This window comes from Aminobacter sp. BE322 (assembly GCF_050433525.1).
Classification (GTDB): domain Bacteria; phylum Pseudomonadota; class Alphaproteobacteria; order Rhizobiales; family Rhizobiaceae; genus Aminobacter.
The window spans coordinates 1-57,520 of sequence record NZ_JBNPXB010000010.1; the positions used below are offsets into that span (position 1 = coordinate 1).

Genomic DNA, 57,520 nt, shown 5'->3' on the forward strand with positions numbered 1-57,520 from the left:
GAGCCCATGGAATATGTCCGTATCTGCGACGTCTACGGCGCCGGCTTCTACTACATCCCGGGCACCGAGACCTGCCTCAAGATCGGCGGCCTCGTCCGTTACCAGATCGACTGGGCCGACAACGATGACGGCTGGCGCAAGACTGCCCTCGCCCGCCTGAAGTTCGATGCCCGTTCGGAAACCGAATACGGCACCTTCAAGCGCTACATCGAAGTCGAGTTCAAGAACGGCGGCGGCTCGGACACCTTCGTCGACGACGACGGCGTTCTGATCTATGACGGCTACAGCAACTCGTCGACGGCGACGAAGCTGCGCTACGCCTACTTCGAACTCGGCGGCCTGATGGTCGGCCGCAACGACACCCTGTTCGACGGCGACCTGTCGGGCGAGTTCGACCTCGGCGGCGGCGACTTCGTCAACCAGATCCGCTACACCTTCGACGCCGGCAACGGCATCGCTGTGTCGGTCGGCCTGGAAGAAGAGCGCAACAACTACGACTACGTCCCGCTCGTCACCGGCAAGGTGTCGATCGCTCAGGGCTGGGGTTCGGTCGACCTGTTCGCCGGCTATGACGACTTCTACAGCGAGTTCGCTCTGAAGGGCATCGCCAAGATCAAGGCCACGGACGCCCTGACCGCCGAGCTGATCGCGACCTACGAGTCGGGCCCGACCTTCTGGAGCCTTGCCGACTTCTACGACGGCTACGAGTGGTCGGCCGGCGGCTACCTGAAGTACCAGGTCAACGAGAAGCTGGCGATCGGCGCCGGCGGCCAGTACTTCGCTGACCGTCACACCTGGGTCGACGCAACCTCCTACGCCGAGACCGACGCCGACGATTGGGCGATCGGCGCGGTTGTCGACTACACGATCGTCGAGAACCTGAACGCCAAGCTGGCTGTCAACTACAACGACGGCGACAGCTACGCCGACGGCGCGTTCAGCGGCTTCCTCCGCCTCGACGCCTCGTTCTAATCGACTGACGTCGTAAGCTATCGGCAGCCCGGGTTTCTCGCGAGACCCGGGCTGTCTTTATTCTACCGGCGGGATGCGCCGGGAACCTAACCGAAGGAAGGAGCAGCAGGACGCTGTAAGGCACGGATCGCGACAAGGGGAATATATTCGTGATGTTCCCGCAGGTTTGTCGTCGTCCACCGTCATCTTGTAGGCCGCCACCCGCTGGAGTACCAATTCCCTCCAGCGACAGGATGGCTGCCGACACTCATATGAAGAAGTCAACTTCACGGATCGATATTATGAGCGGCCACCATTCAGCCGCCCTGATGACCAATTGCAAAGTTACTTATGATTTCGGCACTATCAAAGAAGTAAAGTCATTCAGGGTTTTAGAACTTTTTTCTCAGTATAAAGACATTTTATGGGATGACGGAAAGCACAAATACAACGTCAGCTCCTTCATCGGCGAGATCGATGAAATTCTTCTTGGCGAACGCTTCAGCGCGTTTTCCCAGGAGACGCTCGATAGCCTGATAGGTTCCCTGCGCCAACGCGGTAACAGCAACGCGACCATCAACCGGAAGATGGCCGCTTTGAGCAAACTGCTGCGCAAGGCCTACAAGATGGGTGACATCCACAGCCTGCCGGAGTTCCGCCGCCAGAAGGAACGGGCAGGACGAATCCGCTTTCTCGAGATAGAGGAAGAGGATCGGCTCTTCGCCGCCATCAAGGCCAGGAGCGAGGACTGCCACCGGCTTGCGGTGTTCCTCGTCGATACCGGATGCCGCCTCGGCGAGGCGATCGGATTGATCTGGAACGACATCCAGGACACGCGCGTCAGCTTCTGGATCACCAAGTCGGGCCGCAGCCGCACGATTCCGCTGACAGTACGGGCGAAGGAAGCCGCCAGATGGCCGGCCGAGCGCGGTCCGCGCCCCAAGGGGCCGTTCGCGATGCTGACCCAGCCGCAGTTCCGTGCCGTCTGGAACGAGGCCAAGGACGAGGTCGGCCTCGGCAGCGATGCCCAGGTGGTGCCGCATATCCTGCGCCACACCTGCGCCTCGCGGCTGGTGCAGGGCGGCATCGACATCCGCCGCGTGCAGATGTGGCTCGGCCACCAGACGCTGCAGATGACGATGCGCTATGCCCACCTCGCCACCAACGACCTCGACCGCTGCGTCGTGGTGCTGGAGCGCCACTGAGACTGGCGCTGGCCACGGGGCCAACCGCCGACGGATGGGTGCAACGAGGGCGGCAGCGCAACAAAGCGCTGCACGCAGGGCATTTGTATCGTATAGGCAGGTGAATTCATTCGCCGCCCGCGCGGCCTTCGACAGACCACGAGTTGCCCCATGTCCATGCGCCCGCCGCTCACGCCCGTCATCCAGGCACTGCCCGTCACCGTTCCGTTCGTCGGGCCGGAAGCGCAGGAACGCGAGCGCGGCAAAGCTTTCCGGGCGCGCATGGGCGCCAACGAAAGCAGCTTCGGCCCCTCCCCCCGCGTCGTCGCGCGCATGGCAGAGGCGGCGGCCGAGATGTGGAAATACTGCGACCCGGACAATCATGAGCTCAAGGTGGCGCTGGCGCGGCATGTGGGCGTCGACGTTTCGAACGTCGTCGTCGGCGAAGGCATAGATGGGCTGCTGAACCTCGTCGTGCGCATGTATGCCAGGGAGGGGACGCCGGTCGTCACCTCGCTCGGGGCCTATCCGACCTTCAATTTCCACGTCGCCAGTGTCGGCGCGCGGCTGGTGCCGGTGCCGTTCCGCGACGACAAGGAAGACCTGGAAGGCCTGATCGCCGCGGTGAAGCGCGAGAATGCGCCGATCGTCTACCTGTCCAATCCCGACAATCCGATGGGCAGCTGGTGGGAGACGCCGGACCTTCTCCGCTTCATGGACGCCTTGCCCGAGACGACGATGCTCGTCCTCGACGAGGCCTATGGCGAGACGGCGCCGGCCACGGCGCTGCCGCCGGTCGACGTGTCGCGGCCGAACCTGGTGCGGATGCGGACCTTCTCCAAGGCCTATGGCCTCGCCGGCATACGCTGCGGCTATGCCTTTGGCGACGCCGAGGTGATCGCGAATTTCGAAAAGGTCCGCAATCACTACGGCGTCAGCCGGATGGCCCAGATCGCCGGCGCCGAGGCGCTGGCCGACCAGGCCTATCTGGCCGAAGTGGTGGCCAAGGTCGCCGCCGGGCGCGACCGTATCGCGGGGATCGCGCGCGACAATGGCCTCATGCCCCTGCCGTCTGCGACCAACTTCGTCACCGTCGACTGCGGCGGCGATGCGACGTTCGCGCTTGCGGTGATGCGCGGACTGCTTGCCCGCGACGTGTTCATCCGCAAGCCGATGGCGCCGGTGCTCGACCGCTGCATCCGCGTCAGCGTGGGCCTGGACCACGAGATCGACATCTTCGCCGAAGAGCTGCCGAAGGCGCTCGCGGCTGCCCGCGACGGCTGACCGGCCGCAATCCCGCAACCTCGAATGGCAGGCCCGGGTGCGCCAAGATATATGCGCATATCCTAATTTATACAACGCGGCGCCGCGGCGAGCGGATCGCCCAGTACCGACCAGGCGAGCCGCGCCTTCAGGGGTGACTGATCGGGGTCAAGCTCGTCCACAGCCCGCGAAGACTCGCGCTTGAATTAATTGAACGTTTGTTTTATTAATTGCGGCCATTCTGGAGGAATGGCTGGTGGCACGCACTGCGGGATCCGACGGCGAAAGAACGGAAGCGGCGATCCGCGAGGCGGCGGTCGAGCTCATCGCCCGCCATGGCTTCGAGGCCGTGACGATGCGCCAGCTGGCGGCCGAGGTGGGCGTGCAGGCGGCCGCGCTTTACCGCTATTTCCCGACCAAGGAAGACCTGCTCCGCACGCTGATGCGGGAGCACATGGAGGGGCTGCTCGCGGCCTGGGAAGCGGCGCGCCCCGCCAATGACGACCCGGTCGCCCGGCTGACCGCCTATGTCGCCAACCACATCCGGTTCCATGTCGAGCGGCGCCACGCGACGCATGTTTCCAACATGGAGCTGCGCAGCCTTTCGCGCGATAATCTGACCGCGATCCTGAAGCTGCGCACGGCCTATGAGAAGGAACTGAGGTCCATCCTGCGCGACGGGGCGGAGGCCGGCGTGCTCGAGGTCGACGACACCGGGCTGACGGCGATGGCGATCATCCAGATGATTACCGGCGTGATCGTGTGGTTCCGCCCCGACGAACGCCTGTCGGTCAATGAGGTGACCGCGACCTATCTGGCAATGACGATGCGCCTCACCGGCGCCAAGTCCAAGACGGAGGAAACGCATGTACGACAGGACGCTGAACTTCGGGCTCGGTGAGGACGTCGACAGCCTGCGCGAGATGGTCAGGCGCTTCGCCCAGGAGCGCATCGCACCGCTGGCCGCCGAGATCGACCGCTCGAACGAATTCCCCGCCGAACTCTGGCAGGAACTGGGCGCGCTCGGCCTGCTCGGCATGACGGCCGACCCCGAATATGGCGGCTCGGGCCTGGGCTATGTCGCCCATGTGGTGGCGATGGAGGAAATCTCGCGCGCCTCGGCGTCGGTCGGGCTGTCCTACGGCGCGCATTCGAACCTCTGCGTCAACCAGATCAAGCGCTGGGGCACGCCGGAGCAGAAGGCGAAATACCTGCCCAAGCTGTGCAGCGGCGAGCATGTCGGCGCGCTCGCCATGTCGGAGAGCGGGTCTGGGTCGGACGTCGTGTCGCTGCGGCTCAAGGCCGAAAAGCGCAACGACGCCTATGTGCTCAACGGCTCGAAGATGTGGATCACCAACGGGCCGGACGCCGACACGCTGGTGGTCTATGCCAAGACCGATCCGGAGCGGAAGTCGCGCGGCATCACCGCGATGATCGTCGAGAAAACCATGAAAGGCTTCTCGGTCGCCCAGAAGCTCGACAAGCTCGGCATGCGCGGCTCGAACACGGGCGAGCTGGTGTTCGACAATGTCGAAGTGCCGTTCGAGAACGTGCTGCACGAGGAAGGCCGCGGCGTCGAAGTCTTGATGTCGGGCCTCGACTATGAGCGCGTGGTGCTGGCCGGCGGGCCGCTCGGCATCATGGCCGCCTGCATGGACGTCACCGTTCCCTACGTGCACGACCGCAAGCAGTTCGGCCAGCCGATCGGCGAGTTCCAGCTGGTGCAGGGCAAGCTCGCCGACATGTACACGACGATGAACGCCTGCCGCGCCTACGTCTATGCGGTGGCTGCCGCCTGCGACCGGGGCGAGACGACGCGCAAGGACGCCGCCGGCTGCATCCTCTACGCCGCCGAGAAGGCGACGCAGACCGCGCTCGACGCCATCCAGCTGCTCGGCGGCAACGGCTACATCAACGACTATCCCACCGGCCGGCTGCTGCGCGACGCCAAGCTCTACGAAATCGGCGCCGGCACGAGCGAGATCCGCCGCTGGCTGATCGGAAGAGAGATAATGGGGGAATAGCCCTGCGCGACAACGCCGCGCAGGGCAACTTTTCAATGCTCAACCAGGCTCACACCCCTCGCCTTCGCCCAGCGACCAAGAACCTGCAGCTCGTCCTGCCTGGCCGTCCGGTTGCCGAAGCCGCGCACCTGAACCGCACGGTTGCGCGGGTCGAGTTCGATCGTCAGCATGCGATCGGCCCTGCCGCCACCCGTCCGCCGCAGCGACCAGATGGAGGCCTGGCCTGCGATGCATTTTTCGGCGTAGGTCCAGACGCAATGGTGCATGGCCCGGCTTTCCGCAACGAGGTCGTCCGCCTTGGTGATCTGTACCACCGCGAACTCCTCGCCTCGGGCGCTGGCCTTTCTGTCGCTCGGACGCCACGACCAGTTGGCCAGCGGCGAGCCGGCCCAGCCGCCCTCGTCTTTCGACTGCCTGGCACCCGCCTCCCCGGCTCGACGGATCGCGGCATGCCGCTGGGCAGCCTGGATGCGCGCCACCATCGCGATGTCGCGATGCCAATCCTGCATCTGCCGCTGCAGCGACGTCAGCGTGCGCCCGCGCAGGCTGTATTGCGGGTCGCGCTCGAGACGCGCTGCGAGGTAGTCGCAGAGGTCGTCGATCTCCTCGATGGGAAGCGGGTTGGCTGCAAAGAAGCGCGCCACCTCCCGCCAGAAGGCAAGCTCGCATCTCAGCGTGCGCGAGATCTTGGAGCGGGCGATACGCTGGGCGACCGCCAGGTCGTTGGCGTAGGTGCGCACGATCGCCAGCCAGAAGGTCTCGCAGAAGTCAAGAACGGCCGGCGGATTGAGGAAGCAATGAACCTCCTTTCGCGTCAGCCATTCGGCAGCACCGGCCTTGTACAGCGACTGCCCGCCGGCCGCGGCGACATACCAGCGCTTGCGCAGCCTGATCTCGTCGCCGTCGAGCCCGCTGGAGTCGAGCCAGATATGCTCAAGATGCGCCGCCACAGGGTAGATCGCGAAGAGATATCGCGCGGCAGCCAGCCTCAGCCTTCCGGCGTCACGCGTCTTGAGTTTGGGGTGCCAGGCGTCGCGGTGTCGGATGGCGTTGCCAAAGCCGTCAAATGCCTCGTCCAGCGCCCGCTTGAAATCTGGCGGCTGGCGAACCGGACGGACAACCTGCCTCAGCGTCGCTTCATATGCCGCAATTCTCTCGCGCTCGGCCTCGTGCCGGCGCTTTATTCTGGAACGAGCCATAGCCGTTCAACCTCATCGAGAACCTGTCAGCCGGGCGCAAAGCGACAACCGGCACGGAATGTGTCGATTTCGATCGCGCAGACATGACGGACCTCCTTGGGTTGAACGGGCCGGCTACATAGTCGCAGGAATTGCAGGATGCAAGCTCAGTTAACGCTTGGGAATGTTAGGGGCGGTCCGGCGTGGCAAGACTGCATCAGGGCGTTGCCTGCCATCCGGTTTGCCGCAAAACGGCCGGCATGGCATAATCTTATTTTCTGCCACAGATCGAGGTTCATGCCATGACTGCGCCAGAGACGCCCGAGGGTTTCGCCGAGGAACCGCAGAAGCCGTACCGCTCCAGGATCCGGGAAGAACTGCTGCGCAAGCCGCCACGCTTCGAGCGCCTGCGCGTCGGCGACGGCGGACGCGTGGTGATCCCGGCTGCCATGCGGGAGGAGATGGGCATCAAGCCGGGCGACGATCTCGTGGCGCATGTCGAGAACGGAGAGCTGAGGCTGATCTCGCACCAGATGGCCCTCACCCGGGTCCAGGAAGAGATGGCAAAGTACAAGAAGCCGGGTGAGAGCGTTGTCGACGAGTTCCTGGCCGAGCGCCGCGCGATGTGGGGTGAAGAGTGATCGTGCTCGACGCCTCTGCCGTGCTGGCCGCCATGCTGCAGGAGCCTGGAGCCGACAAGGTGCATGCCGTCGTCCACAAGAGCGTGATCTGCGCGGTCAACGTCACGGAGGTCATCTCGAAGCTGATCGACAAGGGCTACGACGAAATCGCCGTGCGTGAGCAATACGAGTATTTGCGTCTCGACGTGGTACCGTTCGACCATCACCTGGCGCTGGTCGCCGGCCACCTTCGCGCATCGACACGCCACAAGGGCCTGTCGCTGGGCGATCGCGCTTGCCTGGCGCTGGCGATACTGACGGAGCGCACGGCCGTCACGGCCGACCGGAAATGGGCCGACCTCGATGTCGGCTGCAGAATCGAAATCATCCGCTGAGGACACATGGCGACCCTTCAATCCCAGCTCTCCCCCTCCTCCGAAGCCTTCAAGACCAATGCGGCGCGGCTGCGCGGGCTGGTGGCCGACATCAGGGAGAAGGCCCAGCATGTCGAGCGCGGCGGCTCGGAGGATGCGCGCAAGCGGCATACGTCGCGCGGCAAGCTTTTGCCGCGTGAGAGGCTGGCGCAGCTGCTCGATGCCGGCTCGCCCTTCCTCGAGGTCGGCCAGTTCGCCGCCTTCGGGCTCTATGGCGGCGACATCGCCTCGGCGGGCGTGATCGCCGGCATCGGCCGGGTCGAGGACACCGAGGTGATGATCGTGGTCAACGACGCCACCGTCAAAGGCGGCACCTATTATCCGATGACGGTGAAGAAGCATCTCAGGGCGCAGGAGATCGCGCTGCAGAACAACCTGCCCTGCATCTACCTGGTTGATTCCGGCGGCGCCAACCTGCCCAACCAGGACGAGGTCTTTCCCGACCGCGACCATTTCGGCCGCATCTTCTTCAACCAGGCCAACATGTCGGCGGCGGGCATTCCGCAGATCGCCTGCGTCATGGGCTCGTGCACGGCGGGCGGCGCCTATGTGCCGGCGATGTCGGACGAGACGGTGATGGTGCGCAACCAGGCGACCATCTTCCTCGCCGGCCCGCCGCTGGTGAAGGCAGCGACGGGCGAGGACGTGAGCGCCGAGGAGCTGGGCGGCGCGGACCTGCACACGCGCGTCTCGGGCGTGGCCGACCACTATGCGGTGGACGACGAGCACGCACTGGCGATCGTCAGGCGCATCGTCAAGAACCTCAATCGCAAGAAGGACATCGGGCTCGTCCTGAAGAATTCGATTCCGCCGCTTCATGCGCCGGAAGAGGTTTATGGCGTCATCCCGGCCGACATCCGCCAGCCCTATGACGTGCGCGAGGTGATCGCCCGCACGGTCGACGGCTCCGAGTTCGACGAGTTCAAGCAGAACTACGGCACGACGCTGGTGACGGGCTTCGCCCATATCCACGGCATGCCTGTGGGCATCATCGCCAACAACGGCGTGCTGTTTTCCGAGAGCGCGCTGAAGGGCGCGCATTTCATCGAGCTGTGCTGCCAGAGGAAGATCCCGCTGGTGTTCCTGCAGAACATCACCGGCTTCATGGTGGGCGCCAAATACGAGGCCGGCGGCATCGCCAAGGACGGCGCCAAGCTGGTGACGGCGGTGGCCACCGCCCAGGTGCCGAAGGTGACGATCATCATCGGCGGCTCGTTCGGCGCCGGCAACTACGGCATGTGCGGGCGCGCCTATTCGCCCCGCTTCCTGTGGATGTGGCCGAACGCCCGCATCTCGGTGATGGGCGGCGAGCAGGCGGCAACGGTGCTTGCCATGGTCAAGCGCGAGGGCATCGAGCGCAAGGGCGGCACGTGGTCGAAGGAGGAGGAGGCCGAGTTCCGCGCGCCGATCCTCGAAAAATACGAGCGCGAGGGACACCCGCTCTATTCGTCGGCCAGGCTGTGGGACGACGGCATCATCGACCCGGCGAAGACGCGCGAGGTGCTGGCGCTGAGCCTTTCGGCAGCGCTCAACGCGCCCGTCGGCGACACCAAGTTCGGCGTGTTCAGGATGTGACGGCGCCCGATGCAGGGTTCGCACATGGGTGGGTTGACGAGAGTGGCGGGGGCCGTACCCCCACCCCAAACCCCTCCCCACAAGGGGGAGGGGGACGACCTGGCCGCCGCTGCGACCAAAGCGGCCGAAGATTGGAGCTGGGCCGTAGTGGAACAAGATTCCCCTCCCCCTTGTGGGGCGGAGTCAGGGGTGGGGGTGATTTCAGATGCCTTGGCCCGCGCACGCGATCGGGCGTGGCACCGATTGGCGAAGGATGCAGGAGCCTTGAGCGAGAGCCCGCAACACCAGTCCGGTTCAGCCGGCCTGCGGCTGGTAGCGCAGGATGACGCCGCCGGTCTTGAGCGGCGTGGTCTGCGTGAGCTTCATCGCGAGTTCCCGGCCGGGCTTGAACAGCGGGTTGCCGGCGCCGAGCACGACGGGGGCGAGGCAAAGGCGGTATTCGTCGACGAGCCCGTGGGCGAGCAAGGTGTCGAGCAGGTCGGCGCTGCCGAAGACGTAGATGTCCTTGCCGGGCTCGCGCTTGAGCCGCTCGACCGCCTCGGGCAACTCACCTTGGAGCAGGCGGCTGTTGTTCCAGCTCGCCTGCTTCAGCGTGCGGGAGGCGACGGCCTTTTCGAGGCCGTTCATCATGTCGGCGATCGCGCCGGTCTCCTTGGACCAGTAGGCGGCCATGCCCTCGTAGGTCTTGCGGCCGAACAGCAGCGTGCCGATCTCGGCGCCCTGCTCGAGCGAGAAGGCCTCGAGCTCCTCGCCCCAGACGCTGGTGTGGAATGCGAGGTCCCAGGGGGTCGGGCCCTCGAAACAGCCGTCGAGGGTCATCAGGTTCCAGGCGACGATCTTGCGCATTTCCGCTCCTCCAATGTGATTGCATTATGCAACTGGTTTTCAGATTACACGACTGATCCGGTTTTGCAACCAGTTTTGAATTACGTGGCTGTCGAGCGTGGCGATACCCCCACCCCTAGCCCCTCCCCACAAGGGGGAGGGGGACCACGTCGGCACTCTTGCCACCCGGTTCGTCGACGGTCGGCGCCGGAAGGTCGTGCAACAACGCCCCCCTCCCCCTTGTGGGGAGGGGTTGGGGGTGGGGGTACAGGCCGGGCCGTTGAAGCAAGCAGACGCCACTGCGGTGCCCGGCAAAAGGAGGCCGCATGACACAGCGCATCTCCGTCATCGTCGCCGACATCACCACGCTCGACGTAGACGCCATCGTCAACGCAGCCAACCGCTCGCTGCTGGGCGGCGGCGGGGTGGATGGCGCGATCCATCGGGCCGCCGGGCCGGACTTGCTGGCCGAGTGCCGGCTGCTGGGCGGCTGCGAGACCGGCGACGCCAAGATCACCGGCGGATACCGGCTCAAGGCGCGGCATGTGATCCATGCCGTCGGCCCGATCTGGCACGGCGGCGGCGCGGGAGAAGCCGCACTGCTCGCCTCCTGCTACACCCGCTCGCTCGCCCTTGCCGCCGAACGCGGCCTTGCGAGCATCGCCTTCCCGTCGATTTCGACCGGCGTCTACGGCTATCCGAAGGACGAGGCGGCGAATGTCGCGGTGGCCGCCGTCGCCAGTCATATGCAGGACACAGCCATGCCGGGCAGCGTGATCTTCTGCTGCTTCGACGACGCTGCAGCCGATTTCCATCGCGCGGCACTCGCTGCACTCGGGAGCGACCATGGCTAGCGCGCTCCTTCCAATTCTTCACTTCGTTTCGGGGGAATGATGTTCTCGAAAATCCTCATCGCCAACCGCGGCGAGATCGCCTGCCGCGTCATCCGCACCGCCCGCAAGCTGGGCGTGAAGACGGTAGCGGTCTATTCCGACGCCGATGCGCGGTCGCTGCATGTCGCCATGGCCGACGAGGCGATGCATATCGGCCCCTCGCCCGTGGCGGAGAGCTACCTGCGCGGCGACGCCATCATCGCCGCGGCCAAGGCGACGGGCGCCGAGGCGATCCACCCCGGCTACGGGTTCCTCTCCGAAAACCCCGATTTCGTCGACCAGGTGACGGCGGCGGGGCTGGTGTTCATCGGACCGTCGGCGGCCTCGATCCGCGCCATGGGGCTGAAGGACGCGGCCAAGCGATTGATGGAGAAGGCCGGCGTACCGGTCGTGCCCGGCTATCACGGCGAGGCGCAGGAGATCGTCATCCTCGCCAGCAAGGCGCGCGAGATCGGCTATCCGGTGCTGATCAAGGCGCGGGCCGGCGGCGGCGGCAAGGGCATGCGCAGGGTCGACCACCCGGACGACTTCGCCGATGCGCTTTCCGGCGCGCGACGCGAAGCCAAGGCCGCCTTCGGCGACGACCGGGTGCTGGTGGAGAAATACGTCGACAAGCCGCGCCACATCGAGGTGCAGGTGTTCGGCGACAACCATGGCAACGCGGTGCATCTCTTCGAGCGCGACTGCTCGGCGCAGCGGCGCCACCAGAAGGTGATCGAGGAAGCCCCTGCCCCCGGCATGACGGCGGAACTGCGCACGGCGATGACCGACGCGGCGGTCAAGGCCGCCAAGGCGATCCAGTATTCGGGCGCGGGCACGATCGAGTTCATCGTCGACGCGTCCGAAGGGCTCAAGCCCGACCGGTTCTGGTTCATGGAGATGAACACGCGCCTGCAGGTCGAGCATCCGGTGACCGAGATGGTGACCGGGGTCGATCTGGTCGAATGGCAGCTCAGGGTCGCTTCGGGCGAGGCCCTGCCGGCGGCACAGAAGGAAATCCGCCTCGCGGGCCACGCCTTCGAGGCACGGCTCTACGCTGAGGATCCGGCCAAGGGCTTCCTGCCGGCGATCGGCACGTTGCACCACCTGCGCTTTCCAGCCGAGACGGCGCCGGGAACCGCGCTGCGGGTCGAGACCGGCGTGCGCGAAGGCGATGCAATCTCGCCCTATTACGATCCGATGATCGCCAAGATCGTGGCGCACGGGCCGGACCGCGCAACGGCACTGGCCGCCCTCGCCGATGCGGTCACCCGCACCGAGGTGGCGGGATCGATCACCAATGCAGCCTTCCTGGCCGCGCTGGCGCGCGACCCGGACTTCGCAGACGGCGACGTCGACACCGGTCTCATCGGGCGCAAGCAGGAGGCGCTGACCGTCACCACGGCGGCACCGAGCGGCCGAGCGGTGGCGCTTGCAGCGCTGGCGGCGACGGGTGCAAACGGACCCGACGGCTCCAACGATCCCTGGTCGAACCTCGCGGGTTATGCGCATTTCAACCCGACAGTGCGGCGCGTCGCCCTCGCCTACGGGGGAACGACAATCGCCGCGCATGTGACGGCGCGGACCGACGGGCGCTTCGAAGTGCGGCCGGACGGCGCCGACGCCTTCGTACTGTCGCCGCAAACCGCCGCCGATGGCGGTTCGACCGTGGCGCTGTGGCCCGGCCATGCCACGGTGTTCGAGAACGGCCAATCCTTCGACTTCGCGCTCAGCGACCCGTTTGCGCGGGCGGCCGAGATCGGCGAGAGCGGCTCGAGCATGCGCGCGCCGATGCCGGGGCTGGTCAAGCTGGTGCGGGCGGGCAAGGGCGACGCCGTGACCAAGGGCCAGCCGCTGCTGGTGCTGGAAGCAATGAAGATGGAGCACACCATCACGGCCACGCATGACGGGGTGATCCACGAGATCGCAGCGGAAGGCTCCCAGGTGACGGACGGAACCGTGCTGGTGCGGTTCGAGGAGTGACAGGTTAAGGCAGTAGGGCAGTAGGGCAGTAGGGGAGTAGGGAAACCGAAACTTGAGCCCTACTGCCTTGTTCCCTACTGCCCTACTGCCCTACTGCCCTACTGCCCTACTGCCCTACTGCCCTATTCCCTTATTCCCTTATTCCCCTACTCCCCTACTCCCCTACCCCGGATATCTCCATGGACACAAACAACGAGGCCGTGCCGCACAGGCAGTACGAAGACGTTCTCGCGCTTCTCACCGGCACGATGCTGGTGGCGCTGGGGCTGGTGCTCTACACCCATGCGGGACTGATCACCGGCAGTTCGGCGGGGCTGGCGCTGCTGATCCAATATGTGACCGGCTACGGCTTCGGCACCGTGTTCTTCGTCATCAACCTGCCCTTCTACTATCTAGCGGTGAAGCGGATGGGCTGGCCGTTCACATTGCGCACCTTCGCCGCCGTGGCGCTGATCTCGGTGCTGTCGCGGCTGACGCCGCAGTGGATCGGCATCGAAAGCCTCGACCCGCTCTATGCGGCGGTCGCCGGCGGCGGGCTGATGGGCATGGGGCTTTTGGTGCTGTTCCGGCACCGCGCCGGCCTCGGCGGCTTCAACATCCTGGCGCTCTACCTGCAGGACAATCACGGCATTCGCGCCGGCTATTTCCAGCTCGCGGTCGACCTCTCGATCCTCGTCGTGTCGCTGTTCTATCTCGACCTCGACAAGGTGGCGCTTTCGGTTGCCGGCGCCGCGGTGCTCAACCTGATCATCGCCATCAACCATCGCCCCGGCCGCTATGTCGGCATGAGCTGAGCCTCAAACGAAAGAGCCGCGCTCGATGGCGCGGCTCTTGCCGAAGCGGCCCGGGACGGCGTCAGTTCAGGGTCGGCTGCTTGGTCTTGCGCAGATAGGGCAGCACGCGCTCGAACTCGCCGAAGCGCTTGATGGCGTCCTCGTCCGACACCGCGGCCATGACGATGACGTCCTCGCCCTGCTTCCACTGCACCGGCGTCGCGACCTGGTGCTTGGCGGTCAGCTGGATCGAATCGAGCGCCCGCAGGATCTCGTCGAAGTTGCGGCCGGTCGACATCGGATAGGTCAGCATAAGCTTGATCTTCTTGTCGGGGCCGATGATGAAGACCGAGCGCACGGTGGCGTTGTCGGCCGGCGTCCTGCCTTCGGACGTCTCGCCGGCACCGGCCGGCAGCATGTCGAAGAGCTTGGCGACGGCAAGCGTCGGGTCGCCGATCATCGGATAGTCGACCTTGTTGCCCGACAGCTTCTCGATGTCGGCCTTCCACTTGTGGTGGCTCTCGACCGGGTCGACGGAGATGCCGATCATCTTGGCGTTGCGCTTGGCGAAATCGGCCTTGAGCCCGGCCATGTAGCCGAGTTCGGTGGTGCAGACCGGCGTGAAATCCTTGGGGTGAGAGAAGAGGATCGCATAGCCGTCGCCGATCCAGTCGTGGAAAGCGATCGGGCCTTCCGTCGTGTCGGCTCTAAAATCCGGAGCGGAATCATTGATACGAAGACTCATTGTCGGTTTCCTCCCAATCCAAACTCGACGCTTCGAACAGACCACGCCTGTGCCCTCGCTGAAACGGGGCGGCAGGTCGTGAATGGCGGCATTGTGCGCCAACGCCATTCAAAAGAAAACAGCGCGGCCACCCCTCGACCCAGCGACAAAATGACAATGGCCGGGACGGTGCCCGGCCATCGATCGATGCCGCGCGGCCCGGCTTATTGCGGGATCGGCGCGTACTTGCCGTTGCTCCACTGGTTGATGTCGTAGCTGGCGTTCTTGAGATCGCCCTTCTCGTCGAAGGTGACCTTGCCGACGACAGTGTCGATCGGCTCGCCGTTCTTGAGGGCCGCTGCGACCTTGGCAGGATCGTCGGAGCCGGCACGCTCGATGCCCTGGGCGAAGGCCTGGATGACGGCGTAGGAGAACAGTGTGAAGCCTTCCGGCACGAAGCCGCCCGCCTTGATCTTCTCGACCGCTTCCTTGGCCTCGGGCTTGGACTGCGGATCGGACGGGAAGACGAACATCGTGCCCTCGCCGGCGGGACCGGCGATCTGCCAGAACTCGGGCGAGGCGATCGAGTCGGGCATGATCAGCTGGAACTTGAAGTTCTGCTCGGCCGACTGGCGCAGGATGAGGCCGGCCTCGGGGTGATAGCCGCCGAAATAGACGACGTCGGCCTTGAGTTCCTTGAGCTTGGTGACCAGCGCCGAATAGTCCTTCTCGCCGGCATTGATGCCTTCGTAGAGGATTTCCTTGAGGCCTGCGGCGCCCATGGTCGACCGCACCGCATCGGCCACGCCCTGGCCATAGGCGCTCTTGTCGTGCAGGACGACGACGTTCTTGCCGGCATATTTCTTGGCGATCCACGGACCGATGAAGGCGCCCTGGGCGTCGTCGCGGGTGTAGAGCCGCATGATGGTAGGCCAGCCCTTGGCGGCTGCATCGTCGGTCAGCACCGGGTTGGACGAGGCCGGCGACATCATCAGCGCGCCGCTTTCGGCATAGACGGCGGAGGCCGGGATGCTCGAGCCCGAGCAGGCGTGGCCATCGATGAAGTTGATGCCGTTGGCGACGATGCGGTTGGCGACCGAGACCGCCTGCTTGGGATCGCAGACGTCGTCCTCGACGGAAAGCTTGACCTGGCGGCCCATGACGCCGCCCTTCTCGTTGATGGCCTTGACCGCCGCCTCGGCGCCCTTGCGGAACTGGTCGCCGATGTTGGCGAGCTGGCCGGTCATCGGCCCGACCACCGCAAAGGTGATCTCCTGCGCGAACACCGCGCCGGCGCTGAGCGACAGGCCGACGAGGGCCGCCCCGATGGTACGTTTCAGATGCATCTTGTCTCCTCCCTTGTGCCTGCAGGAGATGCCATTTCGCGTCTCGCTTGCAATTGCCGCATGCTTTTCACCCGCGCCCGACATTGTCTTGGCGCATGGGCGGGGAGCCATTGTGCCTGTGCGGCCTTCGCCTAGCAATCCGGGCGTGTGCCGGGCCCCACAAGCGAGAAAGCCGCGCCGGCCTTGTTTCGGCCGGTCGCGGCTTTGTCACGGAACGCTTCGCGGGGCATCTTCGTCCCCGTCGCAGCCTTGCCTGCCCTGTCAGTCCGGCGCGCCTCGCCCGTCCTTCAAGCCGTCGCGCTCTCGTTGTTGGGGACCGCCGCCCGCGGCAGCCCCGGCCTTCCCCCGAAGTTCTTTCTCAGTGCGCCGTCATCCATTCGCGCGCTTCGCGCAGGGCCCGTGCGATGTCGGTCTTGGACATCGTCATCGACAGTTCCGAGCGAAGCTCGGCGGCGTGGGCCGATCCCTTGATCGCTGCGATGTTGAACCACTTGTGGGCGGCGACGACGTCGACGTCGCAGTCCCGGCCGGTCGAATACATCATGCCCAATTCCACAAGGATGTCGGCCTGAGCGGTGCTGCCCATCGCACCGAAGCCGGCTTCAAAGATCTCGAAACGTGCCATTTTCTTGTCCCCTGTCCGTCTCCCGGAGCGGGCCAACCGGTGTCTTCCGGAGCCGCTCTCTCGATGCTTCCGAGGATGCCGGCGAACCTTGAATCCGCCGTAAAATGGCTTGCTTAACCCGAGGAAAACAAACCTCAAACAAAGGGTAAACCTCGGAATTCATTAAGGATGGGAAGCCTTGCGGCGTCTGGGATTTGAGAAAAATGCGCTGAAAATGCATGCGTCGCGGCGAAAGCCTTTGATAACCACGCCTGAGCTTTGCGCTGGCCGCGGGCGCGCTGCCGGAGACGAAATATCCCGATGGAAGTGCCAAAAAATGCTGCGGTCTTACCCAGCGGCACCGCTTCCGTTTTCGGCACGGCTGATTTACGCTTACGTTTGCGTAAACGTCAGGCGGGGGAGATGCCTGCGAGCAAGACACCAACCGGGAGGATTTCAATGTTTGGCAAGATGAGCCTGGCCGTCGCGGCCACCATGATGCTGGCGGGTGCGGCTATGGCCGATCCGATCGAAGGCAACTGGAAGACCGAAGCCGGCTCGACCGCGGCGATCGAGACCTGCGGCGGCAGCTTCTGCATCACGCTCAAGGACGGCAAGCATGCCGGCAAGAAGATCGGCACGTTCAAGGCCGACGGCGACAACGCCTATTCGGGCAAGATCACCGATCCGGCCAACGACAAGACCTACACCGGCAAGGCCACGCTCGCCGGCTCGAACCTCAAGATGAGCGGCTGCGTGTTCGGCGGGCTGATCTGCAAGAGCCAGAACTGGAAGAAGCTGTAAGAGAGCGAGGAGGGAATAGCGAGTAGGGAAATAGTGAGTAGCGGAGGGATCGCCGGCCGGAGCCGACAAGCCCCCCCCACTACTCACTACTCGCTATTCCCTATTCGCTTCCGTCACGCCCTGGCCCGCTGGCCGAACAGGATCTTCTGCGCGTCCTTGTCGTCGGCGACGTTGCGGCGGCGTTCTTCGCCGACGGCCAGCCCGCGGATGACCGCCGGGCGGGCGAGCAGGGTTTCGAACCAGCGCTTGAGGCGGGGGAACTCCTCGAGGTCCTGGCCCTGGTTCCTGTAGGGCTTGACCCAGCCGAGCGAGGCGATGTCGGCGATGGAGTAGTCGCCGGCGAGGAAATCGCGGTCGGCCAGGCGCTTGTCCATCACGCCGTAGAGGCGATTGACCTCGTTGGTGTAGCGGTCGATGCCGTAGGCGATCTTCTCCGGCGCATACTGGCGGAAGTGATGGGCCTGGCCGGCCATCGGGCCGAGGCCGCCGACCTGCCAGAACAGCCACTGGTCGACTTCGGCGCGGCCGCGCTCGTCGGCCGGATAGAACCTGCCGAACTTGCGCCCGAGATATTGCAGGATGGCGCCGGACTCGAAGATCGAGATCGGCTCGCGGCCCCACTTGCCGTCGGCGGTCGGGCCTTCCGGGTCGACGATGGCCGGCATGCGGTTGTTGGGCGCGATCTGCAGGAAAGACGGCTCGAACTGTTCGCCCTTGCCGATGTTGACGTATTTGACCGTGTAGGGGACGCCGAGTTCCTCGAGCATGATGGAAATCTTCCAGCCGTTGGGCGTCGGCCAGTAATACAGCTCGATCGGCGATGTCTGAGTGGTCATTCCACGGTCTCCGTTGGTGAGCGATGAGCTGGAGATATGCGTGGGAAGCGCAAACACAACCCCGCCAGCCCGCCGCCAGCCGTCAATAAATTTGAACCGAAGATGAACGGAGGTCTCAGAGCCCGTTCAGCCGCCGCGCCGCATATTGCCCGTCATCCAAGGGGGATACGCCAAATGCTCGCTCGCCGGTTCACCATAGTCTGCCTGCTCTCGGCACTGTTCGGCATCCTGTTTGCCATGCTGGTCGCCGAGACCAGCCGCCCGGCTCGGTCGTGGGGCATTGGCCAGGTGGTGCCCTGCGTTTTCGAGGAAGGCATGAACTGCAAGCCGCCCTTGCGACACTAACAAACGAAGAGATCAACCAGTTCCAGCCGAAAAGAACACGAAGATGACCCGCACCGCCCTCCAGATCGCGAAGTTCGCCCGGCTCCTGCCGCGTGCCGTGCTGATCCTGCTGGTGCTCGCCGCCCCGGTCCTGGCCGTGCCGCAGCTGCGCGCCGACAACGGCTCGACGATCGAGGCGCCTGCGGCGCGCAAGGGCGGCGTGGGTTTCGTGCTGCTGGTCAGCCTGCAGCGCGGCTGACGTTGGGAGACGGCGCGGCAGCCCCCTCCCAACAGTCACAATTGATCTCTATAATGGGTCATGGAAAAGCGAATCTATCCCGAACCCATCGAATCCATCCTGACGCCGGAGCCGTTTCCCCGGCAGAGCTTCACCGATGCCGCCAAAGCGGTGGAGGCGCTGAAGCGGCTCTATGACCGCAACACCGCGTTTTTGCGCGAAGCCTTCGCCTCGCTCGCGCACGGCACGCCGGCAAGGCGCTTCCGCGCCTGCTACCCGGAAGTCGGCGTCATCACCTCGTCCTACTCCCAGGTCGATTCCCGCCAGGCCTACGGACACATGCCGACGCCCGGCAACTTCACCACGACGATCACCCGGCCCGACCTGTTCGAGAGCTACCTGACCGAGCAGCTGAAGCTGATCATGCGCAACCACGGCGTACCGGTCACGGTGTCGGAATCGTCGACGCCGATCCCGCTGCACTTCGCCTTCATCGAGGGCACCCATGTCGACGGCGCGGCGGCCGACCGCATCCAGCGGCCGATCCGCGACCTGTTCGACGTGCCGGACCTCGACGGCACCGACGACCACATCGCCAACGGCACCTTCGAGATCATGCCCGGCGAGGCACGGCCGCTGGCGCCGTTCACCGCCCAGCGCATCGACTATTCGCTGCACCGGCTGGCGCACTACACGGCGACCACGCCGAACCACTTCCAGAACTTCGTGCTGTTCACCAACTACCAGTTCTACATCGACGAATTCGTGGTCCTCGCCCGCAGCCTGATGGCCAAGGGCGGCGGCGGCTATTCCGAATTCGTCGAGCCGGGCGGCGTGGTGACCAGGGCCGGCGCCACCGAACCCTCCGAGGGCACGCCGCCGGCGCGCCTGCCGCAGATGCCGGCCTACCATCTCAAGAAGCCCGGCCATGGCGGCATCACCATGGTCAATATCGGCGTCGGCCCGTCCAACGCCAAGACGATCACCGACCACATCGCGGTGCTGAGGCCGCATGCCTGGCTGATGCTCGGCCACTGCGCCGGCCTGCGCAACACCCAGGCGCTGGGCGACTACGTGCTGGCGCACGCCTATGTGCGCGAGGACCACGTGCTCGACGACGACCTGCCGGTGTGGGTGCCGATCCCGCCGCTGGCCGAGGTGCAGGTGGCGCTGCAGGAGGCGGTGGCCGAGGTGACCGGGCTCACCGGCTACGACCTCAAGCGCATCATGCGCACCGGAACCGTTGCGACCATCGACAACCGCAACTGGGAACTGCGCGACCAGCGCGGCCCGGTGCAGCGGCTGTCGCAGTCGCGGGCGATCGCGCTCGACATGGAATCGGCCACCATCGCCGCCAACGGCTTCCGCTTCCGCGTGCCCTACGGCACGCTGCTGTGCGTCTCGGACAAGCCGCTGCACGGCGAACTGAAGCTGCCGGGCATGGCGACCGAATTCTACAAGCGCCAGGTCGCCCAGCACCTGACGATCGGCATCCGCGCCATGGAAAAGCTCGCAGAGATGCCGATCGAGCGGCTGCACTCGCGCAAGCTGCGCAGTTTCTCGGAGACGGCGTTCCAGTAGGGCGCCGCACCGACCATCAATGGGCCGCAATTCCGGCGACATGAAGCTGGCATGACGACAATGGCCTTTCGCAAGCTCGGCAAGACCGCCTGTTTCGCGGCGATGATGCTGCTTTCGCTGCCGCTGGTCGCCGGGTTCTTCGGCGCCTGGCATCCGGCGCTCGATTCCTTCGCGCATTTCCGCGCCCATCTCGCGGTGCTGATGATGCTCGCCGCGCTGCCGCTGGTGCTGACGTCGTTCCGCTGGCCGGCCGCGGCGGCCCTCGCCTTCGGCGCGGCGTCGCTCGCCTCCACGTCGTCGACGCTGACCTTGCCCATCGTCGGTCCGGTGCAGGCCTCGTTCGAGCCGCGGGCGGAGGGCCGGCCGGTGTATCGCATGATGCAGATGAACCTGCGTTTCGACAACGCCACGCCCGAGCGCGTGCTGTCGCTGGTCGGCCGCATGCAGCCCGACATCGTCACGCTGGAGGAGGTGTCGGACATGTGGGAGGCGAAGCTCCGGCCGCTTTCCGCCCGCTACCCGTACAGCAAGTTCTGCAGCCATCCGAACGGCGTGTTCGGCGTGGCGATCCTGTCGCGCCGGCCCTTCGCGGAAGGGTCCGAGCCGCAATGCTTCGACGGCGGGGCGCTGGCCGTCGCCAAGATCGACTTCGGCGGACGCACGGCGGACGTGGCGGCACTGCACCTCGGCTGGCCCTGGCCGTTCGAACAGTCCCAGCAGATCGACGACCTGCAGGGCCCGCTCGCCGCGCTCGACCAGAACGCGGTGCTCGGCGGCGACTTCAACGCCACGCCCTGGAGTGCGGCGGTGGCGCGCGTCGCCAAGGCAGGCGACCTGACCCGGATGCCGGCCGCCGGCCGCACCTGGCTGGAACTGGCGCTGCCCGAATTCCTGCGCTTCGCCGGCCTCACCATCGACCACGTGATGGCCAAGGGCGACGTGATGGTGCATTCCGTCACGATGGGCGACTATGCCGGCTCGGACCACCGCCCGCTGCTGGTGGAGTTTTCCTTCCGCGATACAGCGACCCAGCCCGAGGACGAGAGCACGACCGTGTCGGCGGAAGCTGTCTCGACGCCGAGAAGCTAGAGCGTTTCCGCTTTTCTTCGAATCGCGGAACCGCTCTATCTCTTTGTTTTGACGCAATTCCGGACGGAAAACCGCTGCGCACTTTTCCTGGAATGGCTCTAGCGTCCGTCTTCGCGCGCGAGCGCCTCGATCAGGCGGTCGACCCGGCCGCCCTCGGCATGCTCCCGCGCATCGAATGCGAGCTGGCGCGCCTCGTAGCCGGCAATGACCCGGTCGACACGGGCCTTGACCTCGCGCCGCGCGCCGATGCAGCCCCGGTCCACCGGCAGCGACAGGCCGCGCACCGCGCGCTCGGCCGCGTCCACCATCTCGCGGGCGAGCCGGGCATGGGTCTCCTCATGCCGGCGGGCACCGGCGAGGAACGTGCGCCAGCGGCTTTCGACAGCCGGCGGCAGCGGGTCGGACGCCTCGGGATAGATGAAGGTGATCGACAGCCTGGCGTCGGCACGGCGCAGGCGGCACATGCCGCCGCGCTCGCCGACGTCGAACGACCAGGTGACGGTGTATTTGGTCTGCGCGATGGCACGCGTCAAAAAACCGTGGCGCGGACCGTTGCGGTCCATCGACCGCAGCAGCTCGGTTCCGGTCGTGCCGGAAACGGCATAGCCGCGCGTCATGGTGGTCTGTTTGACGCCTGCATCCGCCGGCCCCAAGGCGGTCACGGCCCCGGCCAGGACTACGATCAAGGCACATGCGATGCGGGACACGCCGAACTCCGCTGCTCGCGCAAGCTCAGCATATCCCGCCGCTTCGTTCAACGCGGCCGGCCGGCCGCGTCGCCGGATCACATGTTGGGGTAGACCGGCCCCTCGCCGCCCTGCGGCGGCACCCAGTTGATGTTCTGGTTGGGATCCTTGATGTCGCAGGTCTTGCAGTGCACGCAGTTCTGCGCGTTGATGACGAACTTCGCATCGGCATGGCCGGGCTCGCCGGCAATCGCGTTGCCGTCGGCATCGACCCATTCGTAGACGCCGGCCGGGCAGTAGCGCGTCGAGGGGCCGGCGAAGACACCGTATTCCGACGTCTTCTGCAGGCTAGCGTCCTTGACCTGGAGGTGAACCGGCTGGTTCTCCTCGTGGTTGGTGTTGGACAGGAACACCGACGACAGGCGGTCGAAGGTGAGCACGCCGTCGGGCTTGGGGTAGTCGATCTTCTTGTGCTTCGAGGCCGGTTCGAGCGACTGGGCGTCGGTCTTGCCGTGCTTGAGCGTGCCGAAGGGCGAGACGCCGAACAGCGTGTTGAGCCACATGTCGAGGCCGCCGAGGCCGACGCCGAGGATGGTGCCGAAGCGCGACCACAGCGGCTTGACGTTGCGGACCTTCTTCAGGTCCTTGCCGATGTCGGTGGCGCGCCAGGCGGCCTCGTAGGAAGCGAGTTCATCATTGGCGCGGCCGGCGGCAATGGCTTCCGCGACGTGCTCGGCGGCGAGCATGCCCGACAGCACGGCGTTGTGCGAACCCTTGATGCGCGGGACGTTGACCAGGCCGGCCGAGCAGCCCATCAGCACGCCACCGGGGAACGACAGCTTCGGCACCGACTGGTAGCCGCCCTCGGTGATGGCGCGGGCGCCGTAGGACAGGCGCTTGCCGCCCTCGAAGGTGCCGCGGATCGCCGGATGCGTCTTGAAGCGCTGGAATTCCTCGAACGGCGCGAGATAGGGGTTCTTGTAGTTGAGGTGGACGACGAAGCCGACGGCCACCATGTTGTCTTCGAGGTGGTAGAGGAACGAGCCGCCGCCGGTCTTGAAGTCGAGCGGCCAGCCGAACGAGTGCTGGACGAGGCCCGGCTTGTGCTTCTCGGGCGCGACCTGCCACAGTTCCTTGAGGCCGATGCCGAACTTCTGCGGCTCCTTGCCGGAACCGAGATCGTACCTGGCGATCAGCTGCTTGGCGAGCGAGCCGCGCGCGCCCTCGCCGATCAGCACGTACTTGCCCATCAGCGCCATGCCGGGGGCGAAGCCGGGGCCGTGGCTGCCGTCGCGCTCGACGCCCATGTCGCCGGTGTAGACGCCGGTGACGGCACCCTCGTCATTGTAGATGAGGCCGGCGGCAGCGAAGCCCGGATAGATCTCGACGCCGAGCGCCTCGGCCTTGGTGGCCAGCCAGCGGCAGACATTGCCGAGCGAGACGATGTAGTTGCCGTGATTGTTCATCAGCGGCGGCATCAGCAGGTTGGGCAGGCGGAACGAGCCGGCCGGCCCCAGGACGAGGAAATGATCGTCGGTGACGGGGGTCTTGAACGGATGGTCGGGATCCTGGCGCCAGTCGGGCAGCAGGCGGTTGATGCCGATCGGGTCGACCACGGCGCCGGAGAGGATGTGCGCGCCCACCTCGCCGCCCTTTTCGAGCACGACGACGGAGAGATCGGGGTTGACCTGCTTGAGCCGGATCGCCGCTGCCAGGCCCGCCGGCCCAGCGCCGACGATGACAACATCGAATTCCATGCTCTCGCGTTCGACTTCGCTCATCTATCCCTCCGCTTTGGCTCGCCCTGTCCCAAGGGCAGAATTGGCTAAGCGCTGCATAGCGCATCGTTTGGAAACGTCAAACCGGACCATTCAGCACATCGGCCATTCGGACGGGTGAAGCCTTCCAAACACAGCGATTTATATTACGTTAACGTAAAGGTCAAAATATTTAACCTTCCGGCGGTGGGCACAGCCCCTTAGTGTCGATGCGCAGGTGACAGTCATCAGCCAGCCGTCCGTCTCTTTCATGCGCCCCAACGTGCCCAGCAGGACAGGACCGAAGCGCCTCCTCTCCAGACGCCACATCCTGGCCGGGGCTGCCCTCCTTGTTGCGACATGGCTGCACGGCGAAAGTCGCGCTCAGGAGAGCGAGGGCGATCAGAAGGTCTGGAATGCCGGCGCTTACTCGTTCTCCGACGAACTCGGCGGCTTCCGCATCACCTCCGTGTCTGGCACCGGAACTCGGGAGGACCCGATCGTCATCCAGGAAGAGCTCGAATCCTCGTCACCGGTGACGCTGACGATCCGCACGATCAGGCCGATCAGGCCCTTCGACAGTTCCGGCTTCTACGCCAACGGCATCCTGTTCATGCGCATCGAGGCCCTCAACAACAGCGGCCAGGCCTGGGTCGAGTTCGAGTTCGAATTGCAGGAGATCGAGGGCAAGGCGAGCGTCTTCGGCGACGGGCTGTCCTTCGACCAGCGGCGCACCGACAACGTCAACATCTCCTCCGACAACTTCGCCGAATACAGCCGCGACTTCGAACCCTACGACCGGCTGCGCTATACCGACGGCAAGGTGGACCCCCGCGAGGTCGCCGGCTTCAGCTTCCTGGTGACCGACTATACGCCGCGCTGGCGCTTTTATCTGGTGCAGGACCCGCGCATCCCCTCCTCGTGAACTTGCAAATCGGCGCCGCAGCGTCGAAAGTGGGACATGGCCTCCATTTCGGGAAATGTACGTCCGGATCTGCGCGATCTGCTCGCCTTCTATGCGGCGGCGGGCGTGGACGACGCGCTTGCCGATGAGCCGATCGACAGGTTCGCCGAGAGCGCGCAGCGCCAGGCTGTCCCGGAAGCCGCAAGACCGATGCAGGCCGAACCCGGCCGGCCGGACCGGAACATGCCCGAGCGGGCTGCACCGCCGCCACGCCCCGCGGCCGCGGCAGCCGTGCCGGACGAGGCACAGGCCGCTGCCGCGCGCGAACTGGCCGGCAAGGCGGCGACGCTCGACGAGTTGCGGCAGATCATGGAGAGTTTCGAAGGCTGCAACCTCAAGGCCACGGCGAAGAGCATGGTGTTTGCCGACGGCAACCCGGCGGCCAACCTGATGCTGGTGGGCGAGGCCCCGGGCCGCGACGAGGACCTGGAAGGCCTGCCCTTCGTCGGGCGCTCGGGCCAGTTGCTCGACCGCATCCTCGCGGCGATCGGCCTCGACCGGAAGTCGGCCTACATCGCCAACGTCATTCCGTGGCGGCCGCCGGGCAACCGCACGCCGACGCCGCACGAAACCGAGATCTGCCGCCCCTTCATCGAGCGGCAGATCGCGCTGGCCAACCCCAAGGTGCTGGTGACGCTCGGCGGACCGTCGGCAAAGCTGCTCGTCGGGTCGCCCGACGGCATCCTCAGGCTGCGCGGCAACTGGAAGACCCACACGACCGCCCAGGGCACGGTCATTCCGGTGATGCCGACGCTGCATCCCGCCTATCTGCTCAGAAATCCCGCCCACAAGAAGCTTGCGTGGCGGGACTTCCTGGAGGTCAAGGCGAAGCTGCGCGAACTCGGCAGCCTGTAGATCAGGCCACCGCCGCGGCCCCGGCGCGGCGGATCCCGCTAAACTGCAGCCCTGTGAAAACCGCCACGACGAGCGCCTGACCCGCCACGAAGGCAATGCCGAGCGCGTTGGGCGACACCGCGCCGGAAACGAGCAGGGCGAAGCTGCCGATCACCCAGAGCGCGTTGAGGACGACGATGCAGGAGAGGACCTGCTTCGACACCGCGGCGCGGCGCGCCACCACCACCAGCATGGCGACGAAGGGGACCAGCGCCAGACCGGCCCACAGCAGCAACGTTTCCGGCAAGTCGAGCAAGGACGCAAGCAACGGCGCCCCAACGATCGCAAGCAAGCCCGTTGCGCCTGTTGCGAGCGCGTCGACATAAAGGGCGTTGCGGAGGAAGGGCGTGACGGCGACGGACATGAGATGCTCCTGAGGTTCGGTTTCGAGGAGGCTTCGCAACAGCTGCGACTGCCTTCCTGTCACCAACCATCCCACCGCCATTGCGGCATTGCGATTACGTCCGAGGTAATGGAAACGAGAAAACCCTCGCGCTAGGTTGCCGCCATGGACACGAACCCGAACCCCGTAGGCAACCTCATCCGCGAATGGCGCATCAGGCGGCGCATGAGCCAGCTCGACCTCGCGATGGAGGCCGAGATCTCGCAGAGGCACCTGAGCTTCATGGAGAGCGGGCGCTCGCTGCCCTCGCGCGAGATGGTGCTGCGTCTCGCCGAGCGGCTTTCCGTGCCGCTGCGCCAGCGCAACCGGATGCTGCTTGCGGCGGGATATGCGCCGAGCTTCGGCGAACGGCCGCTGGATCACCCCTCGCTGGCGCCGGCGATGGATGCGGTGCGCATGGTGCTCAAGGGGCACGAACCCTATCCGGCGCTCGCCGTCGACCGCCACTGGAACCTGATCGAAGGCAATGCCGCGCTCGCCCTCCTGCTCGCCGGCGTCAAGGACGCCGCGCTGCTGGAGCCGCCAGTGAACGTGCTGAGGCTCAGCCTGCATCCCGGGGGCGTCGCGCCGCGCATCGTCAACCTGCACGAATGGCGGGCGCATCTGATCGAACGCCTGAAGCACCAGAACGACACGGCCGGCGACCCGGTGCTCGCGGCGCTGGAGAAGGAATTGCTCGGCTATCCGGACGGACCGCGGCCGGGACGGCCGGTGCAGGGCGACGCCAACATCATCGCCCATCCGCTCAGGCTGCGCGTCGGCGACGCGGTGCTGTCGTTCATCAGCACCACCACCGTGTTCGGCACGCCGCTGGACGTCACGCTCTCCGAACTCGCCATCGAATCCTTCTTCCCCGCCGACGAGGAGACGGCGGCGCGCCTGAGGGCCCTTGCGGCGGAATAGCTATTGCGGCGGCGCCGCCTTCTTGGCTGCCTTGCGCTCGATGCCGAGGCGCCGCTCGCGCAGGATGATGAAGATGCCGGCGCCGATGACTATGGCGCCACCGACCAGCGTGTGGATGGTCGGCAGGTCGCCGAAGACAATGTAGCCGACGACGATGCCGAGGATCAGCGAGGTGTATTCGAAGGGTGCCACCGTCGACGCCTCGGCGTGCCGGTAGGCCTCGGTCATGAACAGCTGGGCGATGCCGCCGCAGACCCCGCCCGTGACCAGGAGCGCGGTCTGCTGCCACGACAGCGACTGCCAGCCGAAGGGGATGGTCAACAAGGCCATGGCGCTCGCGCTCAGCGAGAACCACAGCACGATCGTGGCGGTGCGTTCGGTGTGGACGAGGTTGCGCACCAGGAGCATGGCGATGGCCGAAAGCGAGGCGCTGACGAGCGCCGCGACGACGCCGATGGCCGCCTTGTCGCCCAGGCCGGCCCCGGAGGTGAACAAGGTGAGCTTGGGCCACGAGACGATGACGACGCCGATAAGGCCGATGGCGACCGCGGTCCAGCGATACATGCGCACGTTCTCGCCGAGGAACAGCGCGCTGAAGACGACGACCAGCAGAGGCTGTGCGTAGTTCAGCGTGATCGCCTCGGGCAGCGGTAGCTGGGTGAGCGCGAAGAAGCCGAAGCCCATGGCCATCACCCCCACAAGTCCGCGCATGATGTGCCCGAACGGCCGCCTGGTGACGAAGGCGGTGCCGAGTTCGCGCCTGAAGGCGAGAAAGACGAGAATCGGAAAGATGGCGAAGAATGACCGGTAGAAGACGATCTGACCGGCCGGCACCTCGCCGGTCGCCTTGATGGCGGTCGACATGCCGACGAAGACGGCGACCGAGACGACCTTGAGGGCGATTCCGACGAGCGGCGACGAAGCGCCCTGACTTCCCTGGTGCATCACTTCTGCCGGGCCGCCTCTATTGCCGCCCAGACGCGCGCCGGGGTCGCCGGCATTTCGATGTGGTCAATCCCGTAAGCCCTGTACAATGCATCCGTCACCGCGTTGAGCGCCGCAGGCGTGGCGCCGATGGTCCCCGCCTCGCCTGCCCCCTTCATGCCCATGGCATTGGTGGTCGAGGGCACGTTGCGCGTCTCGAAATGGAAGGACGGCACGGTGTCGGCGCGCGGCACCGCGTAGTCCATGAAGCTCGCCGTCAGCAGTTGCCCGTCCTCGCCATAGACCGCCTCCTCCGACAGCGCCTGGCCGATGCCCTGGACTACGCCGCCATGCACCTGGCCGGCGAGCAGCAGCGGGTTCACGGTCGCGCCGAAATCGTCGACGATGGTGTAGGCGACGACCTCGGTCGTGCCGGTGTCGGGATCGATCTCGACCTCGCAGATATGGGTGCCGTTGGGATAAGTCGCCTCGTCCTGAACGAACTCGCCCATCGCCTTGATATCGTCGGGATTTTTGGCCGCGGCGTGAAGGCCGGCGAAGGAGATGACGCGGTCGGTGCCGACGATGCGCGCCTCGCCGTTGCCAAGCTCGATGTCAGCGGCGGAGGCCTCCAGCTCGTCGGCGGCGATCTTCCTCAGCTTTTCCGCCAGCGCCTCGCCGGCACGGGAGGCGGAGACGCCGCCGAGCGGGATCGAGCGGGAGCCGCCGGTGCCGCCGCCCTTGGCGAGCTGGTCGGTGTCGCCCTGGTGCACGCTGATGCTGGTCACGTCGAGATCGAGCTTTTCGGCGACGAACTGGGCATAGGCGGTGGCGTGGCCCTGGCCGTTGGACTGAGTGCCGATGAACACCGACACGGTACCGTCGGCGTTGAGCTCGACCCGCGCGGGCTCGGAGCCGGCAAAGGCGCAGGCCTCGATGTAGGTCGCCATGCCGATGCCGCGGATCTTCCCCCGCGACCTGGCCTCGGCGAGCCGATCCGCAAAGCTTGCCCAGCCTGCGCGCTCCATGGAGAGGTCCATGTGCGCCTCGAACTCGCCGACGTCGTAGTTCCTGCCGGTCTGGGTGCGGTAGGGGAACTGCTCGGGGCGGATGAAGTTGCGGCGGCGGATCTCGTCGACCGGGAGCCCGAGTTCGCGGGCGCAGGCATCGACGAGCTTCTCGACCAGAAGTGCGGCCTCCGGACGCCCTGCCCCGCGATAGGCATCGACCGGGCAGGTGTTGGTGTAGACCCCGGTGATCGTCACATCCAGCGCCTCGATGTCGTAGACGCCGGTCGACATGCTGGCGCCGATATGGGCGATGATCGGGCCGTATTGCGAGATGTAGGCGCCGACGTTGGAGATCAGGCCGACGCGCAGGCCGAGGAAGCGGCCGTCCTTGTCCATCGCCATCTCGGCGGTCACGAAATTGTCGCGTCCCTGGGCGTCGGCAAGGAAATGCTCGGTGCGGTCGCCCGCCCATTTCACCGGACGGCCGAGGCGTTTTGCGGCCTCCAGCACCAGGGCGTGCTCGCGGTAGACGAAGGCTTTGGTGCCGAAGCCGCCGCCGACGTCCGGGGTAACGACGCGCAGCTTGTCGGCGCCGATCCCGAACACCTGGCCGGTGAGGATGTTGCGCATCGAGTGCACGCCCTGCGACCCGGTGGTCAGCACGAAGCGGTCCTCGTCCTTTCGCCACTCGCCGATGGCCGAGCGCGGCTCCATGTAGTTGCAGATGAGGCGGTTGTTGACGAACTCGACGCGGGTGACCCGCTCGGCGGCGGCGAAAGCTGCGTCGGCCTTCGCCTTGTCGCCCAGATGATAGGTGAAGGCGCGGTTGGAGCCGAGTTCCGGCCAGACCAGCGGTGCGTCGTCCTCAAGCGCCGTGGCGGTGCCGGCGGCAGCCTCCTCGTCATCGTAGTCGACCTCGATCAGTTCGGCGGCGTCCTGGGCGAGCGCGCGGCTGTCGGCAACCACGAAGGCCACCGCGTCGCCGACATGATGGACCCGGTCGCGGCAGAGGATCGGGATGTCGCGGGTCGGCGCACGGGTGCCGTCGGGCTGCTTCTGCATGACCACCGACTTGAGGTCGCCGAGATGCGCCACGTCGGCGCCGGTCAGCACCAGATGTATGCCGGGCGCCGCGCGAGCCGCATCGAGCGGGCCGATGCTGAAGCTGGCCTTGGCGACCGGCGAGCGCAGCACGTAGCCGTGCAGCTGGCCGGATGGCGAGATGTCGTCGGTGTAGCGGCCCCGGCCGGTGACAAAAGCGCCATCCTCGACGCGCAAAACGGACGCGCCCATCCCGAATTTCGGCGTGACGACAGTCATATCGGCCTCGTGAGGATTGGTGGGGGAAGCGCAGCAAATGTGCGACCCTGAACAGTTTTGCCGAGGGGGCGTTTCGTGTAAAGACCAGCGGCCGCTTATTTTTTCTACCAGGGCGGCGAGCAGAGCGACGACGATAGGAAGGCCACCACATGCGTACCGATACCGGACAGGTGTTTCGCCTCGAGGATTACCGGCCGAGCGACTACCTGATCCCGGCGACCGAGCTCGACTTCAGGCTCGGTGCGGACAGCACGCGCGTCGTGGCGAAGCTGACGATCGAGCGGCGCGCGGGCATCGACAAGCCGGTCCAGCTGGAACTCGACGGCGACGGGCTGACGCTGCGCCGCATCGAGATCGACGGCGAAGCCGTGGACGCCGCCAATTTCGACGCCACGCCGGAGCGGCTGGTCATCTACAATCCGCCGGCCTCAGGCCGCTTCACGCTCTTGATCGAGACCGAACTCGCGCCGTCGCGCAACGAGGCGCTGATGGGGCTCTACCGCTCCAGCAAGGTCTACTGCACCCAGTGCGAGGCCGAGGGCTTCCGCCGCATCACCTATTTCCTCGACAGGCCCGACATCCTGTCGGTCTACAGCGTGCGCATCGAGGCCGAACGCGCCGAGGCGCCGCTGCTGCTCTCCAACGGCAATCCGGTCGAGCGCGGCGATCTCGGCCAGGGCTGGCACTACGCCGTCTGGCACGACCCCTTCCCCAAGCCGTCCTATCTGTTCGCCCTGGTGGCCGGCGACCTCGGCTGCATCAAGGACCGCTTCGTCACAGCCTCCGGCAAGGAGGTCGAACTCGGCATCTATGTCGAGCACGGCAAGGAGAACCAGGCGGGCTACGCCATGGATGCCCTGCGCCGCTCGATGACATGGGACGAGGAGGTGTTCGGCTGCGAATACGACCTCGACGTCTTCAACATCGTCGCCGTGTCCGACTTCAACATGGGCGCGATGGAGAACAAGGGTCTCAACATCTTCAACGACAAGTACGTGCTTGCCGACGAAGAGACCGCGACCGATGTCGACTTCGCCAATATCGAGGCGATCATCGCGCATGAGTATTTCCACAATTGGACAGGCAACAGAATCACTTGCCGCGACTGGTTCCAGCTCTGCCTCAAGGAAGGGCTGACCGTCTTCCGCGACCACGAGTTCTCCGCCGACCAGAGGTCGCGCCCGGTCAAGCGCATCGCCGAGGTGCGTACCCTGCGCGCCCACCAGTTCCCCGAGGACCAGGGGCCGCTCGCCCATCCGGTGCGGCCGCGACGCTACCGCGAGATCAACAACTTCTACACCGCGACCGTCTACGAGAAAGGCTCGGAGGTGGTGCGGATGATCCGCACCGTGCTGGGCACGGAGACGTTCCGGAAGGGCATGGACCTCTATTTCGAGCGTCACGACGGAGACGCGGCGACGATCGAGGATTTCCTCAAGGTATTCGAGGACGTGTCGGGCCGCGACCTGTCGCAGTTCGCGCTCTGGTATCACCAGGCAGGCACGCCCAATCTCAGCGTGACGACCGCGCACAACCCGGCGAGCGCCGAATTCACCATCGAGATCGAGCAGTCGGTGCCGCCGACGCCGTCGGAAAGCCGCAAGCGGCTGATGCACATTCCACTCGCCTTCGGCCTGGTGGGGCCGGACGGCAAGGACATGGCCTACCAGGCCGTGGATGGGGCGACGGTCGAGCACGGCGTCATCCACGTGCGCAAGCGCAGGCACGTGGTGAAGTTCTCGGGCGTGGCGGAGCGGCCGGTGCTGTCGCTCAACCGCGGCTTCTCGGCGCCGATCACGCTGACCGTCGAGCAGCGGCCGGAGGACAAGGCCTTCCTCGCATCCCATGACAGCGATCCGTTCTCGCGCTGGCAGGCATTCAACACGCTGCTCACGGATGCCACCATCGCCGCCTTCAGGAACGTGCTGGGCGGCAAGCAGCCCGAATTTTCCGCCGAGCTTGCCGAACTGGCGGGCCGCATCGCCGGCGACGGCAACCTCGAACACGCCTTCCGCGCGCTGGCACTCGCGCTGCCGGGCGAAGCCGACGTCGCGCGCGAGATCGGCAAGAACATCGATCCCGACGCCATCTTTGCCGGCCGCGAGGCCCTGGCCAGGTCGATCGCCGAGGCGAATAGCGGAATCTTCTCCGGCCTTTACGGCAACTTGCTGACCTCGGGCGCGTTTTCGCCGGACGCGGCCAGCGCCGGCCGGCGCGCATTGCGCAACACGCTGCTCGACTATCTCGCCGTCGGCCCGGACGGCGCGAAGCTCGCCGCGGCGCATTTCACGTCTGCGACCAACATGACCGACCGTGCCGCAGCGCTCACCGTGCTGGTGCACCGCCATGGCGGTTCGGCGGAAGCCACGGAAGCCCTGGCCGAATTCGACAAGCGCCATCGCGGTGATCCGCTGGTGATGGACAAGTGGTTCATGATCCAGGCCACGGCCCCGGGCCCGCAGGCCGTCGACGCCGTCAGGGCGCTGACCCAGCACCCCGCCTTCTCAATCGCCAATCCCAACCGGGTGCGCTCGCTGGTAGGCGGCTTCGCCAGCGCCAACCAGACGGGCTTCCACCGCGCCGACGGCGCCGGCTACACGTTCTTCGCCGACATGGTGCTCACCGTCGAGAAGCGCAATCCCCAGGTGGCCGCGCGGCTGGCCACGGCACTCAGGTCGTGGCGTTCGCTGGAGCCGAAGCGCCAGGCCAAGGCGCGCGCGGCGCTGGTGTCCATGCAGGCCAGGGAAGGCCTTTCGGCCGACCTGCGCGACATCATCGAGCGCACGCTCGCCTGATACGGAGCTTGATCCGGGCCAGGCAAGTCTGCGGGAAAGCGGCAGTCTCCTGCATTCGGGACCGCCGCCGTGGATCGCGCGATACGCAGCGGTCAATTCGGCTGACTTTTAGCCGAATTTTAATCTTTTTCGCTCGCCCCACTGGACAAGGCGAATCGGCTTTGATTCTTTAGTGACGATTCGGAAGTGCGGTGTTGCCGGATCAGCCAAATCAGAACGGGATACGGGGAGCCATTTATGGCCAAGGCGGACGCGTGGGGCGCGCCCGATGAGAATGCTATTGTCCGACGCAGGCAGGCGCGCGGCGCCGGCCTGGCGGGCAATGCACGTCTCATCGCCGAACCCGCCTACCGCCGGCTTTTGGCCGCGGAGCCGTTGCTGCGCCGCTCGATCCCGACGCTGATCGTCATCTTCCTCCTGGTGGTCGCCGGAGCGCGCTTCCTGTCGCTGATGGCGCTGCGCGACGACGTCGAGCAAAACGCCAAGGCCATCCTCACCCTCGCCGCCGCCGACATGGTCAACTCGCTGATGCTGAGCGCGGCCGAAGGCGAAACGTTGGCAGCCGCCGGCCAGCAACTGGTCGAAGGCCCCGAGCGGCAGGGCGCGCTCAGCCGCAGCCACGTGATCGCGCTCACGGACCAGAATTTCCGCGTCATCGCCGTGTCGCCTCAGTCGACCGGCTGGCAGGGACAGTCGCTGGACTCGATCGTCGACGGCGGGCAACCGCTGTTCATGTTCGGCGAGCGCGCCGGCGTGATGTCCGTGCGCATCGGCGGCCAGGACTGGTTCGCCGCCGTGAGCCTGGCCGAGGGCAAGCGGGCCGCCGCCGCCGTGCTGATCGCGCAGGACGCCGTCTTCGCCGACTGGCGCAAGACGCTGTCGCTCAACGTCTCGCTGTTCGTGTTCACGGCCGGCATCCTGTTCATCATCCTCTACGCCTATTTCACGCAAGCCGCCCGCGCGCAGGCGGCAGACGCCATCTACCTCGAGGCGCACCAGCGCATCGACCTCGCCCTGGTGCGCGGCAAATGCGGCCTGTGGGACTGGGACATGGTGCGCGGCAAAATGTACTGGTCGCGCTCGATGTACGAACTGCTGGGCTACGAGGCCTGCGACGCGATGCTGTCGTTCGGCGAGGTCGCCCGCATCATCCATCCCGAGGACGGCGATTTGTTCGAGCTCGCCAACCAGGTGGTGGGGCGCGAGATCGACCACATCGACCGCGTGTTCCGCATGCGCCACGCCGGCGGCCACTGGGTGTGGATGCGCGCCCGCGCCCAGGTGGTCGACCCCGAGGCGCCCGAGATCCAGATGACCGGCATCGCCGTCGACATCACCGAGCAGCGTCACCTGGCGCAGCGCTCTGAGGCGGCTGACCTCAGACTGAGGACGGCTATCGAGAACATCACCGAATCCTTCGTGCTCTGGGACGCAAGCGACCGGCTGGTGATGTGCAATTCCAAGTACCAGCAGGACAACGGGCTCAGCGACCGCGACGTGCTGCCCGGAACGCCGCGCGAGGAGCTCGAGGCGCGCATGGTTGCGTTCATCTCCGAGCGGCGGCTCGCCAACGCCAACGGCCCGCGCGCCGGAGCAACCTACGAAAGGCAGCTCGCGGACGGGCGCTGGCTGCAGGTCAACGAGCTCAAGACCCGCGACGGCGGCATCGTGTCGGTCGGCTCCGACATCACCCAGATCAAGCAGCACCAGGACAAGCTGATGGAGAGCGAGCGCCGGCTGATGGCGACCATCCACGACCTCAGCCTGGCGCGCCGCGCCGAGGAAGACCGTTCGAACGAACTCGTCGACCTCAATCGCAAATACATGAAGGAAACGGAGCGCGCAGAAGCCGCCAATCGCGCCAAGTCGGAATTCCTGGCCAACATGTCCCACGAGCTGAGGACGCCGCTCAACGCCGTCATCGGCTTCTCGGAGCTGATGGAAGGCAAGCTGTTCGGGCCGCTCGGCTCGCCGCGCTACGACGAGTATGCGCGCGACATCAACTCGAGCGGCAAGCACCTGCTCGGCGTCATCAACGACATCCTCGACATGTCGAAGATCGAGGCCGGCCAGTTCTCGATCGACCGCGAGGAGATCGACCTGTGCCCGCTGATCCGCGAGACGGTGCGGGTGGTGTCGCTGCAGGCGACGCAGAAGGCGATCACGCTCGACACCCAGATCGCCGAGCAGATGACGCTGTTCGCCGACCGACGCGCGATCAAGCAGATCGCCATCAACCTGCTTTCCAATGCCGTGAAGTTCACCGGCGAGGGCGGGCGCATCACGGTGCGCGCCCGCAACGCAACCGGCGCCCTGACGCTCAGCATCGAGGACAGCGGTTGCGGCATCCCCAAGCATGCGCTCGCCAAGCTCGGCCGGCCGTTCGAGCAGGTCCAGAACCAGTTCTCGAAGAACCACGAGGGCTCGGGCCTCGGGCTCGCCATCTCGCGTTCGCTCGCCGAACTGCATGGCGGCGCGCTCAAAATCCGCTCCACCGAGGGCGTCGGCACGATCGTCTCGGTCCGCATTCCGGTGCGCAGGGTGCTGCGCCCGATGCAGAAGGCGGCATGAACGAGGTAGTGCCGGCGACCTCGGGGTCGCCGGCACCACGTTCCCTTACTGGCGCATCCGCCAGCGTCCGCCGCCGTCGCGGCTCGGCATCTCGTCCTTGACGATCTTGCCGTCATCGTTGCGGTCGAGCAGGGCAAACAGCTTCTTCTGCCGCGACTCGATCTCCGCGCTGGTCAAGGCACCGTCGCCGTCGGCATCGAAACGCTCGACCATCCGCCGCGCGGCGCGCTCGGCGCGCATGCGCATGATCTGGTCGGCGATCTCCGCCACCGTCATCTTGCCGTCGCCATTGCTGTCGGCATTGGCGAAACGCTGGTTCATCGCGGCGGCGAATTCGTCGAAGGTGACGTCGCCGCTCTTGTCGGCGTCAGCCCGCTCGAGCCGCTGCATCATCTTCATGCCCTGGCCGCGCGGCCCATCCTGGGCGGCTGCGAGGGCCGATGTTCCGGCCGTGCCTGCGAGGGCGAGGAAGGCGATCGCGAGTCTGGTCGATTTGCTCATGGGTCTTCTCCTGTTGCATCGTCACCCCCGATGCGAACCGAAGCGTCAATGGGCCTCCCTGGGCATCATTTGCGCTTCGCGCGTAGCAAGCGGTCGAAATGCGTCCTGACCGTTTGCGACGTCTCCTTGAGATGCGCCTCCAGCACGCCGAAATCGGGCAGGTCGGTCACCGCGAGCAGCAGGTCCGACAGCCCCGGCGGGACGTCGGCGCGTTCGAACGCGCCGGTGAGGCACAGTCTCGTCATTTGAGTGATGGCCGAATAGAGGCCGTAGGCGGCAACCAGGTCCTCGCGCAGCTGGGGGCTGGCGAAGCTCGGCGCCAGCCGGTGCAGCACCTCGGCCGTGGCGGTCGATTGCCCTTCGCCTTCGAGGCCGCCGGTGAGGGCCGCCACCTGGGCGATGAACTCCAGGTCGATCAGGCCGCCCGGGATCAGCTTGATGTCCCACAGGTCGTGTGGGGGTTTTTCGTCCTCGATCAGCTGGCGCATGTCCCGCGCCTCGGCGGCGACCTTGGCTGCGTCGCGCGGCAGCGCGATGACGGCCGTGACCTCCGCCTCGACCTGGTCGCAGAGCGAGGGGTCGCCGGCGATCGGGCGGGCGCGTGTCAGCGCCATGTGCTCCCAGGTCCACGCCTCGCCGCGCTGGTACTTGCTGAACGCGTCGATGTGGGTGGCCACCGGGCCCTTGTTGCCCGAGGGGCGCAGCCTGAGGTCGAGCTCGTAGAGCACGCCCTCGGCGGTCGGCGCGGAAACGGCCGCGATCAGCCGCTGGGTCATGCGGGTGTAGTAGTGCGACGGGGCAAGCGGCTTGTCGCCGTCGGATTCCTCGGCGTGGGCGTCGTGGTCGTAGAGCAGGATGAGGTCGACGTCGGAGCCGGCGGTGAGTTCCCGGCTGCCGAGCTTGCCCATGCCTAAGATGGCGACGCGGCCGCCGGGCACGCTGCCGTGACGCCGGGCGAACTCCGACTGGACCGCGTCGAGGGCCGCGCCGACGGTCAGGTCGGCAAGGTCGGAGAATGCCTTGCCGGCGCGCGCCGGTTCGATGGCGCCGGCAAGCAGCCGCACGCCGATCAGAAACTTCTGTTCGGCGGCAAAGATGCGCAGCCGGTCGAGCACCTCCTCGTAGAGCGAAGTGCTTTCGAGAAAGGCCGCGAGACGCGCGGCGAGATAGGCGCGGTCGGGCAGTTCCGACAGCAATGCCGGATCGAGCAGGCCGTCGAAGACATGCGGCCGGCGGGTAATGATGCCGGCGAGCCGGGGTGCGGCACCCATGATGGTGGCCATGAGCTTGAGCAGCGCCGGGTTGGACTGGAGCAGCGAGAACAGCTGGATGCCCGCCGGCAGTCCGGCCAGGAACTCGTCGAAGCGCATCAGCGCCTCGTCGGCCCTCCGCGTCTTGCCGAAGGCCTCGAGCAGCGCCGGGGTCAGCTCCGTCAGCCGTTCGCGCGCCTCGGCCGACTGGGTCGCGCGATAGCGGCCGAAATGCCAGGTGCGAATGACCCTGCAGATGTCGCTGGGGCGCTGGAAGCCCAGCTGCCGCAGCGTGTGCAGCGTGTCCGGATCGTCGACGTCGCCGGTGAAGACCAGATTGCCGATGCCGGAGGAAAGCTCGGGCGCGGCTTCGAACAGGGCCGCATAGTGGCGCTCCACTTCCTGGAGCGATGCACGGAACACCTTGGAAAAGGCGCCGGCATCGGCAAATCCGAGCATGTGAGCGATGCGGGCCAGGCCCTCGTCGTCTTCGGGCAGCATGTGCGTCTGCTCGTCGGCCACCATCTGGATGGCGTGCTCGACGCGGCGCAGGAACCAGTACTGGCGTTCGAGCGCGTCGCGCGCCTCGGCGGTGATCCAGCCGCGGACGGCGAGTTGGTCGAGCATCGGCACGGTGGCACGCCCGCGCAGCTCCGGAAAGCGGCCGCCGGCGATCAGCTGCTGGGTCTGGACGAAGAACTCGATCTCGCGGATGCCGCCGCGGCCGAGCTTGACGTTGTGCCCCTTCACCGCGACCTCGCCATGGCCCTTGTGGGCATGGATCTGGCGCTTGATGGAATGCACGTCGGCGATGGCGGCGTAATCCAGGTATTTGCGCCAGACGTAGGGACGAAGCTCCTTGAGGAAGGCCTCGCCGGCCGCGATGTCGCCGGCCACCGGCCGCGCCTTGATCATCGCCGCCCGCTCCCAGTTCTGGCCGCGGCTCTCGTAATAGTGCAGGGCGGCGTGGATCGAGATCGCCAGGGGGGTGGAGCCCGGGTCGGGGCGCAGCCTGAGGTCGGTGCGGAAGACGTAACCGTGCTCGGTGCGGTCCTGCAGGATGCGCACGAGACGGCGGGTCAGGCGTGAGAAGAGGTCCGTCGCCTCGTGCGGATCGGCGACGGCCGGGGCCTCCGGGTCGAAGAAGACGACAAGGTCGATGTCGGACGAGAAGTTCAGCTCGCGCGCGCCGAGCTTGCCCATGCCAAGGATGATCCAGCCGGAACCTGCGGCGGGCACCTCGGGATCGGGCAGACGCAGCTTGCCCTGGCGGTGCGCGTCGCGGAGCAGGAAATCGATCGCAGCGCCGGTGCAGAGATCGGCGAGGCTGCTCAACCTGCGGACCGTCTCCGACGCGTCGGCCTCGCCGGCGAGATCCGCCAGGGCGATGAGGAAATGCGCTTCCGACTTCAACTTGCGCAGGCGCATCATCAGGATGGCTTCGGTGACGTCCGCCTCGCGCGGTGCGGCCGCTATGGCCTCGCCGATCGAGCGCAGACGCTCGTCGACGGATTGATCGAACAGGCGGTCGAGCATTTCCGGCTGCCGGCGCGCGCTGTCGCGCATGAATTCGGAAAGATCGAGCACCGCCGCGAGAAAACGCTGGGCCGCCCCCCGGCCCTTGAGGAAGGCAACGAGGCGACCGAGACCGGCCTCCCCGGCATGGCCGGCGAGTTCCGCAAGGTTGCTCGCGCCTGCCTCGGCATCCAGCGGCGTCAGCTCTATCCTGGGCGCCAGGCGCCATTCCTGAGCTGTCTTGGTCGCGGCCGGGCTCTTCATCTATTCGTCCTTGGATCCGGGAAAGGCCATCTGGACGGATAATCCGGGATTGGCGGGCAAAAGATCAAGCCGGCCCTTGTGAAAGTCCATCACCGCCTTGGCGAGGCTGAGGCCCAGCCCGGAGCCCGGCTGCGAGCGGCTCTGCTCCAGGCGCACGAAGCGCTCGGTGGCGCGCTGCCGGTCGCCTTCGTCGGGAATGCCGATGCCGTTGTCCGACACCGTGACGCGGATCTCGCCGTCACGGCGTTCGACGGAGACCGCGACGGCAGGTTTCTCGGCCGCGCCGGCGGAATATTTGAGCGCGTTGTCGACGATGTTCGAAAGTGCCTGGGCGATCAGCTCGCGATTGCCGCCGACCACGAACTCGCCCGACGCCTCGCCGGAGAAGGCGACGCCCAGTTCCTCTGCCACGGGCTCGTAAAGATCGACGACGTCGCGGACGACCGGCCCCAGATCGACTTTTGCCAGCGGCTCGGCCGAATAGCCCGCCTCCAGACGCGAGATCATCAGGATGGCATTGAAGGTGCGGATCAGCTGATCCGACTCGGCGATGGTGACATCCAGGGCCTCGCGGTAGTCGGCACCGCTCTTCTTGCCCGAGAGTGCCGCCTCCGCGCGATTGCGCAGGCGGGTCAGCGGCGTCTTGAGGTCATGGGCGATGTTGTCGGAGACCTGCTTCAGCCCTTCGTTGAGATGGGCGATGCGGGCCAGCATGGCGTTGAGATTTTCCGACAGGCGGTCGAACTCGTCGCCGGCACCGGTGACCGGCAGCCGGCCGCTCAGATCGCCGCCCATGATGCGGCGGCTCGCCTCGGACACGTCGTCGATGCGCTTGAGCGCGCGCCGGCCGACGAAATACCAGATCAGCAGGCCGCCGACCGCCATCATGCCCAACGCCACCATCAGCGAGCGCTGCACGACGCTGCGGAAACGCTCGGGTTCGCCGAGATCGCGGCCGACCATGAGGATCATCTGGTTGGGCAGCCGCAGCACGACCGCGATCGCGTTGTGGCCGACCGCGGAAACGGCAACTCCTTGCTCGTCGGACGCCCCCTCGCCGCGCCGGATCTCGCCGTAGCGCTCGTAGGAAAACGGCAGCTCGGTCCAGCCGTCGCGTTCGAGCACGCCCGGCTGGATGCTCTGGACGTTGCCCGACAGGATGCGGCCGTTCGGGTCGGCGAGGAGATAGAGGTTGGCGCCGGGCTGGCGGGAGCGCTGGCCCACGACCCGCACCAGCACCGGGATGCCGCCGCGCTGATAGGCTCCGGCGAGGCCCAGCACCTCCTCGTTGACGGTCTCCCTGGTCTGCGCCAGCAGCATGCGCGCCGACAGCGACGTCATATAGAAGACGAGGAGGATGGCGCAGAGGGCGAACAGCAGCAGGTAGAGCGCCGAGAGGCGCGCCGCGGTCGTCTTCATGATGGCCGGCAGCCCGAGCCCCATCAGCCTGCCTTGAGCATGTAGCCGGCGCCGCGGATCGTGTGCAGGATCGGCTTGTCGAAACCCTTCTCGATCTTGCCGCGGAGCCGCGACACGTGGACGTCGATGACGTTGGTCTGCGGGTCGAAGTGATAGTCCCAGACGTTCTCCAGCAGCATCGTGCGGGTGACCACCTGGCCGGCGTGGCGCATCAGGTACTCGAGCAGGCGAAACTCGCGCGGCTGCAGCGTGATCTCGTGGCCGGCGCGCCGGACCGAATGGCCCAGCCTGTCGAGCTCCAGGTCGCCGACACGGTAGACCGTCTCGGATTCGCGCGCCGGGGCGCGCCGGTTGAGCACTTCGACGCGGGCGAGAAGCTCGGAAAAGGCGTAGGGCTTGGTCAGGTAGTCGTCGCCGCCTGCCCTGAGGCCTGTGACGCGATCGTCCACCTCGCCAAGGGCGGAGAGAATCAGGACGGGGGTGGTGTTGCCGCGCGAGCGCAGCCCGGCGATGACCGACAGCCCGTCGCGCCTGGGCAGCATGCGATCCACGACCATGACGTCGTATTCGCCGGCGTCCGCCAGGGCAAATCCGGAGTCGCCGTCGCCGGCGACATGCGCAGTGTGGCCGGCTTCGCCGAAGGCCTTCTGCAGGTAGTCGGCAGCCTCGCGGTCGTCTTCGATGACGAGAATCTTCATGGCGCCGTTATACGCGATTTTGTCTGAGAGCAGAGGCAGCATGTTGTGCCTTCCAGGTCCTGGGGCGGCGCCGACCGATAGGTTCGGCGCATCGCCGCAAGCGGCAGCGGGAGACAGATCCCGCTGCCGCTGGAGCCGTTTCGACGAGTGACAGACGATCCGGCCCCGCCGCTCCCGCCACTTCAACTCGGGGGTGAGAAAGCCGAGCGGCGGGAGGGTTCAGCTCTGTCGATCAGCCCTGGTTGACCGGGAGCGCGACGAAGCGGTTGGAATTGTCCCGGCTGATCTGGAAGAGGACGGCCTTGCGGCCGGCCTTCTCAGCCTGGTCGAGCACCTTGGTCACGTCGCCCGGCGCGTTGACTTCCACCGAGTTCACCGTGGTGATGACGTCGCCGGCCTGGATGCCGCGATCGGCCGCGTCGCTGGAGGGGTCGACGTCGGTGACCACGAGGCCCTTGCCGTCCTCGGAACGGGTGACCGTCAGGCCGAGATCGGCGAGCGAGCTGGGTTCGCGGGCGTCGGCGGGCTCATCGGCCGCGGCACGCTTCTCGGCTCCGGGGATCTCGCCGAGGCCGACCTTGAACGACTGGGCCTTGCCGTCGCGCCAGACGGTGACGTCCACCGACTTGCCGGGCGCGATGCCTGCGACCAGCCTCGACAGTTCCTTGGGCGAGGCGACTTCCTTGCCGTCCACCGCGGTGATGATGTCGCCCGCGGCGATGCCCGCCTTCTTGGCCGGGCCGTCGTCCTGGGCGCTGGCGACGATCGCACCCTTTTCGCTCGTCAGCCCGAGCGACTCGGCGATGTCCTTGGTCACCGGCTGGATCTCGACGCCGAGCCAGCCGCGCTGGACGCTGCCGTTCTTCATCAGGTCCTGCACCACCTGCTTGGCGGTCGAGGCCGGGATGGCGAAGGCGATGCCGACATTGCCGCCCGAAGGCGAGAAGATCGCGGTGTTGATGCCGACGACCTCGCCGTTGAGGTTGAAGGCTGGACCGCCGGAATTGCCCCGGTTCACCGCCGCGTCGATCTGGATGAAGTCGTCATAGGGGCCGGCGCCGATGTCGCGGCCGCGCGCCGAGACGATGCCGGCAGTGACGGTGCCGCCGAGGCCGAACGGATTGCCGACGGCGACGACCCAGTCGCCGACCCGCACCTTGGAATCGTCGGCGAAACCGACATAGGTGAACTTGGTGTCGGCATCGACCTTGAGGACCGCCAGATCGGTACGCGGATCGGTGCCGATGAGCTTGGCGTCGTATTCCTTGCCGTCGTCGCTGACGATGGTGTAGGCGCTGCCGCCTTCGACGACGTGGTTGTTGGTGACGACATAGCCGTCAGCGGAGATGAAGAAGCCCGACCCCTGGGCAACGGGGCGCGGGCGCGCATCGCGCCCACGGTTGGGACGGTTGAATTGCGGGCCGCGGTTGTTGTCGCCCTCTTCGCCGAACTGGCGGAAGAAACGCTTGAGCGGATGATCTTCAGGGAGGTTTTCGAAGTCGCGCTGGTCGAAGAACGGCGACCCGCCGCGGTCGGCGACGGGGTTGACCTTGGCCTTGACCTGCACGCTGACGACGGCCGGCGAAACCTGGTCGACCACATCGGCGAAACCGGGAGCCTGGGCCGACTCGACGCGCACCGCCTGGGCAAAGACGGGAACCGTGCCGCCGGCTACGGCGCCCAGACCGACCGCACCGGCAAGGGCAACGGACGCAGCTGCCGCCAGAAGGCGCTTGCGCGAACGCGAATGGGAGGTGGGGGTGCTCATCTTCTCTGATCCTCTTGAAGGGATGCCCGAAACATCCGGTGCTCAAGAGATAGAGAGGCTCACATTACCGCGCCATTTCCGAAGGATGAAACTTTCGTAATGTTGGCTCAGCCGTCCCTGTGCAGGATCGAATCGAGCTGCTTCTCCTCTTCGCTGCTCAATGCGGCCGGCTCCTGCCTGCGGCGCGACCTGGCCGAGAAGAAGATGAAGGCGCCACCGCCGGCCAGAAGCAGGATGGGCGCGCCCCAGAGCAAAGCATTGCGCAGGTTGAACCGCGGCTTGAGCAGCACGAACTCGCCGTAGCGCGCGACGATGAAGTCGACCGCCTGGGCGTCGCTGTCGCCGGCCACCAGGCGCTCCCGAACCAGCACCCGCAAATCGGCGGCAAGTTCGGCGTCGGAATCGTCGATCGACTGGTTCTGGCACACCAAGCAGCGCAGTTCGGCGGAAATGGCGCGGGCCCGCGCCTCGAGAACCGGGTCCGCGAGCATCTCGCTCGGCTTGACCGCCAGGGCGGTGCCGGCGAACAGGAGGACGGCGAGGAAAGCCGCCGTCGATGTCAGCTTCGTCTTCATCACGAGACCGCGCCAACCTTGGCGACTGCGGACCTGCGCCGCGCCGGCGCCCCGACGCGCAGGCGCCGGTCCATCAGCGAAACCGTGCCGCCCGCCATCATGAACAGCGGCCCGACCCAGATCAAGAGGACCATCGGCTTCCACCACAGACGCACGACCACCAATCCGTCTGGAGAGGTATCTCCGAGCGAGATGTAAATCTGGCTGAGCCACATCGTCCTGATGCCGGCTTCGGTCGTCGGCATCTGGCGCGCAGGGTAGAAGCGCTTGGCGGATACGATCTCGGCGACGGCCTTGCCGTCAGCATCGAGCAGGGAGAACCGCCCCTGGTCTTCGGTGTAATTCGGGCCACGTGCGGGCTGGAGCCCTTCGAAACGCAGGCTCTTGCCGGCGATCTCGACGACCTGCCCCTGCTTCATCACCAGGATGGCTTCGCTCTGGAAGGCGATGACACCGACGATACCCAGCAGGGTCAGGCCGAGGCCGAGATGAGCCAGCGCCGTGCCGAACACCGAGCGCGGCAGGCCGATCAGACGGCGTACGGCCACCGCCGGGGCCACCGAGCCGACGCCAGACTTGAGGGCAAGGTCGGTGAGCGCACCAAGCACGAGCCAGGTGGCAAGTCCCGCGCCGAGAGCGGCGAAGACCGAAGTTCCGTCGACGAACAGCAGCGCAGCCAGCACCACCAGCAACGCCCCGCCGAAGGCGAACATCAGCCGTTGCGCGACGGCCGCCACGTCGCCCCGCTTCCACGCCAGCAGCGGCCCGAATGGCACGATCGCCAGGAGCGGCAGCATCACCGGGCCGAAGGTCAGGTTGAAGAACGGTTCGCCGACCGAGATCTTTTCGCCGAACAGCGCCTCGACGACGAGCGGGTAGAGCGTACCGATGAGCACGGTCGCCGTCGCCGTCGTCAGGAACAGGTTGTTCAGGACCAGGGCGCCTTCGCGCGAGATCGGGTGGAAGAGGCCGCCGGCGGTCAGCGAAGAGGCGCGCAACGCGAAAAGCGTCAGCGAGCCGCCGATGAAGAAGGTCAGGATGCCGAGGATGAAGACGCCGCGGCTGGGGTCGCTGGCGAAGGCGTGGACCGAGGTGAGCACGCCCGACCGCACCAGGAAGGTGCCGAGCAGGGAAAGCGAGAAGGTCAGGATCGCGAGCAGCAGGGTCCAGATCTTCAGCGCCGACCGCTTCTCCATCACGATCGCCGAATGCAGCAGAGCCGTGCCCGCGAGCCAGGGCATGAAGGAGGCGTTCTCGACCGGATCCCAGAACCAGAACCCGCCCCAGCCGAGTTCGTAATAGGCCCAGTAGGATCCCATCACGATGCCGCCGGTCAGGAATACCCAGGCGGCCAGCGTCCAGGGCCTAACCCACCTCGCCCAGGCGGCGTCGATGCGGCCTTCGATAAGCGCCGCGACGGCGAAGGAGAAGCAGACCGAAAAGCCGACATAGCCGAGATAGAGCAACGGCGGATGCACCGCGAGGCCGATGTCCTGGAGAATGGGATTGAGGTCCCGGCCCTCGATCGGCGCCGGGATCAGCCGCCGGAACGGATTGGAGGTGATGACGATGAAGAGCAGGAAGGCGGTCGCGATCCAGCCCTGCACCGCGAGCACGTTGGCCCTGAGGGTGGCGGGAAGATTGCCGCCGAAGACGGCGACCATCGCGCTGAACATGGCCAGGATCATGATCCACAGCAGCATGGAGCCTTCATGATTTCCCCAGGTGCCGGTGATCTTGAAGAGCAGCGGCTTCAGCGAATGGGAGTTCTCCCAGACGTTCACTACGGAGAAGTCCGACTTCACGTAGGCCATCGTCAGGGCGGTGAACGACAGGGCGATCAGCGCCAGCGTGGTGATGGCCGCCGGACCGCCCACCGCCATCAGCCTAGCGTCGCCGGTGCGTGCGCCAACCATGGGAACCACCGACTGCACGACCGAAAGGACGAGAGCCAGGATGAGTGCAAAATGACCGATCTCGACCATGTCGATGCCGCCTATTGTTTGGTTTCCTGCCAGACGCCCTTTTCCTTCAGGCTGTCGGCGACTTCCTTGGGCATGTAGTTCTCGTCATGCTTGGCCAGCACGCTGTCGGCGATGAAGACGCCGTCGGGCCCGAAGCTGCCCTCGGTGATGACGCCCTGCCCTTCGCGGAAAAGGTCCGGCAGGATGCCAGTGTAGCGTACCTTGACCGTGCTGTCGGTGTCGGTGACGCCGAATGCCACCTCGACGCCGGTGCCGCGCACGATCGAGCCGTTCTCGACCAGGCCGCCGAGGCGGATGCGCTGACCCGGCTGGAGGTTTGCCGCCTGGAGATCGGCGGGCATGTAGAAGTAGGAGGCCTTCTGGCCCAGCCCATAGAAGGTGAGAGCCGTGGCGGCGCCGAGAAAGGCGAGCGCCCCGGCGATGACAGACAAACGCTTCTGCTTGCGCGTCATGATTACTCCGCCACCTTCAGGCCGAGCGTCCCGGCCAATTCCGAGAGCTTCCGGCCACCGTCGCTGTCGCGGCCGAGCGCCGCATAGCCCCGGTCGAACGCGTCCTGCGCAAGGTCCTTCTTGCCCAGCACCGAGTACGAACGGACCAGACGCAGCCATCCTTCCGGATCGGCCGGGTTCTGGCGCAGCTTTTCGTCGAGCCCGGCGACCATGCTCTCGATCATGGCCGTGCGGTCGCCCGACGACATGGAGGCGGCGGCCTCGATATCGGCATCGGTCGGGCCGGGCTGGCCGGCGCCGGCACTCGGGGCGGCGGGGCCCCCGGCCCGCGCGGCGGCCTGTTCGGCAGCCTCGCGCCAGGGCGAGTCGGCAGGAAGGTCGACAACCATCTGCCGCCACATGGCGGCAGCCTCGGCAAGCTTGCCCTCCTGGGCCAGCGACAGGCCGAGGAAATAGTGTGCCTTGGCGTTGGCCGGTTCGAGCTGGACCGCCGCGTCGAAGGCGGCACGCGCGTCGGCAGTGACTATGCCGCCGGCAGCCGCCGTCATCGCCTCGCCGAGACCGGACTGGCGCGTCGCGGTCGTCCCCAGGAGCTTGATGGCGTTGCCGTAGGCCACGACCGCGTCATTGACGCGGCCGATCCGCATATAGACGGGAGCCAGCACGTCCCATCCCCTGCCATCCGACGGATTGGCGACGAGATGGGCCTCGGCACGGGCGATCAGGTCACTTACCGAACTGTTGGCCGGATTTTCGGCCATGCGGGCACTGAGGGGCTGATCGGGGATATCGGGGGAACCCGACAGCGTGTAGGCCCCCCAACTGACCAGCGGTACGGCCAGCACGGCGATGCCGCCGACGATCTTCGCGGCCGTCAATGACCCACTCGAGGTCTTAGGCTGGTTGCCGGTGCCGAGCCGCAGGATGCGGCGTGCGATCTCGGCCCGCGCATGTTCGGCATCGGTCGCTGCAATGACGCCGCGTGACGCGTCCTTGTCGATCTCGGCCAACTGGTCACGATAGACCTCGAGGTCATGGCTGCGGTCGACCTCCTGCTCCGCTCGCCGCGCAAGCGGCAGCAGAACGGCAAGACTTGCAACCAAGGTAAGTGAAGCGGCTACGACCCAGAACAGCATGGCGAATAAATAGCCAGCGGCAACAGAACTGCCAACATGGCCGCCCTGCGGCTTATTGACGATTCACTTGCCGCAGCCGGCGGCTGCGGCGCAGCGCAGCTCAGCTCAGCGGCGTCCAGCTGCCGTCGGGGTTGCGGCAGGCGGTACCGCGGGCGACGAGCGGCGTGCCACCGGTGAAGACGGTCTGCGAATACTGCCTGCAATCCTGGGAACCGACCCTGTAGGGCTGGGCCGCGACGACTTCGCCGGACTGGCTTTCACCCTTCCAGGCGACGGCCTGCCCGCCCTGGCCGTATTCGAGCGCCCGGTACTCGGCCTCGAGCGCCTTGCGCCGGTCGCCGCTGCTCAAGCCGCCGCCGATCGAGCCGCCGATGAGCCCGCCATCCATGGCATCGATGATGCGGGCGGCCACCTTGCGGTTGGGGCCGGCGGCATCCGCCCCTCCAACGGAGGGAATGATGCCATCGCCGCTCCCCAGCCCGCTGGTCGCACAGCCGGATATGGCAAAAAGCCCGGCGATCATCGCCAACCGAAGTCTCATATCTATCAACGGTCCCGAATTTCTCGTCCACTTACAAGGAGTTGGCGTCGCGTTAGTGCGCATCTTTGGCCGAAATGGGGCCGATTCGGCCAGTCGAATCTACTGCACTCCGCCCAGTTCCACGACTGCTTTCAGCCCGCCCAGGGATGATCGCTCCAATAACAGCCTGCCGCCATATTCCTTGACCAGATCCGCCACGATGGCCAGCCCCAGGCCGGTGCCCGGCTTGGTCTCGTCCAGGCGACTGCCGCGCTTCAGCGCCTCGCGGGCCTTGTCTTCGGGTATTCCTGGCCCGTCGTCCTCGATCAGGATCGCAAAGCGCGGCGGCTCCTCGCCGATGGACGGCAAGGTTTCGACCGAGACCCTGACTTCCCCGCGGGCCCATTTCATGGCGTTTTCGAGCAGGTTGCCGACGATTTCCTCGAGGTCCTCGCGTTCGCCGGCGAACATCACCTCGCCTGCCGGCAAGGCAAGCGAGATGGAGGTGCCCCGCGAGAGCTTGTCCATGACCCTGACCATGCGCTGCAGAAGCGGCGCTACCGGCGTGCGATAGACGACGCTCTCGCGCTGCGCTGCGACACGGGCACGCTGCAGATAGTGATCGATCTGCTTCTGCATCGCCGCGGCGTGGTCGGAGATGAGCTGCCCCTTCGGCCCGCCCATCGCCCGCCCCTCGTTCAGCATCACCGCCAGCGGCGTCTTCAGCGAATGTGCCAGATTGCCGACCTGGGTGCGGGACCGCTCGACGATCCTTCGATTGTTCTCGATGAGGGCATTGGTTTCGTTGGCGAGCGGCTGGATCTCCGCCGGAAAACGCCCGGTCAACCGTTGCGCGGTGCCTTCGCGCACCATGGCGAGCGCGTTGCGCACGCGGCCAAGCGGCTGCAGGCCAAGAAGGATGGCGATGGCATTGATGGCGATCATGCCGAAGCCGAACAGCGAAAGGTAGGAGAACAGCCGCCATTCGAAGCCGCGGATCTCGTCCTCGAGCTCGGTGCGGTTGCCCATGACGCGAAACCTGGCGATGCGGTTCTGCGAATCCAGCACGAACTCGCTCTCGAACACTTCGAGTTCCTCGCCGGCAATGCCTTCCGCCTGATAGTGCCGCTGGAAATCGCTGTCGAACGGCACTTCTTCGGCGCTCGGCGACGGCACCGCCTCGGTCATCGACGACGACCGCAACTGTCCCACCAGCCCCTTCGAAACCGGCTCCACCGACCAGTACCAACCGGATACCGGTTCCGAAAAGCGCAGGTCCCCGAGATCCGGGCCGCCGGTCAGCGTGCCGCTGTCCGAGACGCCGACCGACCCGATGAGGTTGAACAGATGTGCCGACAGCAGGCTGTCGAAGCCGCGCTCGCTGGTCTGCCGATAAAGCGACCCGATGACGGTGAAGATCAGGGCGAAGGCCAGGATCGCCCATACGGTCGAGAAGGCGATGACGCGAAAAGCCAACGACCGCGGGCCGAGGCTCAGCGCGTATCGCTTCAAGCGGGACAGACGTTTGCTGAGCTTTTCCGCCTCAGGCCTCCGGTTCGCGCATGCGGTACCCCATACCGCGGACCGTTTCGATCATGTCGATGCCCATCTTCTTGCGAAGGCGGCCGACGAACACCTCGATCGTGTTGGAATCCCGGTCGAAGTCCTGGTCGTAGAGGTGCTCGACCAGTTCGGTCCGCGAGACCACCTCGCCCATATGATGCATCAGATAGGCGAGAAGCCGGAATTCGTGCGACGTCAGCTTCAGCGGCACGCCGTTGACGTCCGCTTTCGACGACTTGGTGTCGAGCCGGAGCGGCCCGCAGGCGAGTTCCGAGGAAGCATGGCCGGCGGCGCGCCGGATCAGCGCCCTCACGCGCGCCAGCACTTCCTCGATGTGGAACGGCTTGGTGACGTAATCGTCGGCACCGGCATCGATCCCGGCGACCTTGTCGCTCCACCGGTCGCGCGCCGTCAGCATGAGCACGGGCATCTTGCGCCCTTCCCGGCGCCAGCGCTCCACCACGCTGATGCCGTCCATCTGCGGCAGGCCGATATCGAGCACGACCGCGTCATAGGGCTCGGTATCGCCGAGAAAATGCCCTTCCTCGCCATCGAAGGCCTTGTCGACGACGTAGCCGGCGTCGGTCAATGCCTCCGAAATCTGGCGATTGAGATCTTTGTCATCCTCGACGACGAGTATTCGCATGCGGTTTCGCGACCAGTGATACTTGGGAAGAGATATAGGCCGATTCCGACCCAGGGGAAATCAGCGCTATTCGGCGGGGACCACCACCTCGACCCGACGCGGTCGCTGTCCGTCCTTGCCCGGAACCAGAACGACGATCACGCAGACGGACCGGCCGCCCTTGTTGGACTCCGACGCCCTCGCCAGGGTGCCGCCATACTGGTCGGCCACCTGCTGCCCGATCGAATAGCAGTCCGCCTGGGCCACGACGTATTGTCCGTCGGTCGCGCCGCGCAGCGGTTCCGCGGCGACGGAGCTGGCCAGAAGGCCCGCCACCAGGGGCGTGGCCACCGCAAGCCGGAATATGGAGCGAGACGTTGTCATGTCGGGACTTCTAATACAGCAGTGCTGAACGCCGAATGAACAATGAGTTCACGCAAATGTCGGCAATTGCAACCCTAGCGGTTCCGGCCGATCCGATCCTTCGCGCTCAACCTGCCCAGTATCGCCACGAGCCCCGAAATCGCGGTGACCGCCTGCAGCAGCGTGTCGGTCAGCGCGGCATCGTTGACCCCGCCGACAGGCAGGCCGACAATGCCGGCGAGGCCCACGAGCAGCGTCACCACGGAGGCCCAGATGGTACGCGACAGGTACCAGGGTTTGACATCGGCCATGGCAGGATCCCTTCAAAGGTTTGGGTTCAGGCAAGCGCAAGCCGCCGCGTGGCGGGCAAGCCCCAGCCTGCGGCGACACTGAATTGGCGAACGGCGACGTCGAGCGCGGTCGGAGGCGTGCCGAAATCCGCGACGATCTCAGCGGCGGCATAGGTCCAGCCCGGACCGGAAACGTTCGTCGAGCGGACGATGGAGCCGTCCACGGAAGCCACGTCGATGCGGTATTCCTCCCGCTCCTCGCCGAGCGGGATTTCCCCTGCATCCCAGCTGTCAGCGTCCATCCTGCCGCGCCTGACCCAGGCGACGGCGAGGTCGCCGCCTGCCGTCCGCTTCGCCCGAACATGGACGGGCGACAGGGGCAAGAGTGCCCGCCGCCCGCCGATCTCGCTGTGAGCCGAATAGTTGCCGCCGGCGAAGTCTGCCCCCAGAGGGCCCACGCGCCAGTTGAGCCGAAGCCCGGCCTCGGCCGGCAGCAGGCCGGCCGCGACGACGGCTTCGTCGATGACAACGAAGGCTGCACCGGCTGCTGCACCGGCAGCGTTCGCATCGCCGGTGCCGAGTTGGCCGCGCAGCAGTCCAGCCAACCGCCACATGCCGGGCGCGGTCCGCCGCCGTCTCGAACTGGACGAGTTCCCACTCGCCGTTCGCGGACCGGATGGCGGCGAGATTGGCGCCATTGAGCAGTTGCGCGCGGCTTACGCTCGCAAGTTCGCCTTCATAGAGCTCGACCGTCATGCCGGCGGCCCGGTCGATCCTGCCCACCACGCCCGGCGGCATGGCCGTTCCCAACACGCCCATCTCGGCGCGACGAACCACCGATCCGCGCAGCACGAAGCCCGTGTCTTCGGGGGAAACGAGTAGTGCCTGGCTTCGCCACGGGGTCTGGATCGCGGCGACGCGGAACTGTTCATGCGGCGGCGCCGAGGAGCTTCCCATCATCGGCAGGTCGAGGAATACCGCGTGAGGCTGCCCGGCAACGGCGGACGGTGCCGGCTCGACCCCGGCGTAGGACGATCGCCACGCAGCCGGCACGGTGCGGTTGAGCTGGCGCGCCGCGACGCGCCTGACCAGCCCCTGTTCGATTTCGGTGACCAGGAATTCCGAATTGCTGCCGGATGCCGGCACCTTGACGATCGTGCCGGGCTCGACGTCGGCCCGAGGCTCGGCAACCGCGAAGTTCAGCTGCTCGCGCTCGCCCCATCGGCGTCGCATCCAGTCCTGGGCAAGCGCCCGCGCCTGCCCCGCTTCGAGCACCCCGGGAAACGAAATGGTGTGCTGCCGGCTCCCGCTGGCGCCGAACTGCCGACTCCGAACTGCAGAGGCCTGATAATCGGTCACCGGATCGCGGAAACCCAGCACTAGCTCGGCCGGGATCTCATGCGACGGAGCCCGTACGATCTCGGCAGCGTGTCTGTCCCCCTCGATCGCCAGTTCGTCCAGCACCACCACCTGATCGCTCGACGCCGTCGACCGCCTGAACACGAGGCGGTCGGCCTGCTGTATTGCGGACAAGCCGTAGAGATCGATGAGCGGCTCGAGGGCCGCCCGCGCCGACGTGGGATCGGCCAGGACGTAGCCCGCCAAGGTGTCGTCGACGCCATCCGCATCCGCTGCCGGCAGGCCATGGTCTGCCAGGATGGCGTTGACGAGATCGGCAACGGTCGGCCCGACCAGACGGCCGTTCAGCCAGTGTCCGCGATGCCAGGCCGAACCATCCGACCAGGCAGTCGCCTGCAGGGGAAAGGCTGGGTAGGGCCTCGCGTCCCACGCCCACACGTAAGAGCGGGACACGTCCACCATGCGGCCGCCATAGAGGGGGGACTGCGGATTGCGCTGGACATCGTCGACAACTGGTTCCCAATGCCTGGCATGAGCCTCCAGCAGGCGGCGCTGGGCGATATCCGACCTCCCACCGGCGGAAAAATACGGCACGCCGTTCTCGGAAGATTTGACGTCCGGGAACATGTTGGGCTGGTTCGGGCCCTTGTCGACGGCGGGACAGCCGATCTCGGTAAACCAGATCGGCTTGCTGCAGGGTACCCATGCAGTCGGGTCGGCAAGCTCGACGCCGCCACGCCGGTCGAAATGCCGCTTGCTCCACCAGCCCGAGAGATCCTTGTAGCGAAAGACCCAGGCCTTGCCGTAGGCCCCGTCGGTGATCGCCCTGCGCGACCGCTGCAGCCTGGCAGTGAAATCGGGATAGTACCAGTCGAAACCCTCGCCGCCTCCGATCGAGGCGCTCAGGCCGGCGGGATCGTAGGGCGAGGCAAATCCGTCCGGGTTGCCGCCGGCATAGTCGACGTCGCGCCAGTCCGACAACGGCATGTAGTTGTCGATGCCGACCGCGTCGATTGCCGGGTGGGCCCACAGCGGGTCGAGGTGAAAGTAGACGTCGCCGCTGCCGTCGCTCGGGTGATAGCCGAAATATTCGCTCCAGTCGGCGCCGTAGGTGATCTTGCAGCCGGGGCCGACAATGGTGCGGACATCCGCCGCCAACGTGCAAAGCTCCTCGACGAAAGGGAAGGCCTCCGAGCCGTCGCGCAGCGTCGTCAGGCCGCGCAACTCGCTCCCGAGCAGGAAAGCGTCGACACCGCCGGCGAGCACAGCCAAGTGGGCGTAGTGCAGAATGAAGCGCCGGTATCCCCAGTCGGTAGGGTTTCCCGAGAATTCGACGGTATGGGTACCGGGGTCGAAGTGGCCGACCGTCGCCTGTCCGCAGAAGGCATCCACCTGGCTGCGGGCGGCGGCGGTGCGGTCGGCAGAGCCGGGAAGCATCGGCGCAGGCATGCAGGTGATGCGCCCGCGCCACGGATAGGGCGGCTGGCTCGGCTGGCCATAGGGATCCGGCAAGGCGTTGCCCGCCGCAATGTCCATCATCACGAACGGGTAGAGCGTCACCTTCAGGCCGCGCGCCTTGATCTCGGCCATCGCCTCCAGGACGCTGCGATCGGACGGCGTGCCGCCATAGGCAGCTTCGCCGTCATGCTTCGAGACGACGAGGGCATCGGGTCGATCGATGCCTGCCGCGCTCCAGGCCACCGACAGGCCGGAGGGCGATGAGCTGGTGACCCCGGGCCTCAGGCGGCAGTGGCCGGCGCGCAGGTCGTCGCCGAACCAGGCCACGACAAGGGCGACGTGTTCGAGGTTGGGACAGAGCATCTGCAGCTCGTCCAGGGACGCGGCGATGTCGGTGCCGGCATAAATCACGTGCCGGTTGATCGCGTCGGTCTCGCCCGGCCTTTTCTTGCGGCTGACCAGCCTGGTCGAAAGGCCGTATTCGGTGGCGCCTGGGATCAGGGAAACCGCGCGGATGCGGCCGCACAATTCGCCGACCGGCCGCATCACCTCGAACTGCATCTGCGGAATGCGGTTACCGAACTCGCCGATATCGAGGTTCTCGACCACGACATAGGCGACGCCGCGATAGGCGGGCGTATTGGCGGCTCCCTGCTTGGCAGCGATCAGCGGATCGACGGTCTGGTCTTCGGTTCCGCGGTGGATACGCAGTTCGATCGTGTCGCGATCGATCTCGCGGCCGTCCGCCCATACCCGGCGAACGCCGGCGATCTCGCCCTCGCACAGGGCAAATGCTGCGTTCGCATAATAGGAATATTCCGTCAGCTTGGGACCGAGTTTGCCCTGTCGCCGGGTGCGGCGCGTCTCCTTGAAACGGGTCGCCCAGATCAGCGTCCCGCCGATGCGGGCGGTGCCGTAGACGCGCGGCAGCGAGTTGCCCTCTTCGGCGGTGAACGGTCGGGGGCCTGACATCCGCGGCCCCTCGATCCTCCGGGTGCCCTCGATGAGCGCCCGGTCGATGGCATAGCCCGCAAGGGCGCCGGCCGCGGTACCGATGGCGCTGCCGATCGGTCCGAGCATGCCGCCCAGGAATGCCCCGGCGGCCTGCAATAGGATGGTTGCCATCGGTGCTCCGAGGGAGAGTTGCAAAATCTAGTCAGGAAAGGCGAATGCGGCCGCCAGGCGCCGCCGCCACTGCGGCACCATCCGCGTCAGCGTCACACCGTGATCCTGGTAGGCGTGAACGAAGCGAAGGTCGTCACCGACAGGATCAGCCGCACGGGGTAGCGCGCAATCGTCACGGCGTCCCCAGGCGGCCATCCGTCGAGGACCAGGCGCCAGGCCTGGTCGATCAGCGCCAGGCCCGTCGTTCGTTCCACGTCCTCGCGCGCGGCGCGGATCAGCCCGCCGATCAGCGCATCCTCGCTGACATGGGCAATGCGCAAATGCGCCTTGGCCTCCAACAGCGTCACAGGCTCGACCGCCGGGGCGCTGGTCCTGATGAGGGTCATTCGTCACCCCTTGCGTCTGCTTTGAAAAGGAAGCGGCCCCGGTCGGTACGTGGCCGGGGCCGCCGCGGCACAATTGGCGAACGGGAGGGGGAAAGCCGTCCGCCCTTAGGCCGTGCCGTACTTCAGCAGCTTGATCGCGGAGAAATCCTGGACGCCGCCGCCCACCCGCTTGGTGGTGTAGAACAGGACATAGGGCTTGGCCGAATACGGATCGCGCAGCACGCGCACGCCGGTGCGGTCCACCACGAGATAGCCTCGCGAGAAATCGCCGAAGGCAATGGGCGTCGCGTTGGCGGCCGCATCCGGCATGTCCTCGGCCTCGACGAGCGGGAAGCCCATCAGCATGGCCCGCTGGCCGGGCGCCGCGGGCGGCTGCCACAGGTAGTTGCCGTCGCCGTCCTTGAGCTTGCGGATCGACGCCTGCGTCTTGCGGTTCATCACCCAGTTGGCGTTCTGCCGATAGCCGGCCTTGAGCGTGTAGACCGTATCGATCAGCACGTCGGAGGGGCTCGACGCCGGCAACGCACCGGAGACGCCGGTCACCACGTAGCCGATGTCGCCCCACGCCCAGCTGGCCTCCGCCACCTTGTTGTAGTCGAGGAATCCCTTGGGCCTGTTGACGCCATTGCCGTTGACGAAGGCCGTGCCCTCCTGTTCGGCGAACGCTGCCTCCACCTCTGAAGCGATCCACTGGTCGAGGTCGACGACGCTATCCTCCAGCAAGGAGGCGGTCGCCGCCGGCATCGCGTAGAGCTCCATCGTCGGGAACTGCAGCTCGGCGAGCGTCGGCGTGGCCGTCTGGGGCCGCGCCGCCGTCTCCGCCACCCAGCCGACGGCCGGACCGGAGACGGTGAACGGCTTCTTCAGCACCGCCGCCGAAACCTGCCTGACCGCGGCGATCGACCGGATCGGCGACAACGCCGACAGCCTGCGTCCGATCTCGGCTTCGGTTTCATCGGGCACCAGGTAGCCGCCGTCCTGACCCGAACCGTAGGACATCGCCTTGGAATCGAGCGCCCTCAGCTGCCGGTCGTCGCCGGCGCGCATGTAGAGGTCGAATGCCTCCTTGTGTTCGCTCGGCGCAGCCCGCCCGCCTTCGCGGCTCAGCGCCGGCCTGACGCGCTTGAGCGACAGGCCGTCGAGGGCACGCTTCTGCTCGTCGAGCGCGCGCGATATCCGGTCGACCTTCTCGCTGGTCACGACGTCCGCGCCCATCGCGGCACCCCATTCGCCACGCGGATCGCTTGGACGGCTTCGAGCGCGGAGAGGTCGAACATGCGCCTGAGCGCAGGCACGACAGGGCGCGGGCAGTTCTCACGGTTTTCCGCATACCAATGCCCCGCGCGCGTTGCGGCAGGGCTGGCGTTGTGGTAGCAGTTTTCCTTGAAAGCGCCGCTATGCTTTTCTGACCTATCGCCGCCGTTCAGGGGACCAGCCTGAGCGGCGGTTTCAGTTTCAGGGTCAGGCGGCTTCGTGCCGATTTTCGTTTTACAGTCAGGCCGTTTGTTCCGGCCACGTTCACGGTTTTCCGTGCCCTTACTGTAAACCGCAAGCTCTTGTTTTTCCTTACCTTTATGCCGCTCGGCTAAATTCGCACATCTCGTCTTCGAGCGCTTCGAAGCGTCCGGCGTGCAGCACCTTGCCCTGCTGGTAGAGCGCCGCGATCGGTTCGGCGCGCAGCCATTTTGCCCGCCTTGCCCTGACCGCCTTCACGGGCACGGCCGGGTCCACCATCCGGATCACCGCCGTGGCCATCTCGCCGCCCTGGTTCGTCTCGACGACGATGCAGTCGGCTGCCAACTGGTGAAAAAGTCCCACCGCGGCACCGGCCCATGCCTGGGGCTTGGCCGCGCGAACCGTCGCATCGGCAAGCACCACCGCCCTCCCCGCCTCGTCGAGGCCTGCGGCGACGATGCCGCAGGCATCGGAATTGCGGTGCGAACTCGCTGGCGGATCCACTGCAACGACGATCCGGCGAAGGGTTGGCGCCTCGCCGATCAGCACGCGCTCCAGCATCTCGCGAGACCACAAGGCATCCGGACGGTCCTCGATGAATTCTCCGTCCAGTTCCTGGCGCCCGAGAACCGTGCCGCCATAACGCGCGCGGATCGCGCTCAGAAATGTCGGCGCCAGATTGGCACTGTTCTCTTCGGATCGCATCCGCGTCACGTGCACCTGCGGATCGGCCAGCAGCCGCTTCAGCAAGGGCAGCGGACGCGGGGTCGTGGTGATGATCTGCCTCGGCCTCTCCCCCAGCCTGAGACCGAACTGCAGCATGTCGAAACAGGCATCCGGATATCTCCACTTCGCCAGTTCGTCACACCAGGCTGCCTGGAACTGGGGCCCGCGCAAGCTGTCGGGATCCTCGGAGGAGAAGATCTGCGCCACAGCTCCGCTTTTCCACACCAGACGCCGGCGGCTCGCTTCGAAGCGCGGCCTGTCGTGGCGCGAGATCGTCATGATCCCGGATGGACCCTCGATCATCACCTCCCTGACGTCCGCCAGCGTTTCTCCGACCAGGGCTATCGGCGAGTGCTGGGTGTTTGCGAAGGGCGGGAAGCCCCGCACCATGCAGTTCACCCACTCCGCGCCGAGGCGGGTCTTGCCGGCACCGCGCCCGCCGATCACCAGCCATGACGCCGGCTGCCGCTCGAGCAGATATTGTTCGATCCGGGCGAAATGCACCCACTCGCGGTCGACCAGCCAGCCTTCGTGCTCACTTATGTTTTTCTGCGACCAGCACCCGTGCATAGTCTCGAGCAAGTTGGATGATGCGCCGGTCGATCCTGGCGAGCACGTCGGCCGTTTCTGCA

General features: G+C 66.3%; 49 protein-coding genes and 3 pseudogenes (1 of these 52 cut by a window edge). 21 read left to right on the forward strand and 31 right to left on the reverse strand.

Annotated elements, in window-relative coordinates; genetic code table 11:
* The 5 genes from J2X50_RS15075 to J2X50_RS15095 form a co-directional block, all read left to right on the forward strand.
* Window positions 1-972, forward strand: a 972-nt coding sequence (locus J2X50_RS15075) for a porin (RefSeq protein ID WP_429096195.1), incomplete at its 5' end; no start/stop codon positions are given.
* Between the two features lie 308 nt (window positions 973-1,280).
* Window positions 1,281-2,156, forward strand: a complete 876-nt coding sequence (locus J2X50_RS15080; protein WP_429096441.1) for a tyrosine-type recombinase/integrase — start codon at window positions 1,281-1,283, stop codon at window positions 2,154-2,156.
* Window positions 2,157-2,306: 150 nt separating this feature from the next.
* Entirely contained in the window at window positions 2,307-3,419 is a 1,113-nt protein-coding gene (locus J2X50_RS15085) for a pyridoxal phosphate-dependent aminotransferase (protein ID WP_429096197.1), read from the forward strand.
* Window positions 3,420-3,654: 235 nt separating this feature from the next.
* A complete protein-coding gene (locus tag J2X50_RS15090) occupies window positions 3,655-4,299 on the forward strand; it encodes a TetR/AcrR family transcriptional regulator (protein ID WP_429096199.1) in 645 nt (214 codons plus the stop codon).
* The gene (locus J2X50_RS15095; RefSeq protein ID WP_429096201.1) at window positions 4,265-5,422 is read left to right on the forward strand and encodes an isovaleryl-CoA dehydrogenase; all 1,158 of its coding nucleotides are present in this window, start codon (window positions 4,265-4,267) and stop codon (window positions 5,420-5,422) included. Before J2X50_RS15090 ends, J2X50_RS15095 begins: the two co-directional genes overlap by 35 nt.
* A gap of 32 nt (window positions 5,423-5,454) precedes the next feature.
* Here J2X50_RS15095 and J2X50_RS15100 read toward each other — a convergent pair whose 3' ends face one another.
* A complete protein-coding gene (locus J2X50_RS15100) occupies window positions 5,455-6,621 on the reverse strand; it encodes a PcfJ domain-containing protein (protein WP_429096203.1) in 1,167 nt (388 codons plus the stop codon).
* 281 nt (window positions 6,622-6,902) lie between these two features.
* Between J2X50_RS15100 and J2X50_RS15105 the strand changes: the two genes are divergently transcribed.
* From J2X50_RS15105 to J2X50_RS15115, 3 genes are read left to right on the forward strand one after another with little or no spacing between them, the layout of a single operon-like run.
* Window positions 6,903-7,241 carry an AbrB/MazE/SpoVT family DNA-binding domain-containing protein gene (locus tag J2X50_RS15105; protein ID WP_429096204.1) on the forward strand — a complete coding sequence of 113 codons (339 nt, stop codon included), beginning with the start codon at window positions 6,903-6,905 and terminating at the stop codon, window positions 7,239-7,241.
* A complete protein-coding gene (locus J2X50_RS15110; RefSeq protein ID WP_429096205.1) occupies window positions 7,238-7,615 on the forward strand; it encodes a type II toxin-antitoxin system VapC family toxin in 378 nt (125 codons plus the stop codon). The genes J2X50_RS15105 and J2X50_RS15110 overlap by 4 nt, the downstream gene beginning before the upstream one ends.
* A gap of 6 nt (window positions 7,616-7,621) precedes the next feature.
* On the forward strand, window positions 7,622-9,229 hold the full coding sequence (locus J2X50_RS15115) for a carboxyl transferase domain-containing protein (RefSeq protein WP_429096207.1): 1,608 nt from the start codon (window positions 7,622-7,624) through the stop codon (window positions 9,227-9,229).
* Window positions 9,230-9,523: 294 nt separating this feature from the next.
* Here J2X50_RS15115 and J2X50_RS15120 read toward each other — a convergent pair whose 3' ends face one another.
* Entirely contained in the window at window positions 9,524-10,075 is a 552-nt protein-coding gene (locus tag J2X50_RS15120) for a dihydrofolate reductase family protein (RefSeq protein WP_429096208.1), read from the reverse strand.
* Window positions 10,076-10,380: 305 nt separating this feature from the next.
* On the opposite strand from J2X50_RS15120, the gene J2X50_RS15125 reads away from it, so the two are divergent.
* The 3 genes and pseudogenes from J2X50_RS15125 (at window position 10,381) to J2X50_RS15135 (ending at window position 13,703) form a co-directional block, all read left to right on the forward strand.
* Window positions 10,381-10,908, forward strand: a complete 528-nt coding sequence (locus J2X50_RS15125; protein ID WP_429096209.1) for an O-acetyl-ADP-ribose deacetylase — start codon at window positions 10,381-10,383, stop codon at window positions 10,906-10,908.
* A gap of 39 nt (window positions 10,909-10,947) precedes the next feature.
* Window positions 10,948-12,885 (forward strand): annotated as a pseudogene (locus J2X50_RS15130) (biotin carboxylase N-terminal domain-containing protein); the annotation flags it as partial.
* A gap of 203 nt (window positions 12,886-13,088) precedes the next feature.
* Window positions 13,089-13,703 carry a YitT family protein gene (locus J2X50_RS15135; RefSeq protein WP_429096210.1) on the forward strand — a complete coding sequence of 205 codons (615 nt, stop codon included), beginning with the start codon at window positions 13,089-13,091 and terminating at the stop codon, window positions 13,701-13,703.
* A 61-nt stretch (window positions 13,704-13,764) separates the two neighbouring features.
* Here the strand turns inward: J2X50_RS15135 and J2X50_RS15140 are convergent, their stop codons facing one another.
* From J2X50_RS15140 to J2X50_RS15150, 3 genes are all read right to left on the reverse strand, one after another.
* Window positions 13,765-14,427: a peroxiredoxin gene (locus J2X50_RS15140; RefSeq protein ID WP_347964842.1), complete on the reverse strand. Its 663-nt coding sequence runs from the start codon at window positions 14,425-14,427 to the stop codon at window positions 13,765-13,767.
* Between the two features lie 203 nt (window positions 14,428-14,630).
* On the reverse strand, window positions 14,631-15,752 hold the full coding sequence (locus tag J2X50_RS15145) for an ABC transporter substrate-binding protein (protein WP_429096212.1): 1,122 nt from the start codon (window positions 15,750-15,752) through the stop codon (window positions 14,631-14,633).
* Between the two features lie 358 nt (window positions 15,753-16,110).
* Window positions 16,111-16,377 carry a sel1 repeat family protein gene (locus tag J2X50_RS15150; RefSeq protein ID WP_429096214.1) on the reverse strand — a complete coding sequence of 89 codons (267 nt, stop codon included), beginning with the start codon at window positions 16,375-16,377 and terminating at the stop codon, window positions 16,111-16,113.
* A 438-nt stretch (window positions 16,378-16,815) separates the two neighbouring features.
* Here J2X50_RS15150 and J2X50_RS15155 point away from each other — a divergent pair, with 438 nt between their 5' ends.
* Entirely contained in the window at window positions 16,816-17,160 is a 345-nt protein-coding gene (locus J2X50_RS15155) for a DUF2147 domain-containing protein (RefSeq protein WP_429096215.1), read from the forward strand.
* 113 nt (window positions 17,161-17,273) lie between these two features.
* Here J2X50_RS15155 and J2X50_RS15160 read toward each other — a convergent pair whose 3' ends face one another.
* The gene (locus J2X50_RS15160) at window positions 17,274-17,996 is read right to left on the reverse strand and encodes a glutathione S-transferase family protein (RefSeq protein WP_429096217.1); all 723 of its coding nucleotides are present in this window, start codon (window positions 17,994-17,996) and stop codon (window positions 17,274-17,276) included.
* Window positions 17,997-18,170: 174 nt separating this feature from the next.
* On the opposite strand from J2X50_RS15160, the gene J2X50_RS15165 reads away from it, so the two are divergent.
* The 4 genes from J2X50_RS15165 to J2X50_RS15180 are packed head-to-tail and all read left to right on the forward strand — an operon-like array spanning window position 18,171 to window position 21,228.
* Entirely contained in the window at window positions 18,171-18,341 is a 171-nt protein-coding gene (locus J2X50_RS15165) for a hypothetical protein (protein ID WP_429096219.1), read from the forward strand.
* Between the two features lie 43 nt (window positions 18,342-18,384).
* Window positions 18,385-18,579, forward strand: a complete 195-nt coding sequence (locus J2X50_RS15170; RefSeq protein WP_340035647.1) for a hypothetical protein — start codon at window positions 18,385-18,387, stop codon at window positions 18,577-18,579.
* Window positions 18,580-18,639: 60 nt separating this feature from the next.
* A complete protein-coding gene (locus tag J2X50_RS15175; protein WP_429096221.1) occupies window positions 18,640-20,139 on the forward strand; it encodes an AMP nucleosidase in 1,500 nt (499 codons plus the stop codon).
* A 51-nt stretch (window positions 20,140-20,190) separates the two neighbouring features.
* Window positions 20,191-21,228: an endonuclease/exonuclease/phosphatase family protein gene (locus J2X50_RS15180; protein WP_429096223.1), complete on the forward strand. Its 1,038-nt coding sequence runs from the start codon at window positions 20,191-20,193 to the stop codon at window positions 21,226-21,228.
* A 98-nt stretch (window positions 21,229-21,326) separates the two neighbouring features.
* On the opposite strand, the gene J2X50_RS15185 is transcribed toward J2X50_RS15180, so the two are convergent.
* Together J2X50_RS15185 and J2X50_RS15190 are read right to left on the reverse strand one after the other, a co-directional pair.
* A complete protein-coding gene (locus tag J2X50_RS15185) occupies window positions 21,327-21,935 on the reverse strand; it encodes a DUF922 domain-containing protein (RefSeq protein WP_429096225.1) in 609 nt (202 codons plus the stop codon).
* Window positions 21,936-22,012: 77 nt separating this feature from the next.
* Complete coding sequence (locus J2X50_RS15190) at window positions 22,013-23,695, reverse strand: electron transfer flavoprotein-ubiquinone oxidoreductase (RefSeq protein ID WP_429096227.1); 1,683 nt, start codon at window positions 23,693-23,695, stop codon at window positions 22,013-22,015.
* A gap of 214 nt (window positions 23,696-23,909) precedes the next feature.
* On the opposite strand from J2X50_RS15190, the gene J2X50_RS15195 reads away from it, so the two are divergent.
* Entirely contained in the window at window positions 23,910-24,596 is a 687-nt protein-coding gene (locus tag J2X50_RS15195) for a hypothetical protein (protein WP_429096229.1), read from the forward strand.
* A 36-nt stretch (window positions 24,597-24,632) separates the two neighbouring features.
* Window positions 24,633-25,490: a uracil-DNA glycosylase gene (locus J2X50_RS15200; RefSeq protein ID WP_429096231.1), complete on the forward strand. Its 858-nt coding sequence runs from the start codon at window positions 24,633-24,635 to the stop codon at window positions 25,488-25,490.
* Between the two features lies 1 nt (window position 25,491).
* Here J2X50_RS15200 and J2X50_RS15205 read toward each other — a convergent pair whose 3' ends face one another.
* Entirely contained in the window at window positions 25,492-25,893 is a 402-nt protein-coding gene (locus tag J2X50_RS15205) for a hypothetical protein (protein ID WP_429096233.1), read from the reverse strand.
* Window positions 25,894-26,037: 144 nt separating this feature from the next.
* On the opposite strand from J2X50_RS15205, the gene J2X50_RS15210 reads away from it, so the two are divergent.
* Complete coding sequence (locus tag J2X50_RS15210) at window positions 26,038-26,835, forward strand: helix-turn-helix domain-containing protein (protein WP_429096235.1); 798 nt, start codon at window positions 26,038-26,040, stop codon at window positions 26,833-26,835.
* Here J2X50_RS15210 and J2X50_RS15215 read toward each other — a convergent pair whose 3' ends face one another.
* Entirely contained in the window at window positions 26,836-27,780 is a 945-nt protein-coding gene (locus J2X50_RS15215; RefSeq protein ID WP_429096237.1) for a DMT family transporter, read from the reverse strand. It abuts the gene before it with no gap.
* The gene (locus tag J2X50_RS15220) at window positions 27,780-30,089 is read right to left on the reverse strand and encodes a xanthine dehydrogenase family protein molybdopterin-binding subunit (RefSeq protein ID WP_429096239.1); all 2,310 of its coding nucleotides are present in this window, start codon (window positions 30,087-30,089) and stop codon (window positions 27,780-27,782) included. The genes J2X50_RS15215 and J2X50_RS15220 overlap by 1 nt, the downstream gene beginning before the upstream one ends.
* A gap of 149 nt (window positions 30,090-30,238) precedes the next feature.
* Between J2X50_RS15220 and pepN the strand changes: the two genes are divergently transcribed.
* Together pepN and J2X50_RS15230 are read left to right on the forward strand one after the other, a co-directional pair.
* Window positions 30,239-32,884, forward strand: coding sequence for an aminopeptidase N (gene pepN, locus J2X50_RS15225; RefSeq protein ID WP_429096240.1), 2,646 nt, complete (start codon window positions 30,239-30,241; stop codon window positions 32,882-32,884).
* A gap of 237 nt (window positions 32,885-33,121) precedes the next feature.
* Window positions 33,122-35,455: a PAS domain-containing sensor histidine kinase gene (locus J2X50_RS15230; RefSeq protein ID WP_429096241.1), complete on the forward strand. Its 2,334-nt coding sequence runs from the start codon at window positions 33,122-33,124 to the stop codon at window positions 35,453-35,455.
* A 45-nt stretch (window positions 35,456-35,500) separates the two neighbouring features.
* Here J2X50_RS15230 and J2X50_RS15235 read toward each other — a convergent pair whose 3' ends face one another.
* The 20 genes and pseudogenes from J2X50_RS15235 to J2X50_RS15330 form a co-directional block, all read right to left on the reverse strand.
* Window positions 35,501-35,956, reverse strand: coding sequence for an EF-hand domain-containing protein (locus J2X50_RS15235; protein WP_429096242.1), 456 nt, complete (start codon window positions 35,954-35,956; stop codon window positions 35,501-35,503).
* A gap of 65 nt (window positions 35,957-36,021) precedes the next feature.
* Window positions 36,022-38,985, reverse strand: a complete 2,964-nt coding sequence (locus J2X50_RS15240; RefSeq protein ID WP_429096243.1) for a bifunctional [glutamine synthetase] adenylyltransferase/[glutamine synthetase]-adenylyl-L-tyrosine phosphorylase — start codon at window positions 38,983-38,985, stop codon at window positions 36,022-36,024.
* On the reverse strand, window positions 38,986-40,428 hold the full coding sequence (locus tag J2X50_RS15245; RefSeq protein ID WP_429096244.1) for an ATP-binding protein: 1,443 nt from the start codon (window positions 40,426-40,428) through the stop codon (window positions 38,986-38,988).
* Complete coding sequence (locus tag J2X50_RS15250) at window positions 40,428-41,102, reverse strand: response regulator transcription factor (protein WP_429096245.1); 675 nt, start codon at window positions 41,100-41,102, stop codon at window positions 40,428-40,430. Before J2X50_RS15250 ends, J2X50_RS15245 begins: the two co-directional genes overlap by 1 nt.
* A gap of 232 nt (window positions 41,103-41,334) precedes the next feature.
* Window positions 41,335-42,870 carry a Do family serine endopeptidase gene (locus tag J2X50_RS15255; protein WP_429096246.1) on the reverse strand — a complete coding sequence of 512 codons (1,536 nt, stop codon included), beginning with the start codon at window positions 42,868-42,870 and terminating at the stop codon, window positions 41,335-41,337.
* A gap of 107 nt (window positions 42,871-42,977) precedes the next feature.
* Window positions 42,978-43,445, reverse strand: a complete 468-nt coding sequence (locus tag J2X50_RS15260; protein WP_429096247.1) for a cytochrome c-type biogenesis protein — start codon at window positions 43,443-43,445, stop codon at window positions 42,978-42,980.
* Window positions 43,445-45,430 (reverse strand): heme lyase CcmF/NrfE family subunit, encoded by a 1,986-nt coding sequence (locus J2X50_RS15265; protein WP_429096248.1) that lies wholly within the window; start codon window positions 45,428-45,430, stop codon window positions 43,445-43,447. The genes J2X50_RS15260 and J2X50_RS15265 overlap by 1 nt, the downstream gene beginning before the upstream one ends.
* 11 nt (window positions 45,431-45,441) lie before the next feature.
* A complete protein-coding gene (gene ccmE / locus J2X50_RS15270; protein ID WP_429096250.1) occupies window positions 45,442-45,882 on the reverse strand; it encodes a cytochrome c maturation protein CcmE in 441 nt (146 codons plus the stop codon).
* A 2-nt stretch (window positions 45,883-45,884) separates the two neighbouring features.
* Window positions 45,885-47,018 (reverse strand): c-type cytochrome biogenesis protein CcmI, encoded by a 1,134-nt coding sequence (gene ccmI, locus J2X50_RS15275; protein ID WP_429096251.1) that lies wholly within the window; start codon window positions 47,016-47,018, stop codon window positions 45,885-45,887.
* Between the two features lie 100 nt (window positions 47,019-47,118).
* Window positions 47,119-47,559, reverse strand: coding sequence for a hypothetical protein (locus J2X50_RS15280; protein WP_429096252.1), 441 nt, complete (start codon window positions 47,557-47,559; stop codon window positions 47,119-47,121).
* A gap of 99 nt (window positions 47,560-47,658) precedes the next feature.
* Window positions 47,659-49,014, reverse strand: a complete 1,356-nt coding sequence (locus J2X50_RS15285) for an ATP-binding protein (protein ID WP_429096254.1) — start codon at window positions 49,012-49,014, stop codon at window positions 47,659-47,661.
* Window positions 49,015-49,081: 67 nt separating this feature from the next.
* Complete coding sequence (locus tag J2X50_RS15290; RefSeq protein ID WP_340035624.1) at window positions 49,082-49,747, reverse strand: response regulator transcription factor; 666 nt, start codon at window positions 49,745-49,747, stop codon at window positions 49,082-49,084.
* Between the two features lie 66 nt (window positions 49,748-49,813).
* Complete coding sequence (locus J2X50_RS15295) at window positions 49,814-50,110, reverse strand: hypothetical protein (protein ID WP_347964817.1); 297 nt, start codon at window positions 50,108-50,110, stop codon at window positions 49,814-49,816.
* A 74-nt stretch (window positions 50,111-50,184) separates the two neighbouring features.
* Window positions 50,185-50,400 (reverse strand): hypothetical protein, encoded by a 216-nt coding sequence (locus tag J2X50_RS15300; protein WP_429096256.1) that lies wholly within the window; start codon window positions 50,398-50,400, stop codon window positions 50,185-50,187.
* Between the two features lie 26 nt (window positions 50,401-50,426).
* Window positions 50,427-54,321: pseudogene (locus tag J2X50_RS15305) on the reverse strand (baseplate multidomain protein megatron).
* A 27-nt stretch (window positions 54,322-54,348) separates the two neighbouring features.
* Window positions 54,349-54,447, reverse strand: a pseudogene (locus tag J2X50_RS15310) (peptidase P60); the annotation flags it as partial.
* The gene (locus J2X50_RS15315; protein ID WP_429096258.1) at window positions 54,414-54,707 is read right to left on the reverse strand and encodes a head-tail connector protein; all 294 of its coding nucleotides are present in this window, start codon (window positions 54,705-54,707) and stop codon (window positions 54,414-54,416) included. The pseudogene J2X50_RS15310 and the gene J2X50_RS15315, both read right to left, overlap by 34 nt.
* Window positions 54,708-54,812: 105 nt before the next feature.
* Window positions 54,813-56,018 (reverse strand): phage major capsid protein, encoded by a 1,206-nt coding sequence (locus J2X50_RS15320; RefSeq protein ID WP_429096443.1) that lies wholly within the window; start codon window positions 56,016-56,018, stop codon window positions 54,813-54,815.
* 261 nt (window positions 56,019-56,279) lie between these two features.
* Window positions 56,280-57,458 (reverse strand): DNA-packaging protein, encoded by a 1,179-nt coding sequence (locus J2X50_RS15325; RefSeq protein ID WP_429096445.1) that lies wholly within the window; start codon window positions 57,456-57,458, stop codon window positions 56,280-56,282.
* Window positions 57,424-57,520: the final stretch of a hypothetical protein gene (locus tag J2X50_RS15330; protein ID WP_429096259.1), read on the reverse strand. 347 nt of this gene lie beyond the right edge of the window; 97 of the gene's 444 nt are visible here — the last part of the coding sequence; the start codon falls outside the window, past its right edge — the gene reads right to left on this strand; its stop codon occupies window positions 57,424-57,426. Before J2X50_RS15330 ends, J2X50_RS15325 begins: the two co-directional genes overlap by 35 nt.

Bases quoted from the DNA above. Each gene is read 5' to 3' on its own strand.
- J2X50_RS15245 (WP_429096244.1), bottom strand. From the start codon at position 40,428: ATGGGGCTCGGGCTGCCGGCCATCATGAAGACGACCGCGGCGCGCCTC.
- J2X50_RS15125 (WP_429096209.1), top strand. From the start codon at position 10,381: ATGACACAGCGCATCTCCGTCATCGTCGCCGACATCACCACGCTCGAC.
- J2X50_RS15115 (WP_429096207.1), top strand. From the start codon at position 7,622: ATGGCGACCCTTCAATCCCAGCTCTCCCCCTCCTCCGAAGCCTTCAAG.
- J2X50_RS15255 (WP_429096246.1), bottom strand. From the start codon at position 42,870: ATGAGCACCCCCACCTCCCATTCGCGTTCGCGCAAGCGCCTTCTGGCG.
- J2X50_RS15175 (WP_429096221.1), top strand. From the start codon at position 18,640: ATGGAAAAGCGAATCTATCCCGAACCCATCGAATCCATCCTGACGCCG.
- J2X50_RS15140 (WP_347964842.1), bottom strand. From the start codon at position 14,427: ATGAGTCTTCGTATCAATGATTCCGCTCCGGATTTTAGAGCCGACACG.
- J2X50_RS15220 (WP_429096239.1), bottom strand. From the start codon at position 30,089: ATGACTGTCGTCACGCCGAAATTCGGGATGGGCGCGTCCGTTTTGCGC.
- J2X50_RS15250 (WP_429096245.1), bottom strand. From the start codon at position 41,102: ATGAAGATTCTCGTCATCGAAGACGACCGCGAGGCTGCCGACTACCTG.
- ccmE (WP_429096250.1), bottom strand. From the start codon at position 45,882: ATGACGCGCAAGCAGAAGCGTTTGTCTGTCATCGCCGGGGCGCTCGCC.
- J2X50_RS15240 (WP_429096243.1), bottom strand. From the start codon at position 38,985: ATGAAGAGCCCGGCCGCGACCAAGACAGCTCAGGAATGGCGCCTGGCG.
- J2X50_RS15120 (WP_429096208.1), bottom strand. From the start codon at position 10,075: ATGCGCAAGATCGTCGCCTGGAACCTGATGACCCTCGACGGCTGTTTC.
- J2X50_RS15100 (WP_429096203.1), bottom strand. From the start codon at position 6,621: ATGGCTCGTTCCAGAATAAAGCGCCGGCACGAGGCCGAGCGCGAGAGA.
- J2X50_RS15200 (WP_429096231.1), top strand. From the start codon at position 24,633: ATGGCCTCCATTTCGGGAAATGTACGTCCGGATCTGCGCGATCTGCTC.
- J2X50_RS15260 (WP_429096247.1), bottom strand. From the start codon at position 43,445: ATGAAGACGAAGCTGACATCGACGGCGGCTTTCCTCGCCGTCCTCCTG.
- ccmI (WP_429096251.1), bottom strand. From the start codon at position 47,018: ATGCTGTTCTGGGTCGTAGCCGCTTCACTTACCTTGGTTGCAAGTCTT.
- J2X50_RS15230 (WP_429096241.1), top strand. From the start codon at position 33,122: ATGGCCAAGGCGGACGCGTGGGGCGCGCCCGATGAGAATGCTATTGTC.
- J2X50_RS15315 (WP_429096258.1), bottom strand. From the start codon at position 54,707: ATGACCCTCATCAGGACCAGCGCCCCGGCGGTCGAGCCTGTGACGCTG.
- J2X50_RS15180 (WP_429096223.1), top strand. From the start codon at position 20,191: ATGACGACAATGGCCTTTCGCAAGCTCGGCAAGACCGCCTGTTTCGCG.
- J2X50_RS15135 (WP_429096210.1), top strand. From the start codon at position 13,089: ATGGACACAAACAACGAGGCCGTGCCGCACAGGCAGTACGAAGACGTT.
- J2X50_RS15165 (WP_429096219.1), top strand. From the start codon at position 18,171: ATGCTCGCTCGCCGGTTCACCATAGTCTGCCTGCTCTCGGCACTGTTC.
- J2X50_RS15190 (WP_429096227.1), bottom strand. From the start codon at position 23,695: ATGAGCGAAGTCGAACGCGAGAGCATGGAATTCGATGTTGTCATCGTC.
- J2X50_RS15235 (WP_429096242.1), bottom strand. From the start codon at position 35,956: ATGAGCAAATCGACCAGACTCGCGATCGCCTTCCTCGCCCTCGCAGGC.
- J2X50_RS15210 (WP_429096235.1), top strand. From the start codon at position 26,038: ATGGACACGAACCCGAACCCCGTAGGCAACCTCATCCGCGAATGGCGC.
- J2X50_RS15150 (WP_429096214.1), bottom strand. From the start codon at position 16,377: ATGGCACGTTTCGAGATCTTTGAAGCCGGCTTCGGTGCGATGGGCAGC.
- J2X50_RS15155 (WP_429096215.1), top strand. From the start codon at position 16,816: ATGTTTGGCAAGATGAGCCTGGCCGTCGCGGCCACCATGATGCTGGCG.
- J2X50_RS15290 (WP_340035624.1), bottom strand. From the start codon at position 49,747: ATGCGAATACTCGTCGTCGAGGATGACAAAGATCTCAATCGCCAGATT.
- J2X50_RS15145 (WP_429096212.1), bottom strand. From the start codon at position 15,752: ATGCATCTGAAACGTACCATCGGGGCGGCCCTCGTCGGCCTGTCGCTC.
- J2X50_RS15085 (WP_429096197.1), top strand. From the start codon at position 2,307: ATGTCCATGCGCCCGCCGCTCACGCCCGTCATCCAGGCACTGCCCGTC.
- J2X50_RS15295 (WP_347964817.1), bottom strand. From the start codon at position 50,110: ATGACAACGTCTCGCTCCATATTCCGGCTTGCGGTGGCCACGCCCCTG.
- J2X50_RS15105 (WP_429096204.1), top strand. From the start codon at position 6,903: ATGACTGCGCCAGAGACGCCCGAGGGTTTCGCCGAGGAACCGCAGAAG.
- J2X50_RS15080 (WP_429096441.1), top strand. From the start codon at position 1,281: ATGACCAATTGCAAAGTTACTTATGATTTCGGCACTATCAAAGAAGTA.
- J2X50_RS15325 (WP_429096445.1), bottom strand. From the start codon at position 57,458: ATGCACGGGTGCTGGTCGCAGAAAAACATAAGTGAGCACGAAGGCTGG.
- J2X50_RS15170 (WP_340035647.1), top strand. From the start codon at position 18,385: ATGACCCGCACCGCCCTCCAGATCGCGAAGTTCGCCCGGCTCCTGCCG.
- J2X50_RS15215 (WP_429096237.1), bottom strand. From the start codon at position 27,780: ATGCACCAGGGAAGTCAGGGCGCTTCGTCGCCGCTCGTCGGAATCGCC.
- pepN (WP_429096240.1), top strand. From the start codon at position 30,239: ATGCGTACCGATACCGGACAGGTGTTTCGCCTCGAGGATTACCGGCCG.
- J2X50_RS15265 (WP_429096248.1), bottom strand. From the start codon at position 45,430: ATGGTCGAGATCGGTCATTTTGCACTCATCCTGGCTCTCGTCCTTTCG.
- J2X50_RS15280 (WP_429096252.1), bottom strand. From the start codon at position 47,559: ATGAGACTTCGGTTGGCGATGATCGCCGGGCTTTTTGCCATATCCGGC.
- J2X50_RS15160 (WP_429096217.1), bottom strand. From the start codon at position 17,996: ATGACCACTCAGACATCGCCGATCGAGCTGTATTACTGGCCGACGCCC.
- J2X50_RS15205 (WP_429096233.1), bottom strand. From the start codon at position 25,893: ATGTCCGTCGCCGTCACGCCCTTCCTCCGCAACGCCCTTTATGTCGAC.
- J2X50_RS15095 (WP_429096201.1), top strand. From the start codon at position 4,265: ATGTACGACAGGACGCTGAACTTCGGGCTCGGTGAGGACGTCGACAGC.
- J2X50_RS15300 (WP_429096256.1), bottom strand. From the start codon at position 50,400: ATGGCCGATGTCAAACCCTGGTACCTGTCGCGTACCATCTGGGCCTCC.